Consider the following 41,096-nt stretch of genomic DNA (forward strand, 5'->3'; position numbering starts at 1 on the left):
TGGAACAGCTCCAGCACCCACTCATTGCCGTTCAGTTGACGCAGGGGTGCGATGGCGTTGTGGGAAAACACGCCATACGTTTCTTCCAGAATCTTTTTAAAGTCCGCATCAGGAATGCTGCCGGTAACAAACGGGCGCATCACCCGGAACGCCAGTTCGTGGTACGGCAGGCCGGCCCACGAGGCGATCTCTTCCTGAGTGAAACGTGGCAGGTTTTCCGGCACGTACAGGCCGCCGTCAGTGGCAAGGCCGGCGAGCAAAACGTCTTCGAAGTTCAGGGCCGGTGCCTGGCCGCGGGTGCTGATATAACGCATGACTGGCTCCTCTAGAGCATTCTGAACAAGGGCCGCCGAACGTGTGGGGCCCTTGCCGCTAAACGATTAGTTCAGGTGTTCAACACGGATGCGCACCACCGGCCCAACCACGCCCTGCAACGCTTCAAGCGCGGCAATGGCATCGTTGATGTGCTGCTCGAGCACGCGGTGGGTCAGCAGGATCATCGGCACCAGGCCGTCTTGTTCCTCGACTTCCTTCTGCATGATCGACTCGATGTTGATGCCACGCTCCGAGAGGATGCTGGCCACTTGGGCCAACACGCCTGGGTGATCCTTGGCCTGGATGCGCAGGTAGTAAGCGCTTTCACAGGCTTCGATCGGCAGGATCGGGTGGGCCGACAGCGAATCCGGCTGGAAGGCCAGGTGCGGCACGCGGTTTTCCGGGTCGCTGGTCATGGCGCGAACCACGTCTACCAGGTCGGCGATCACCGACGAAGCGGTCGGCTCCATGCCGGCGCCCGCGCCGTAGAACAGGGTGGAGCCGGCGGCGTCACCGTTGACCATCACGGCGTTCATCACGCCATTGACGTTAGCGATCAGGCGGTCAGCCGGGATCAGCGTCGGGTGTACACGCAATTCGATACCGGCCGGGGTGCTGCGCGCCACACCGAGGTGCTTGATGCGGTAGCCCAGGGCTTCGGCGTAGTTCACGTCGGCGGTGGTGAGCTTGGTGATGCCTTCGGTGTAGGCCTTGTCGAACTGCAGCGGAATGCCAAAGGCAATGGACGCCAAAATGGTCAGCTTGTGCGCCGCGTCGATGCCTTCTACGTCGAAGGTCGGGTCGGCTTCGGCGTAACCCAAGGCTTGAGCTTCGGCCAGCACGTCTTCGAAGGTGCGGCCCTTCTCGCGCATTTCGGTGAGGATGAAGTTGCCGGTGCCGTTGATGATGCCGGCCACCCAGTTGATACGGTTGGCAGACAGGCCTTCACGGATCGCCTTGATCACCGGGATGCCACCGGCCACGGCGGCTTCGAACGCGACAATCACACCCTTTTCACGCGCCTTGGCGAAGATCTCGTTGCCGTGTACGGCGATCAGCGCCTTGTTGGCGGTGACCACGTGCTTGCCGTTTTCGATGGCCAGCAGCACCAGCTCGCGGGCCACGGTATAACCGCCAACCAGCTCGATGACGATATCGATTTCAGGGTTGGTGGCCACAGCGAAGACATCGTTGGTAATCGCAATACCGGTCGTTTGGAACTGAGGCTTTGGCGTACGCGTGGCAATTTGCGCCACTTCAATCCCACGCCCTGCACGGCGGGAAATTTCTTCAGCATTACGCTGAAGTACGTTCAAGGTGCCGCCACCGACGGTCCCTAACCCACAGATGCCTACTTTGACCGGTTTCACTGAAGAACTCCCCATGAAACGGCCGACTCAAGGTCGGCCGTGGTAAACAGCCGCACAACTGCGGCTCTCAATTAATGCCCCGTCGACTGTTCGACGGGGCATGATCGTCAAAGGCTCGACGATGACTGCTTACTTCGCACCCAGTGCCAGTTTGGCAACTTGTGGCGCCGGCTGGTAGCCCGGAATCACTTGGCCGTCAGCCAAAACGATGGCCGGTGTACCGTTCACGCCAATCGACTGGCCGAGGGCGAACTGCTTGGAAACCGGGTTGGCACATTTGGCCGCCTTGATTTCCTTGCCATCGACCATTTTGTCCATGGCCGATTTCTTGTCGGCCGAACACCATACGGCTTGCAGTTGCTCGTCACCCGGCGAACCCAGGCCCTGGCGCGGGAACGCGACGTAGCGCACTTCGATACCGGCCTTGTTCAGCGCAGGCACTTCGGCGTGCAGCTTGTGGCAGTACGGGCACGTGGTGTCGGTGAACACGGTAATGTGGGTCTTGGTCTCGCCAATGGCTGGGTAAACCACGGTTTCAGCCACCGGAATGCCGTTGATCAGCTTGGACACGCCCAGGCGCTCGGCCTTCTCGGTCAGGTTGACCGGCTTGCCGTCTTTAAGCTGGAACAGGTAGCCCTGGACGATGTACTGACCATCGGCACTGGCGTACAGCACACGGCTGCCCTTGAGCTTGACTTCATACAGGCCGGCCATGGGGCTGGCGCTGATGCTTTCGATCGGGGTGTCGAGCTTCAGGTCCGCCAAACTCTTGCGAATGGTTTGTTCGGCGGCGTCATCGGCGACAACAAAGGTGGAAACCAACGCAATCGCTGCGGCGGCAATAATCTGGGTCAAGCGCATGGGAACTCCTGAAGGCAGATGCAGGGACGGCTGTGGAACACCGCTTGGAAACGCGGGCAGTGGCCGTCCCCTTTGCTAACCGGCAAAGCCTACCACAGTTGGGCGCCAGGGCAGCCGGTGGCGGGACAAATTGGCGGCTTTCAACCGCGCGGGTGGTGCTTGGCGTGCATCTCCTGCAAGCGTGCGCGTGCCACATGGGTGTAGATCTGGGTTGTGGACAAGTCGCTGTGTCCCAGCAACATTTGCACCACGCGCAAATCCGCGCCGTGGTTGAGCAAATGCGTGGCGAATGCATGGCGCAAGGTATGCGGCGACAGCGCCTTGCCGATCCCGGCGACCTTGGCCTGGTGCTTGATACGGTGCCAGAAGGTCTGGCGAGTCATCTGCTCGCCGCGCAGGCTGGGGAACAGCACATCGCTGGGTCGCCCACCAAGCAGCTCATTGCGGGCGTCACGCATATAGCGCTCCACCCACACAATCGCCTCCTCGCCCATCGGCACCAGCCGCTCCTTGCTGCCTTTGCCCATCACGCGCAACACGCCCTGGCGCAGGTTGACTTGCTCCAGGGTCAGGCTGATCAGCTCGGTCACGCGCAAACCGCAGGCATACAAGACCTCAAGCATGGCGCGGTCGCGCTGGCCGATGGCTTCGCTCAGATCGGGGGCGGCGAGCAAGGCATCGACGTCAGCTTCCGACAAGGATTTAGGCAATGGCCTACCGAGCTGGGGCATGTCGATTTGTAGGGTCGGGTCGACAGCAATCAGCTTTTCCCGCAGCAAATAGCGATAAAACCCACGTACGCCCGAGAGAAATCGCGCCGTGGAACGCGGCTTGTAATTCTGCTCCAGGCGCCAGGCCAGGTGATCGAGGATCAACTCACGACCGGCATTGATCAGTTCAAGGTTTTTGTCCTGCAACCAGCCATTGAACAAAGCCAAGTCGCTGCGATAAGCCTGGCGGGTGTTGTCCGACAGGCCTTTTTCCAGCCACAGGGCGTCGAGGAAGCGGTCGATCAGGGGATGGTCAATGGCGGGCATGGGCACTCAAGCAGCGCAGCACAGGGCTTTGCGCAAATTATTTAGTGAACTGTTACAACGGGCACTAGTCTTTCATAGCCCGCTATTTCAAGGAACAGGAAGCTTCAATGAGCGAACAACAGATTCTGCTGGCATTTGGTGGCATTGGCGTGGCCGCGTTGGCCTGCCAATGGCTGGCATGGCGCCTGAAACTTCCCGCCATTCTGTTTCTGCTGGTCAGCGGAATCCTGGCAGGGCCGGTGCTGGGCTGGCTGAACCCTCAGGAAATGTTCGGTCCGTTGCTGATGCCATTGGTATCCCTGGCCGTGGCACTGATCCTGTTTGAAGGCAGCCTCACGCTGCACCTTTCGGAATGGAAGGAGATCGGCAGCGTCGTGCATCGCCTTGTCACGGTCGGCGCCCTGTCGACATGGGCCGTCATTACCCTGGCTACCCACTGGCTGCTGGGTTTTGACTGGATGCTCGCCCTGCTTTTCGGCACCTTGACGCTGGTGACCGGGCCTACCGTGATTGTGCCCATGTTACGTGTCGTGCGGCCAAAAGCCTCGATCGCCAATATCTTACGCTGGGAAGGCATTGTCATTGACCCGATTGGTGCGTTGCTCGCCGTGGTGGTCTACAGCTTTATCATCGCTCGCGCGTCAGGCGACGGCTTGAGTCACAGCCTGCTGACCTTTGGCGGCGTGATCCTGTGCGGCAGCCTGTTCGGCGTCGCCGGTGGTTGGGTGTTGGGGCAGATCATGCGCCGGCAATGGCTGCCGGAATACCTGCATAACCTGGCTACGCTGGCTGGCGTTCTGGGAATCTTCATCGCCTCCAACGAGGTGATGCATGAGTCCGGCCTGTTGGCCGTGACGCTGATGGGCATGTGGATGGCCAATATGAAGGGCGTTGACGTACGCCACATCCTGCATTTCAAGGAAAACCTCAGCGTCCTGCTGATTTCCGGGTTATTCATTCTGCTGGCCGCGCGCCTGGACCTGAACGCCCTGATTGCCTTGGGGCCGTTCGTACTGATCCTGTTACTGATCATTCAATTTATTGCACGACCTTTGAACGTCGCGCTTTCGACCTTTGGTTCCGGCCTGAACTGGCGTGAACGTGCCCTGCTGTCCTGGATTGCACCACGCGGGATCGTGGCCGCAGCCGTGTCGGCGATTTTCGCCATTCGCCTGGATGAGGCCGGTCATGAAGGCGCACTGTTATTGGTGCCACTGACATTCGCGGTGATTATCGGCACCGTTGTCCTGCAAAGCGCCACGGCCCGCCCGCTGGCACGCCTGCTGAAAGTCGCCGAGCCTGCGCCCAGCGGCTTCCTGATCGTCGGCGCGAACGGCCCGGCGCGCATCCTGGGCAAAGCCTTGCAACAACTGGGCAGCCGAGTGCTGCTGACCGACTCCAGCTGGGAAAACATCCGCGCCAGCCGAATGGAAGGGCTACCCACTTACTTCGGCAACCCGGCATCACAGCATGCCGAATCGCATCTGGATCTGGTCGGCCTCGGGCATTTGCTGGCGCTCTCACCTTCGGGCGAACTGAACACTTTGGCCGCCATGCGCTTTCGCCACGATTTTGGGCATCGTCTGTTCGCCCTGGCCAGCAGCCAGGAAAGCCGTCGCACCGATAAGCACCGGGCCAGCCACGAGCACCGTGGCCATTTGCTGGGCAGCCAACCCCTGAGCTACACCAAACTTGCGAGCCTGCTGGGCCAAGGTGCAGAGCTGTATAGCACCAACCTGACCGAAGGCTTCAGCTGGGAACAGTACCAGGCGCTGCATGGTGACCGCGCGACGCTGCTGTTTGCCCGCGATACCGCAGGCTGGGTACACGTGGTGACCCCGGACAGCAGCTTGAAACCCGTAGCTGGCTGGACCTTGCTGGCCGTGATTCAACCAGAAAACAACACAGCCGAATAAGTCAGTCGGCAAAACCAGGCAATACCGGCACAGGGCGTTTGTCAGCATCAATCGCGACAAAACTGAACACGCCCTGGATCGCCTTTTCACGGCCATCGGCACTCATGCTCTCGACGAATACTTCAACCTCGACCTTGAGGCTGGTGTTACCCACTTTGATTACGCGGCCGATCAACTCGACGATGGAGCCGGCCGGGATCGCGTGGTTGAAGTCGATACGGTCGGTGGACACGGTCACCAGTGGCAAGCGGCAAAAGCGCGTGGCGGTGATGAACGACACTTCATCCATCCACGCCAGCGCAGTGCCGCCGAACAGGGTGTTGTGGTGGTTGGTGGTCGGCGGGAACACGGCTTTGGTCACGTGGGTGACGGACAGGTCGGTGCGGCGCTGGATTTCTTCGAGGCGGGTGGTCATGGGCAAATACCGGTAAACAGACAAATTTCAGGCACAAAAAAGCAGCCCGTAGGCTGCTTTTTTCTGCATCGGGAAGCTGGACTTAAGCCAGTTTTTCCTTGATGCGAGCTGCTTTACCGGACAGGTCACGCAGGTAGTACAGCTTGGCTTTACGTACGTCACCGCGACGCTTAACGGCCATGCTGTCGATTTGCGGGCTGTAGGTCTGGAAAGTACGCTCTACGCCAACACCGTTGGAGATTTTACGAACAGTGAAAGCACTGTTCACACCACGGTTACGCTTGGCAATTACCACGCCTTCGAACGCTTGCAGACGCGAACGGTCGCCTTCCTTCACTTTCACCTGAACGACAATAGTGTCGCCCGGGGCAAAGGTAGGGATCTCTTTGGTCATCTGCTCTGCTTCGAGTGCAAGGATGATTTTGTTAGTCATGCTGTGCTCCTAAGGTAAGTCAATGGACCTACCATCGATACGTTGTTAACTATCGTCCCGCGCGAGGATGTATTCCTCGAGCAGCTTCTTCTCTTCTCCAGAAAGCGAGCGGCTTTCCAGAAGATCGGCGCGTCGTTCATAGGTCCGACCAAGGGACTGCTGTAAACGCCAACGCCGGATGTGTGCGTGATTGCCACTTAGCAATACGTCGGGAACACGCTGATCCGCATACACCTCCGGTCGGGTGTAGTGCGGGCAATCCAGCAAACCATCCGTGAAGGAATCTTCCTCCGCGGAGTCCGCATGCCCTAAAGCTCCAGGCAGCAGTCGTGTAACCGCATCTATCAGGACCATCGCCGGCAGCTCGCCGCCAGACAGGACATAGTCCCCAATCGACCACTCTTCATCGACATGCGCTTCAATAAAACGCTCGTCAATGCCTTCATAGCGACCGGCAATCAGGATTAAGGCCTCCTCATTCGCCAGTTCGCGCACGCCAGCCTGTTTCAGCTGACGGCCTTGAGGGGACAGGTAAATTACCTTCGCCTTCTCCCCGGCTGCTGCCTTGGCCTCGACCAACGCATCTTCCAGGGGCTTGATCTTCATCACCATGCCCGGGCCACCGCCAAATGGGCGATCGTCCACAGTGTGATGTCGATCTGTCGTGTAGTCTCGCGGGTTCCAACAGGTGAGCTGCAACAGCCCCTGTTTCACCGCCCGACTGGTGATGCCGTACTCGCTGATGGCGGAAAACATCTCGGGAAACAAACTGATCACTTCAATGCGCAAATTAGCCACGCTTAGAAGTCCGCGTCCCATTCCACCTTCATCTCGCCCGCGGCCAGGTCGACGGCCAACACGCATTGCTCGGTATAGGGCAACAGGCGTTCGCGATCATCCAGGCTGCCAGCGCAAGGCTTGACCACCATTACATCATTGGCGCCGGTTTCCAGAAGATGATCGATTTTCCCGAGCAATTGCCCCAGTTGATCAATAACCTTCAGACCTTCCAGCTGGTACCAGTAGTACTCGCCGTCGGTCAATTCAGGGAACAGGTTGCGCGGCACGCAGATCTCATAACCGGCCAGAAGACGAGCTTCTTCACGGTCATCAAGACCCTTGAGCTTTGCGACCAGGAACTTATCGCTCCCGCGTCCACTGACCAGCTCGACCTGTTTCACACTACCTTCGCGCTTGAGCGTCCAGGTTTTGTACTGCAACAGGTTTTCAGTCGGATCAGTAAAGGAATACACCTTCACTTCGCCGCGAACGCCATGAACAGAGTAAATCTTGCCGATAACGATCAAATCATCAGCAACAGCTGGCGTCGCGTTCATATTGCTCAGGCTGCGGCCTTAGCCGAGTCCTTCAACAGTTTTGCAACGCGCTCGGATGGCTGTGCGCCAACGCTCAGCCAGTAGGCTACGCGCTCTTGGTTCACGGACAGACGAACTTCTTGACCACGAGCAACAGGGTTGAAGAAACCAACCTGTTCCTTGTGCGAACCGTCGCGCGGGTTGCGGCTGTCGGTTACGGTCAAGTGGTAAAACGGGCGCTTTTTGGAGCCGCCAAGGGCAAGACGGATTGTTAGCATGTGAACATCGTTCCTGTAGTCGGTGCTGCAAATCTAAATGCACAGCGGGCATAGGTGCCCGAAAGGCCGCATATTCTAAGGAATATCCGGACTTTTGCAAATGTCTTTTTCTGGCGCCTATCAGCGTGCCACTCAGATCTGCTATAGAGCCGTCGGTTAAAACGGCGAGTCAGCTCCCGCTAACCGCGGGTTTGCTGGAGATCCCACGTCCCTGTGGGTCGGAGCGCAAGCAAGCTTGCGCTCGAATACTTTTTACATTTTCGGCATGCCGCCGCCGGGCAACATACCGCCCATGCCGCGCATCATCTTGGCCATCCCGCCTTTGGCGGAGAATTTCTTCATCATCTTCTGCATCTGCTTGTGCTGCTTGATCAAGCGACCGATGTCCTGCACCTGGGTGCCGGAGCCCATGGCGATCCGACGTTTGCGCGAACCACTGATCAGCTCAGGGTCGCGGCGCTCGGCCGGGGTCATGGAGTTGATGATGGCTTCCATCTGCTTGAACTGCTTCTCTGCCGCGCCCTGGGCATTGCCCATTTGCGCCAGGTTCACACCGCCGATGTTCGGCAGCTTGTCCATCAGGCCGCCAAGGCCGCCCATGTTCTTCATTTGTTGCAGCTGGTCACGGAAGTCTTCGAGGTCGAAGCCCTTGCCCTTCTTCAGCTTTTTAGCAAGCTTGTCGGCTTTGTCTTTGTCGAGCGTGGCTTCGGCCTGCTCGATCAGGCTGAGCACGTCGCCCATGCCAAGGATGCGCGAGGCGATACGTTCAGGGTGGAACGGCTCGAGCGCATCGCTCTTCTCGCCCATACCGATGAATTTGATCGGCTTGCCGGTGATGGCGCGTACCGACAGCGCGGCACCGCCACGGGCGTCACCGTCGACCTTGGTCAGGATCACGCCGGTGAGCGGCAGTGCATCGCCGAAAGCCTTGGCGGTGTTGGCCGCATCCTGGCCGGTCATGGCGTCGACCACGAACAGCGTCTCGACCGGGTTGATCGCGGCATGCAACGCCTTGATCTCGCCCATCATCTCTTCGTCGATGTGCAGGCGACCGGCGGTATCGACGATGACCACGTCGATGAATTTGAGCTTGGCTTCTTTAATAGCCGCGTTGGCAATGTCGACCGGCTTCTGGCTCAGGTCGGACGGGAAGAAGGTCACACCGACTTCGCCTGCGAGCATTTCCAGCTGCTTGATCGCGGCCGGACGGTAGACGTCAGCCGATACCACCATGACCGACTTCTTCTTGCGCTCTTTAAGGAAGCGCGCCAGCTTGCCGGCGGTGGTGGTTTTACCCGCGCCCTGCAGACCGGCCATCAGCACAACGGCCGGTGGCACGGCGCTGAGGTTCAAGTCTTCGTTGGCTGCGCCCATCAGGCTTTCGAGTTCGGCCTGGACGACCTTCACAAATGCCTGGCCCGGCGTCAGGCTGCGGGACACTTCGGTGCCCACTGCGCGCTCTTTGACCGAGTTGACGAAGTCCTTGACCACAGGCAAGGCCACGTCGGCTTCCAGCAACGCCATGCGCACTTCACGCAGGGTGTCTTTAATATTGTCCTCGGTCAGCTTGGCCTTGCCGGTGACATGGCGCAGCGTCTGCGAGAGACGGTCAGTCAAGTTTTCAAACATGCGCGATCCTTTCAGGCCCTATTCATCGAAATGCAGTGGTGACCGAGGTAATGGCGGCCCAGGCTGTGGTAAATCGCTATTAAAAACAGCGCTCAGCAAGCCTGCGGCGTGGGCAGGTCGCGGATTATAGCGAAGACTGCGCCGCTGCACACGCGCTGTCTGGCCCGGGAGTCTTTCGTGCAGCGCAGGTGTGTGCCAAACTCAGCGCCTTTCGGGCTTGTCTATCAGGATTTATGGTCCCCTTGTCACCCAGTTTGCTACCCAGCCTCGCCGCCGCCCTTTTATATGCCGCTGCGACTCTCTATCAGGGCACTCGTCTGGCCCAAGGCACTAAAGCGGACAAACGTCTGCTGGTGGGCCTGGGCGTCGTCGCCCTGCTGGCTCACGCCGCGAGCCTGTTCACCCACCTGATGACGCCGGTCGGCTTGGGCCTGGACTTTTTCAGCGCCGCCAGCCTGATCGCCGCTGCCGTTATCGCGCTGACCTTGCTGGCCTGCTACCGCATCCCGGTCGAAAACCTGCTGGTGCTGCTATTCCCGCTGGGAATGCTGACCGTGCTGCTGGCGCAATTCACGCCAACAGGCACCGTGCAGGTCATCGACGAAGAGCCGGGCATCCTGGCGCACATCCTGTTGTCGATCCTGGCCTACGGCATGTTCACCATCGCGGTGTTCCAGGCCTTGCTCCTGCTGCTGCAAGATCACCAACTTAAAAACAAGCACCCGTCCGGGCTGATCAAGAACTTCCCGCCGCTGCAAACCATGGAAAGCCTGCTGTTTGGTTTCCTCTGGGCCGGCTGGACGCTGCTGTCGCTGTCGCTGATCTCCGGCTGGCTGTTCGTCGAGAACCTGTTCGCCCAGCACCTGGTGCACAAAACCCTGCTGGCGTGCCTGGCCTGGGTGGTGTTCAGCGTACTGTTGTGGGGGCGTAACCGTCTCGGCTGGCGCGGGCACAAAGCGATCCGCTGGACCCTGGCCGGTTTCTGCCTGCTGATGCTGGCCTACTTCGGCAGCAAGCTGGTTCGCGAATACATCCTGCATATCTGACGGGCAGCAATAATGGACAACTTGCCCCTTGGGCCGATGCTCGCGGTAATCGCCCTGCTGATCTTATGGGCGGCGCTGTTTACCGCCATCGAAGCCGCACAACAACACCTGCTGGCCATACGCCCTGGCACACGCCAAGGCGACAAGGCCGCCGCCCGCCTGAACTTCCCACGTAACAGCCTGATCCTGTGCAACAGCCTGTGCCGGGCGGCCGTGGTGATCCTGTGCACGTTGCTGGCGATTTATGCCTGGGCGCAAAACGGCCCGTGGCTCGGCTGGCTGATCTCCTGCGCCATCCTGCTGATACTTGCCGACTATCTGCCCCGTGCGCTGGCCGTTCGTCACCCCCAAGCCGTGCTGGGCTTCGGTAACACGCTGCTGGGCGTCCCGCTGAAAATCCTTTATCCACTGGCCTGGCTGCTCAACGGCATCAGCCTGTTGCTGTTGCGCCCCTTCGCGCGCAAATCCGGCGTGGTAAAAAAGAGCGACGAGCCGCTGCCCGAGCATGACGACGAACCGGAGCCCGAGGCCAACGACAATCGCACGCCCGGCCTGCCAGGCATCCACGCCCTGGACAACATCACGGTCAACGACATCCTGGTGCCGCGCAGTGAAGTGGATGGCATCAACCTGGATGACTCGGTCGAAGCCATCATCGAGCAACTGCGCACGTCCCAGCGCACGCGCCTGCCGGTGTTTCACAGCGACATCAACCAGGTGCAAGCGGTGCTCAACACTCGCCAGATCCAGCACTTGCTGCCCGACGCCAGCCTGACCAAAGAAGCCTTGCTGGCCGCCTGCCACGAACCCTACTTCGTGCCGGAAAGCACGCCACTGCAATTGCAGCTGCTGAACTTCCATAAACAGCAACGGCGCCTGGGCATGGTGGTGGACGAATACGGCGAAGTGCTGGGCATCGTCACCCTGGAAGATATCCTCGAAGAAATCGTCGGCGAATTCGAAAGCGACCAGGCGGTGGATAACCCGCACATCGAAGCCCAAGCCGATGGCCGCTACATCATCGACGGCGCCGCCTCGATCCGCGAACTGAACAAAAGCCTGGGCTGGCACTTGCCCAGTGACGGCCCCAAGACCCTCAATGGCCTGGTTACCGAGGCGCTCGAGACTATTCCCGACTGCGCGGTGTGCCTGAAAATCGGCCGCTACCGCCTGGAAATCCTCGAGACCGAGGACAACCGCGTGAGCAAGGTGCTGATCTGGCATACCAGCCGCGTGCCGGTAGCTGCATAACTTCCCCTGACACCACTCGATCCAATGTGGGAGCTGGCCCACACCAAAGCCAGCATTATCAGCGTGCCAACGCCCCCCTTGTTGGATCTACAAACCCCTTTCTATAATCGGCTCGGCTTACCCAAGCCCCGCCCGACCGCGTGCTACCCGCACTCAGCGCGTCCAGGCACCGCCTTTTCCGTGTCTGACCGGTGTTTGCTCCCATCCCGAGCCGCTCCGCCTACGCCCCAGATCCATGGGTGTTCGACCAATAATAATCCGCGTCCAAACGCGCAATGACCGTCAGGGATACCGCCATGAGCACCACCTACAACGAGGCCGCACCCGCCGCCCCGCTCAACTCGACCGCACGGGTTGCCACTGCCAGCATCGTCGGCACTGCCATCGAGTTCTACGATTTCTATATCTACGCCACCGCTGCGGCACTGGTGATTGGCCCGGTGTTCTTCCCACAGACCTCCGGCACCGCGCAGATGCTGGCGTCGTTCCTGACCTTCGGTATCGCCTTTATTGCCCGCCCGCTGGGCTCGGCGCTGTTCGGCCACTTCGGCGACCGTATCGGGCGCAAATCTACCCTCGTCGCCTCGCTGCTGCTGATGGGCGTGTGTACCACGCTGATTGGCTTGCTGCCGGGCTATGACAGCATTGGCGCCTGGGCACCGATTCTTCTCTGTGTGTTGCGCTTTGGCCAAGGCCTGGGCCTTGGCGGCGAATGGGGCGGCGCGGCGCTGCTGGCCACCGAGAACGCCCCCAAGGGCAAGCGCGCCTGGTTCGGCATGTTCCCGCAACTGGGTCCGTCAATTGGTTTTCTGGCAGCCAATGGCCTGTTCCTGATCCTGGCCATGAGCCTCAACGACGAGCAGTTCCGCAGCTGGGGCTGGCGCATCCCGTTCATCCTCAGCGCAGCGCTGGTGATGGTCGGCCTGTATGCGCGGCTCAAGCTGCACGAAACGCCGGTATTCGCCAACGCCGTGGCCAAAGAGGCGCCGGTGAAAGTGCCATTGGTAGAACTGTTCAGCCAGCATTGGCTGCCGGTGCTGCTGGGCGCCGCGTCGATGGTGGTGTGCTATGCGCTGTTTTACATCACCACCGCGTTTTCCCTGAGCTACGGGGTTTCGACCTTGGGCTACAGCCGTGAGATGTTCCTCGGTTTACTGTGCTTTGCGGTGCTGTTCATGGGGCTGGCCACGCCGCTGGCAGCCTTGGCCAGCGACCGCTACGGGCGCAAGCCGGTGCTGATCGTCGGCGCGGTGCTGGCGATTTTGTCGGGTTTCACCATGGAGCCGCTGCTGACCCACGGTTCAACCTGGGCGGTGGCGTTGTTCCTGGCGCTGGAACTGTTCCTGATGGGCATCACGTTTGCCCCGATGGGCGCGATGCTGCCGGAACTGTTCCCGACCCGCGTGCGTTATACCGGCGCTTCGGCGGCGTATAACCTCGGTGGAATTGTCGGCGCGTCGGCCGCACCGTTTTTCGCAACCAAGCTGGTGGCGATGGGTGGGCTGAGTTATGTCGGCGGGTATGTGTCGGCGGCAGCGTTGCTCAGCTTGATTGCTGTGCTGTGCCTGAAAGAGACGCGGGATAATGATTTGAACAAGGTCGCCTGAAGCCGATCGTTCCCACGCTCCGCGTGGGAATGCCTCTTGTGACGCTCCGCGTCACGCTTTGGGACGCAGAGCGTCCCGGGCTGCATTCCCACGCAGAGCGTGGGAACGATCGGGTTGGGTTTACAGCTCTACAACAACAGCCTTCGAAGCACGGGTCGCTTTAGCTCGGGCAGCCTCAATCGACTCATCCCGCGCCAACGCCACACCCATGCGGCGCTGGCCGTTCACTTCCGGCTTGCCAAACAGACGCAACGCCGTGTCCGGTTCGCTCAAGGCAGCGCCGAGGTTGGCGAACGCTGTCTGAGTCGACTGCCCTTCCACCAGGATCACCGCCGAAGCCGAAGGCCCGAACTGGCGGATCAACGGAATCGGCAAGCCCAGGATGGCACGCGCGTGCAGCGCAAACTGCGACAGGTCCTGGGAAATCAGGGTCACCAGACCGGTGTCATGCGGGCGTGGCGAGACTTCGCTGAACCACACCTGATCGCCCTTGATGAACAACTCCACGCCAAACAGGCCGCGGCCACCCAGCGCCTCGGTCACGGCTTTGGCTACACGCTCGGATTCAGCCAGGGCAATCGGGCTCATGGCTTGCGGCTGCCAGGATTCCTGATAATCACCCTTCTCCTGACGGTGCCCCACTGGCGCACAGAAGGTGGTGCCACCGATGTGACGCACGGTCAGCAGGGTGATTTCGTAGTCGAAGTCGATAAAACCTTCGATGATCACGCGGCCTTTGCCGGCACGCCCGCCTTCCTGGGCGTAATCCCAGGCTTTTTGTACATCATCGGCGCTGCGCAGCAGGCTCTGGCCCTTGCCCGACGAACTCATCACCGGTTTGACCACACACGGGAAGCCCAGGTCTTGCACGGCCTTGCTGTAGTCTTCGAAGGTGTCGGCGAAGTGGTACGGCGAAGTCGGCAGGTCAAGCTCTTCAGCGGCCAGACGACGGATGCCTTCACGGTTCATGGTCAGCGACGTGGCACGCGCGGTCGGGATCACGGTAAAGCCTTCGGCTTCCAGTTCCACCAGCGTTGCAGTGGCGATGGCTTCGATTTCCGGCACGATGAAGTGCGGCTTTTCGGCCTCGATCACGGCACGCAGGGCGGCGCCGTCGAGCATGTTGATCACGTGGCTGCGGTGCGCAACCTGCATGGCCGGCGCGTTGGCGTAGCGATCCACGGCAATCACTTCAACGCCCAGGCGTTGCAGTTCGATTACCACTTCCTTGCCCAGCTCACCGCAGCCACACAGCAAAACGCGGGTCGCGGTTGGCGACAATGGAGTTCCGATTCGGGTCATCTCAGGTCCTCAGGGGAGCGGATCATGGGGAGAAAGGCCGGCATTTTACATGAACTGTAAAAAATGGCCTCAGTTGGCGACAGCCCGTTTGCGCATACGCCAGGCCATGATCAGCCACACCACCGTGACCCCGGCAAATTTGGACACCAGCGCGGTGCCGGCCACTGCCGGTGTGAGCGCGCCGATCAAGCCGAAGAAGATAAACGTATCGATGGGAATGCTCAGCGCCGAACTTATCCACAGGCGGTCGTGCAGCGGGCGCTTGGTGATGCTGAACACCAGCCAGTCGATGCATTCGGACACCGCAAACGCCGTGGCGCTGGCCAGCGCGATGGACGGGTCAGAGGTGATATACGACAGCACCAGCGCTGCCAGCATGGCGATGATTGCGCCATGGCCGAAGCGGGTTTGCACCATGTCACGCAGGATAAACACCAGGCCACCCCAGGCGGACCAGATGACATCCAGGTGCGGGGCGGTGGAGAAAGCGAAGTTGATCAGCACGACGCTGCTGATGTAGGCGATCAGGAAGAGCATGGGGGAGGACCTGTGGGCAAGGGGCACAGGGTACTTCACATTTTGAAATATGTCGTCTGGGCGGGCCTCATCGCAGGCAAGCCAGCTCCCACATTTGAATTGTGAATACCTTCAAATGTGGGAGCTGGCTTGTCGGGCCGCCGCATCGCTGCGATAGCGGTCGCTCAGGTGCCAGATTTACCAGGCATCATCCACACCAACCCACTTGCCTTCGCCCGCTCATGGCACAACCCCAGCACCACCCGGCGCTCGGCATTGTCCATGCGGCTCCAGCGCGTAATCTCATCCACGGTGCGCTGGCAGCCGGTACAAATATCGTCATCGTCCAGCGCACAAATACTCACGCACGGCGAGGCGACGGGGCGTTCAACCGGGTTCATTCTTCCTGCTCAACCAGGTCACGCGCATACCGCTGCGCGTTATGCACATAGTGCGCGGCGCTGGCTTCGAGCATGCGCTTTTGCGCCTCGGTCAGCTCACGTACCACCTTGCCCGGCGACCCCATCACCAGCGAGCCATCGGGGATTTCCTTGCCTTCGCCAATCAGCGAGTTGGCGCCGATGATGCAATGTTTGCCGATCCTGGCGCCATTGAGGATCACCGCGTTGATGCCGATCAGGCTGTAGTCGTCAACGGTGCAGCCGTGCAGCATGGCGTTATGGCCGATGGTCACGCCGGTACCCAGGGTCAGCGGGTAGCCCATGTCGGTGTGCATCACGCTGCCGTCCTGCACATTGCTGTTCTTGCCGATCAGGATCAGCTCATTATCGCCACGCAACACCGCGTTGAACCAGACGTTGGCGCCCTCTTCCAGCTTGACCTTGCCGACCAGCGTGGCATTCGGCGCCACCCAGCTGTGCGGGTGCGTCTCGACGCGGGCGTCGCCCAGGCGGTATTTCATGGTGTGTCCTCACGGCTGGCCATTCAAGCGATGGCTTAGATATTGATAAAGCTTTTAGGCGGCTGGTGCAGGCTGATCTGGGCGTCGTCATAGAGCAGGTTGATCAGCTCGACGATCATGATTGCCGTCAACCCCCAGATCTTGTATTCGCCAAATCGGTAGCTGGGCACATACCAACTGCGGCCCTGGTAATCGATGCGGTGGGTGTGTTCGCGCGGGTCCTGGCGGAAAAACTCCAGCGGCACGCTGAACACGGCGGCGATCTCGGCATCGTTGGCCAGGTATTCGACGTAATCTGGGATCACACCGACGTAAGGCGTTACACGAATGCCATGCAGGGAAATCAACGGGCTTAACGGGCCGACCACTTCCACCAGACCGGGCGGCAGACCGATTTCCTCTTCGGCTTCGCGCAGTGCGGTAAAAATCAGGTCCGGGTCTTCGGGGTCGCGCCGCCCGCCAGGAAACGCCACTTCGCCACCGTGGGTCGACAGACCGCTGGCGCGCAGGGTCAGGATCAGCTCGGGTTCGTCGCTGCGGGTGATCGGCACCAACACGGCGGCCTCGGGGAAACGCCCGTCAGTTTCCAAGGTGTGGGGGGTGTGATTGGTTACCCGGCGAAGTAGCTCGTCCAGCATGAGTCATCTCGGTCTGTTGGCTACCTTGTATCATGCACCAAAGCAGGCAGGCGCCCAACCCCAAAACCACCGGCGTGTCGCTAAACGACAACTTGCAGCGCCCTGCCCGCCACGCCAAGATAGACGCACTTTCCAGGAACCCCAGCATGAATTTCTGCAGCCAGTGCGGTAAACCGGTTACCCAACGCATTCCCGAAGGCGACGGCCGCCTGCGCTACGTGTGTGATCACTGCTCGACCATTCATTACCAGAACCCCAATATCGTCGCCGGCACCGTGCCGGTGTGGGGCGACAAAGTGCTGCTGTGCCGCCGCGCCATCGAACCGCGCCTGGGTTACTGGACCCTGCCCGCAGGCTTTATGGAAAACGGCGAAACCGTAGAGCAGGCCGCCGCCCGCGAAACCCTGGAAGAAGCCTGCGCCCGCGTGCGCAACCTGAGCATCTATACCCTGATCGATGTACCGCACATCAGCCAGGTGCATATCTTCTACCGCGCCGAACTGGTCGACCTGGACTTCGCCGCAGGCCCCGAGAGCCTTGAAGTGAAGCTGTTTGATGAGGCCGACATCCCTTGGTCCGAGCTGGCTTTCCGCACGGTCGGGCGTACCTTAGAATGCTTCTTCGCTGACCGCAGGCAACAGCTGTTCCCGGTGCGCAGCGAGTCGGTGCCGCCGATGACGCGGCCGGCCAAATAACTCCAGGCAGCACCTTTTACAAGGGAAACCGTTTTAATGCGTTGGTTGCTCGCTCTGATCTGCCTGTCGTTCGCTAGCCTGTCTTCGGCCTCCACGGTGGAAACCCTCGGCGGCAAACCGGTCGAGAAAATCCTGGTGCTCAAGTCCGCCCATCAGTTGCAATTGATCAACGACGGCAAACCGCTCAAGAGCTACCGCATCTCGCTCGGTAAAAACCCCAAGGGCACCAAACTGATGGAAGGCGACCGCCGCACGCCAGAGGGCTTCTACTGGATCGACTGGCGCAAGACCAGCGACCGCTTCAACCTGGCCATGCACATCTCCTACCCCAATATCAGTGACTCGGCCCGCGCGCGCCGCGAAGGCGTGAAACCGGGCAGCATGATCATGATCCACGGCACGCCCGACACCGAGGAATACCCGGAACAGTGGTTTCACACCCTGGACTGGACCGACGGTTGCATCGGCATGCGCAACGTGGACATGCGCGAAGTCTGGAACCTGGTCAAAGACGGCACCCTGATCGAGATTCGTCCGTAATCGCCTACCGTTTGTAAAATAACTCAAAAATAATTAAAAAAAATCCCTGCCCATGGCAGCGCCTGCCGGTGAATACCAGTTCACTGCGCGGGCTGCGCAATTCTGCGCGCACTCAAGACCTCTCTAATACCACTTGATACCAGGCACCCTTAATGTGCGCTGAAACAGGCTTCCGCACTGTTTTCGCTGCATTGACATGGTATTTAAGTGGTATTAATTTCCGGCCAATACCGGGCGACAACATTCCAATAACGCATCGGAAACCTGACAGATGAATCCCATACTGGCGCTGCGCCCCGACGACAAACAGTCCACGCCGCTGTACCTGCAATTGGCCCGCAAGCTCGAAGCGGCGATCCATGCCGGCGAGTGGAAATCCGAACAGGCGTTGCCGTCGGAACGGGTCCTGAGTGAGCAACTGAGCATTTCCCGCGTCACCGCGCGCAAAGCCCTGGAAGTGCTGTTTGCCCAAGGCTTGATTCGCCGTAGCCAGGGTTCCGGGACCTTTATCACCCCGCGTCTGGAGCAGCCGCTGTCGCGCCTGTCGGGGTTCAGCGAGATGTTGCGCCTCAAGGGCTTTGTGCCCACGTCCCAGTGGCTTGAGCGCGACATCACCCCGCCGACCCACGAAGAACTGATCCGCCTGGGCCTGTCGCCGACCGACAAAGTGGCGCGGCTCAAACGCCTGCGTAAGGCTGACGACACCGTAATGGCAATTGAAATGACCGCCATGCCCGCCTCCGTGCTGCCAAACCCGCAAGCCATCGGCAATTCGCTGTACGAATACCTGGAAAGCATCGGCAAACCGGTGGTGCGCGCACTGCAACATATCCAGGCGATCAATGCCTCCGATGAGTTCGCCAAGCTGGTCGGCATCGCCCCCGGCACCGCCATGCTGCTGATGACCCGAGTCGGCTACACCGCCGACAACACGCCGATTGAAATCACCGACACCTACTGCCGCAACGACTACTACGACTTCGTCGCAGAGCTGCGCCGCAATGACTACTCCGCTGAACTGCGGGTTTAGAGAACTGCCCATGTCCGAAGACAACATCCTCACGCCCGGCGGCTGGATTCGCGGCCGCCTGGTGCACGAACACGGCAAGGTGGTCGCCATCGACGGCACGCCGTGCGACCCGAACGACAATGACCTGCCCTACGTGCTGCCAGGCTTTATTGACCTGCACGTTCACGGCGGTGGCGGCAAAGACATCATGGAAGGCACCGACGCCTTCGAGACCATCACCCGCACCCACGTGCGCTTTGGTACGACCTCGCTGCTGGCTACCACCATGACCGCACCGGTGGATGAAATTTCCCGCGTGCTCGGCGAACTCGGCACGTTCTGCGAGCAGCGCCCTACAGGCAGCGCACGGGTTCTTGGCGTACACCTGGAAGGCCCCTACATCAATCCGGGAAAACTCGGCGCGCAGCCCAACTTTGCCCACACCGCGTTGATGGCCGAAGTGGAAGCCTACCTGCGCCTGGCGCCGATCCGGGTGATCACCATTGCCCCGGAAATCGCCGGCCACGATGCCTTGATCCGCGCCCTCAGCGAACGCGGCGTGCGCATGCAAATCGGCCACACCCTGGGCAGCTACGAAGAAGGCGTCGCTGCCCTCGCCGCCGGCGCCACCAGCTTCACGCATTTGTATAACGCCATGAGCCCGCTGCATCACCGCGAACCCGGCATCGTCGGCGCCGCGTTGGCCCACGCCAAGTACGCCGAATTGATCCCGGATTTGCTGCATGTACACCCCGGCGCCATGCGCGTGGCGCTGCGCTCGATCCCGTGCCTGTACTGCGTCACCGATTCCACCGCCGCCGCCGGCATGCCCGACGGCGAATACAAGCTGGGCAGCCACACCGTCACCAAATGCCTGGGCGGCGTGCGCCTGGCCGACGGCACCTTGGCTGGCAGCACCCTGACCATGGATCAGGCACTGCGCAACCTGGTGAAAATCGGCCTGCCGATCAGCGAAGCCTCACAACGCCTGTCGCAATTTCCTGCGGACTATTTGGGCCTGGAAGAACGCGGGCGCCTGCAACCGGGCAGCTTTGCCGACTGCGTGCGCATGGACCGCTCCCTGACACTCACCGACGTAATGGTCGAAGGAGAAACCATTGACTTCAAAAATGCTTGAAGAGGCCCTGGCCTCCTGTGACGCCGTGGAGGCCCAACTGCAGCGCCTCAACCCGATACTGGAGGAAGTGGCCGGGCGCCTGCGCCGCCAGCCGCCGCAAGTGGCGATGACCATCGCCCGTGGCAGTTCAGACCATGCCGCCAGCTACTTCGCCTACCTGGCCATGCAGCATGTGGGTATTCCGGTGGCGTCGTTGCCAATGTCGGTGGTGACCTTGCTGCAAGCGCCGTTAAAGGTCAGCGGCCAAGTGGCGTTCGGTTTCTCCCAGTCGGGGCAAAGCCCGGATTTGGTCAACAGCCTGCGCCTGCTGCGCAAACGCGGGGTCTTGAGCATTTCGATGGTCAACGCCGAAGACTCACCACTGGAAGCCGCGTGTGAATTCCATGTGCCACTGTGTGCCGGGCCGGAGCAGAGTGTCGCAGCGACCAAAAGCTTTATCGCCACTTTAAGCGCCAGCGCGCAGTTGATCGGCCACTGGAACCAGGACCTGTTGCTGCTGCAAGCCTGCCAGGCCTTGCCCGACGGCTTGCGCGAAGCCGCCACCCAGGACTGGACGCCAGCCATCGAAGCCCTGCGCAGCAGCCAACGCCTGATTGTAATTGGCCGTGGCGCCGGTTTTGCCATCGCCCAGGAAGCCGCGCTCAAGCTCAAGGAAACCTCGGCGATCCAGGCCGAAGCCTTCAGCAGCGCCGAAGTGCGCCACGGGCCGATGGCCTTGATCGATGAAAACTACCCACTGCTGGTGTTCGCCCCACGCGGCGCCGAGCAAGCCGGGCTGTTGAGCCTGGCCGCCGATATGCGTCAACGCGGCGCCCGCGTCTTGTTGGCCGCGCCGGACGATATCGTTGAACGCGACCTGACCCTGAGCCGCGCCGAACACCCGAGCCTGGACCCGATCCTGGCGATCCAAAGCTTCTACGTGATGGCCGCAGGCCTGGCGGAGGCCCGCGGCATGGACCCGGACCAGCCGCGCCACCTGAGCAAAGTTACCCGCACTCACTGAGTCGCGTTTTCCTGATGAGTACCGTGCCCATGTCCTACAACAATAATGAATTGACCCTAAGCGCCCCACTCAGTGGCCCGGTGCTGAGCCTGGGCAACGTTCCCGATGAAGTGTTCGCCAGTGGCGCCATGGGCGACGGTATTGCCATCGACCCACTGAACGATTGCCTGCACGCCCCCTGTGATGGCGTGATCATCCACGTCGCCCGCACCGGGCACGCACTGACGATTCGTGCCGACAACGGCGCCGAAGTGTTGATGCATGTGGGCATCGACACCGTGGAATTGAACGGCGAAGGCTTTGCCCTGCTGGTGAAGGAAGGCGCACGGGTGAGCCAGGGCCAGGCACTGGTGCAGTTTGATCTGGATCGCATTGCGCGCCAGTGCAAAAGCCTGGTCAGCCTGATTATCCTGACTAATGGCGAGGGTTTTGAGCTACGGCCGGTTGCAGGAAAAACCGTCAAGGTGGGTGAGCCGTTGCTGCACATTGCCGCGCGTTCGGTAGCGCCGTTGCAGGCGGCTGTGGATAACTCTGTCACCGAAGTGCGCGCCAGCGTGCGCATTACCCACCGTGGCGGTTTGCATGCACGCCCCGCCGCGCTGGTGCGTAAGACCGCGCAAGGTTTCAGCAGCCATGCAGAGTTGCACTTCGCCGGTAAGTCGGCGCCGTGCGATAGCCTGATTGGCTTGATGGGGTTGGGCATTGGTGAAGGTGATGAAGTGCGCATCACCTGTCGCGGCAAGGATTGCGAGGCGGCGTTGCAGGCGCTGGTGGCCGCACTGTCGGTTGCTGTGAGTGAAGAACACCACGCGCCGGTAGTCGTGACACCGCGTCGGGCGAACACCGAAGCCGGTGTGTTGCAAGGCGTGTGCGCCGCGCCCGGCCTGGTCTGCGGGCCGCTGTTTCGCCTCACCGGTATCGAACTGCCGCAAGACACGGGCAACCACATCGCCGACGAACAACTGCAACGCCTGGACACCGCGCTGGAGCACGTGCGCGGAGAAATCCGCAGCACCCTGGCACAGGCACGCCAACGCAAGAACGTCGAAGAAGAAGACATCTTCGCCGCCCACCTTGCGCTGTTGGAAGACCCCACGCTGCTGGATGCCGCCACCCGTGCCATCGAGCAAGGCAGCGCCGCTACCCACGCCTGGCGCGATGCGATCCAGGCGCAATGCGCGGTGTTGCTGGCCCTGGGTAAACCGCTGTTTGCCGAGCGCGCCAACGACCTGCGCGATCTGCAACAGCGAGTACTGCGTGCGCTGTTGGGGGAAGTCTGGCACTTCGAATTGCCGGCCGGCGCGATTGTCAGCGCCCATGAACTGACCCCCTCCGACCTGCTGCAACTGAGCGCACAAAACGCCGTGGGTATCTGCATGGCCGAAGGCGGCGCTACGTCTCACGTCGCGATTTTGGCCCGAGGCAAAGGCTTGCCGTGCGTGGTCGCGCTGGGCGCCGAAGTGCTCGACGTGCCCCAAGGCCAACGCGTGGTGCTGGACGCGGCCAACGGTCGCCTGGAACTGGCCCCCAGCGAGGCGCGCCACGCCGAAGTGCACCAGATTCGTGATGCGCAAAAGTTGCGCCGTCAGCAACAACAGGCCCAAGCCCAACAAGCGGCGCAAACCCGCGATGGCGTAAACATTGAAGTGGCGGCGAATGTTGCCTCCAGTGCCGAGGCTAAAGTGGCGTTTGAGAACGGCGCCGATGGTGTGGGTTTGCTGCGCACCGAATTCCTGTTTGTCGACCGCCGCACCGCGCCGGATGAGCAAGAGCAACGCCAGGCCTACCAGGCCGTGCTGGATGCCATGGGTGACAAGTCGGTGATCATTCGCACCATCGACGTGGGCGGCGACAAACAGCTCGATTACCTGCCGTTGCCGGTTGAGGCCAACCCGGTGCTGGGCTTGCGCGGCATTCGCCTGGCGCAAGTACGCCCGGACGTGCTCGACCAACAACTGCGCGCCCTGCTGCAAGTGTCTCCGCTGGCGCGTTGCCGCATCCTGCTGCCGATGGTCAGTGAGGTGGATGAACTGCTGCAGATCCGCCAGCGCCTGGATGAACTCTGCGCGGAGCTGGAGCTGACCCAGCGTCCGGAACTGGGCGTGATGATCGAAGTGCCCGCCGCCGCGCTGATGGCTGAGCAACTCGCCAAACACGCGGACTTTTTATCCATCGGCACCAATGACCTGTCCCAGTACACCCTGGCCATGGACCGCGACCACGCGGGCCTCGCCGCACGGGTGGATGCCTTGCACCCGGCGCTGCTGCGCTTGATCGCGCAAACCTGCGCCGGCGCCGCCAAGCATGGGCGTTGGGTCGGTGTGTGCGGCGCCCTGGCGTCCGACCCGCTGGCCACACCGGTGCTGGTTGGCCTGGGTGTGAGTGAACTGTCGGTAAGCCCGCCGCAAATCGGAGAAATCAAGGACCGCGTTCGTCACCTGGACGCGGCGCAATGCCGGCAATTGAGCCAAGGCCTGCTCGACCTGAGCAGCGCCAAGGCCGTTCGCCAAGCCTGTCAACACCACTGGCCGCTGAGCTGAAAACAACAAGAATAGGGAGACACGCCATGTACCAACATTTCATCGAAGGCCTGCAACGCCTCGGCCGCGCACTGATGCTGCCGATCGCTATTCTGCCGATCGCCGGTCTCTTGCTGCGTCTGGGCGACACCGACCTTTTGAACATCGCGGTGATGCACGATGCCGGGCAAGCAATCTTCGCCAACCTGGCGCTGATCTTCGCCATCGGTATTGCCGTGGGTTTTGCCCGCGACAATAACGGCACGGCGGGTTTGGCCGGGGCGATTGGTTACCTGGTGATGATTTCCACGCTCAAGGTGATGGACACCACCATCAACATGGGCATGCTCGCCGGTATTGCCAGCGGCTTGATGGCCGGTGGGCTGTATAACCGCTTCAAGGACATCAAGCTGCCGGAGTACCTGGCCTTCTTTGGTGGGCGACGGTTTGTGCCGATTGTCACCGGGTTTTCGGCGGTCGCTCTGGGCGTGATCTTCGGCCTGATCTGGCCGCCGATCCAGCACGGCATCAACAGTTTCGGCGTGCTGCTGATGGAAAGCGGCAGCTTTGGCGCATTCGTGTTTGGCGTGTTCAACCGCCTGCTGATCGTCACCGGCCTGCACCATATCCTCAACAACATGGCGTGGTTTGTGTTCGGCAGCTTTACCGACCCAACCACCGGCGCCATCGTCACCGGCGACCTGACCCGTTATTTTGCCGGCGACCCGAAAGGCGGCCAGTTCATGACCGGCATGTTCCCGGTGATGCTGTTCGGCCTGCCCGCCGCGTGTTTGGCGATGTACCGCAATGCACTGCCGGAACGCCGCAAGGTCATGGGCGGGATTTTCCTGTCGATGGCGCTGACCTCGTTCCTCACCGGCGTGACCGAGCCGATCGAGTTCGCATTCATGTTCCTTGCGCCATTTTTGTACCTGATCCACGCGGTGCTCACCGGCCTGTCGATGGCCGTGACCAATATGCTGAATATCCACCTCGGTTTTACCTTCTCCGGTGGCTTTATCGACATGGTGCTCGGTTGGGGCAAGTCCACCAACGGCTGGCTGGTATTCCCGGTCGGGTTGGCTTACGCGGTGATCTACTACAGCGTGTTCAACTATTGCATTCGTCGGTTCAACCTGAAGACACCGGGGCGTGAAGACATCCAGGTGGTGCAGGCTGAGGTGATGACCGATAACCAGCGGGCCAGTGCCTACATCAGTGCACTCGGCGGTGCAGAGAATTTGCTGAGTGTCGGCGCGTGCACGACTCGTCTGCGCCTGGACATGGTGGATCGTAACAAGGCGGTGGATGCGCAGTTGAAAGCACTGGGCGCCATGGCTGTGGTTCGGCCGGGTAACGGCGGGAGTTTGCAGGTGGTCGTAGGGCCGATGGCCGACAGCATTGCGGATGAGATCCGCCTGGCGATGCCGTCGTTTGTTGCCAGTGCGCCGGTGGCCGCCCAGCCTGTGGATAAACCGGTCGCGGTGAATGTGCAAGAGGCCGAGAAGTGGCTGAATGCTTTAGGCGGCCGCACGAATGTGCGCCAGCTGGAAGCGGTGGCGATGACCCGATTGCGGGTGGAACTGGGGGATGATTCGGTGCTGTCTGAAGCGGACCTGACTGCGCTGGGTTGCCAGGGTGTGAGCCAGCTGGACAGCGGGGTTTGGCATTTGTTGATTGGTGACAAGGCCACTGGATTGGGCGAGGCACTGGAGCGGCTGGTTACCCGACCAATCAACGCCTGACCACCACTGTGACCGATCAACCTCTGTGGCGAGGGAGCTTGCTCCCGCTGGGCTGCGCAGCAGCCCCTTGCCCAGCCTACACATTCTTTCAGAAAGAACTCTGTGGCAGGTTTTGGGGGCGCTTCGCACCCCAGCGGGAGCAAGCTCCCTCGCCACAGAGTGGGTGTCTTCAGTTGCTGATGGGGATTTCTTGTAGATCCAACACCCTATCCACCATCAACTGAATACCTTCAAGCATCCGATGAATCCCCAGCACCGCATCACGCTGTGGGCCGTCGATGTCAAAAGCCAGATTGCCTGCCAGTGCTTGTACTGATGCCAGGTCTTGGGAGGCATTGGCGAGCAGGGTTTCGCTGTTCAGGTTAGGAAGTACGGTGAAGATTTGATCGGTGGGCTGAGAATCAGATGGGGGATTTGGACTGTCTTTGATCATGGTGTGTTTCCTAGTGAGAATTTAGGAACTACCAGCATCACTTGCAGATGATGGGTGGCAGCTGTGCGCGGGCCTGCAAGACCGAGTCCCACCAGCACCTCGGTAGACCCGAAGGTCTCCCGCACACAGCCGCCATAAATGACGACCATGAAAAAGCGCCGCAATTATAAAGGCGCTTAGGAGTAACTGGTGAGGTTTCGGCGGGCTTGCAGTCCCGATCGCTGAATTGGCAGCGACTGGCAAAGGTTAATAAGGCGAGTTCCTAGGGACAACCTGAAAAGCCTGTGGGAAAGATCTGGGGCGCCTGTCCCGGCGCCATCGCAGGCAAGCCAGCTCCCACATTTTGAACGTATTCACAGATCAAACTGTGGGAGCTGGCTTGCCTGCGATTGGCCCTTACAACCAACAAAAAACCCGCTGACCAAACTGGCCCAGCGGGTTTCTTGTTTCTGCAACCTGCGAATCAAAAATCCGCCAACTGCCACACCTCATACGCCGGTGTCTCATAGGGATGGCTGAGTTTCAACGCGGCTACAACCGCCACGATCAACTCATCCGCCACCACCAGCTCAACCTTCCATTCTTCAACCACTTCAACCTGGCCCACCTGCCCAAGAAACGGCTGGCTGCCGTCCAACGCGCGGAATTGGCCCTGGCCCAGCACTTGCCAGGCACAGCTGTCGTAGTTGCCGATGCGCCCGCCGCCGGCGGCGAAGACGGCGGTTTTCACCGTCTCCACATGGCTGGCGGGCACAAAGAAGGCAAGCTTGTACACCGCCTTAGTTCACCCACACGCGAGCGTTGCGGAACATGCGCATCCACGCGCCGTCTTCGTTCCACTCTTCAGGGCGCCACGAGTTTTGCACGGCGCGGAATACACGCTCCGGGTGCGGCATCATGATGGTCACGCGACCGTCGCGGCTGGTAAGGCCGGTGATCCCGCGCGGCGAGCCGTTCGGGTTGGCCGGGTAGCTCTCTGTGACCTTGCCGTGGTTGTCGACGAAACGCATCGCCACACAACCGGACAGGTCGGCTTCGAGCAGGGCTTCTTCGCTGGAGAATTCAGCGTGGCCTTCACCGTGGGCGATGGCGATTGGCATGCGCGAACCGGCCATGCCTTGCAGGAAGATCGAGTTGGATTCCTGCACCTGCACCATGGCGACACGGGCTTCGAACTGCTCGGAACGGTTACGCACAAAGTGCGGCCAGAACTCGCTGCCCGGGATCAACTCGTGCAGGTTGGACATCATCTGGCAACCGTTGCACACACCCAGGGTGAAGCTGTCGTTACGCTCGAAGAAGCCCTGGAACGCATCGCGCGCACGGCTGTTGAACAGGGCCGATTTGGCCCAGCCTTCACCGGCACCCAACACGTCACCGTAGGAGAAACCACCGCAAGCGACCAGGCCTTTGAACTCATTGAGGTCAACGCGACCGGCGAGGATGTCGCTCATGTGCACGTCGATCGCATTAAAGCCGGCGCGGTCGAACGCGGCCGCCATTTCCACCTGGCCGTTGACGCCCTGCTCTCGCAGTACGGCAACTTGTGGGCGAATGCCTTTCTTGATGTAAGGCGCGGCGATGTCCTGGTTGACGTCGAAGCTGAGCTTGGTGCTCAGACCCGGGTTGTCTTCTTCCAGGATCACGTCGAATTCCTGCTCGGCGCAGTCGGCGTTATCACGCAGGCGTTGGATCTGGTAGCTGGTCTCGGCCCACTGGCGTTGCAGCAAGCGGCGCTGGCCGGCAAACACGGTATCGCCATTGAAGGAGATATTGATTTCACCGTTATTGATCGGTTGACCGATCACCGCCACACAGTCGTCCAGGCCAGCGGCGCTGAATTGTGCGAGTACGTCCGGAGTGGCGTCCTGGCGAACCTGGATCACGGCGCCCAACTCTTCATTGAACAGGATGCCGTTGATTTCGGCAGCATCCTCGGCAACGCTGTCGAGCACAATGTTCAGGCCGCAGTGACCGGCAAATGCCATTTCGACAACGCTGGTCAGCAAACCGCCGTCGGAACGGTCGTGGTACGCCAGCAGGTGGCCGTCGGCGTTCAGGCCCTGGATCACGGCGAAGAAGGCTTTGAGGTCTTCGGCGTCATCCACGTCCGGCGCGTGCTTGCCGAGTTTGCCGTGGGTTTGCGCGAGGATCGAGGCGCCCATGCGGTTCTGGCCACGGCCCAGGTCGATCAGGATCAGATCGGTGGTGCCCTTGTCCATGCGCAGTTGCGGGGTCAGGGTCTGGCGGATGTCGGTGACCGGGGCAAAACCGGTCACGATCAGCGACAGCGGCGAGGTCACGCTCTTGTCGGTGCCGTCTTCGTTCCAACGGGTGGCCATGGACATCGAGTCCTTGCCCACCGGAATGGTGATACCCAGTTCCGGGCACAGCTCCATGCCGACAGCCTTGACGGTGTCGTACAGGCGCGCATCTTCACCTGGGTGACCGGCAGCGGACATCCAGTTGGCCGACAGTTTGATGTCGGACAGCTTGCCAATGCGCGAAGCGGCGATGTTGGTGAGGGTTTCACCAATCGCCATACGGCCCGACGCAGGGGCGTCCAGCAGGGCCAGCGGCGTGCGCTCGCCCATGGCCATGGCTTCACCGGTGTACACGTCAAAGCTGGTGGCGGTGACGGCAACGTCGGCCACCGGCACTTGCCATGGGCCAACCATTTGGTCACGGGCCACCAGGCCGGTGATGGTGCGGTCGCCAATGGTGATCAGGAAGCTTTTGCTCGCCACGGCCGGATGGTGCAGCACGCGTTCGATGCTGTCGGCCAGTTCCAGCGTGCTTGGGTCGAAGTCATCGCCCAGCTCGGTTTCACGCACGGCGGAGCGGTGCATGCGCGGGGCTTTGCCCAGCAGTACTTCCAGCGGCATGTCGACCGGGCTGTTGCCGAAGTGGCTGTCGGTGACCGTCAGCTGTGGTTCGGCAGTGGCTTCGCCGACCACGGCAAACGGGCAACGCTCACGTTCGCAGATGGCCTGGAAGCGCGCGAAGTCTTCAGGGCCAACGGCCAGTACGTAGCGTTCCTGGGATTCGTTACTCCAGATTTCGTGCGGGGCCATGCCCGGCTCGTCGTTTGGAATGTTGCGCAGTTCGAAACGGCCACCACGGTCGCCATCGTTGACCAGTTCCGGGAAGGCGTTGGACAAACCACCGGCGCCGACGTCGTGGATGAAGCTGATCGGGTTCTTGTCACCCAACTGCCAGCAACGGTCGATGACTTCCTGGCAGCGGCGTTCCATTTCCGGGTTTTCGCGCTGTACGGAAGCAAAGTCCAGGTCTGCCGAGCTGGTGCCGGTGGCCATGGAGGAGGCTGCACCGCCGCCCAGGCCGATCAGCATCGCCGGGCCGCCGAGCACGATCAGCTTGGAGCCGACCAGGATCTCGCCCTTCTTGACGTGTTCTTCACGGATGTTGCCCATGCCGCCGGCCAACATGATCGGCTTGTGGTAACCGCGCACTTCATCGCCACGCGGGGTGGTGATGGACTGTTCGAAGGTACGGAAGTAACCGGTCAGCGCCGGGCGCCCGAACTCGTTGTTGAACGCGGCGCCGCCCAGCGGGCCTTCGATCATGATGTCGAGTGCGGTGACGATGCGCTCAGGCTTGCCGTACGGCACTTCCCACGGCTGTTCGAAGCCCGGGATCTGCAGGTTGGACACGGTGAAACCGGTAAGGCCAGCCTTTGGCTTGGCGCCACGGCCGGTGGCGCCTTCGTCACGGATTTCGCCGCCCGAACCTGTCGCTGCGCCCGGGAACGGGGCAATCGCGGTCGGGTGGTTGTGGGTTTCAACCTTCATCAGGATGTGCACCGGCTCCTGCACCGCGCCGTACTGGCGGGTTTCAGGGTCCGGGAAGAAACGGCCGGCGACGGAGCCGACGATCACCGAAGCGTTGTCCTTATAAGCCGACAGAACGCCTTCGCTGTGCATCACGTAGGTGTTCTTGATCATGCCGAACAGGCTTTTTTCCTGGCTTTCGCCGTCAATGTCCCAACTGGCGTTGAAGATCTTGTGACGGCAGTGCTCGGAGTTGGCCTGCGCAAACATCATCAGCTCGATGTCGTGCGGGTTGCGCTTCAAGCCGTTGAAGGCGTCGACCAGGTAGTCGATCTCGTCTTCGGCGAGCGCCAGGCCCAGTTCGGTGTTGGCCTTCTCGAGGGCGGCGCGGCCACCGCCGAGCACGTCAATCGCGGTGAGCGGCTTGGGCTCGGCGTGGCTGAACAGGCCGGCAGCCTGTTCCAGCTGGCTGACGATGATCTGGGTCATGCGGTCGTGCAGGCTGCTGGCGATCAGCTCGGCTTCAGCGTCGCTGAACTGGCCAGCCACGTAGAAGGCGATGCCACGCTCAAGGCGCTGGATGCTCGACAGGCCGCAGTTACGGGCGATGTCGCTGGCCTTGCTCGACCAGGGCGAGATGGTGCCGAACCGCGGCAGAACCAGGAACAAGCGGCCGGTCGGCTCTTGAACGGGAACGCTGGGGCCGTACTTCAGAAGGCGTGCGAGCACTTGCTGTTCGTCGGCGGTCAAGACGCCGGTTACGTCGGCGAAGTGAGCAAATTCAGCATACAAGCCTGTAACAGCTGGAACCTTTTGGCTCAGTTGCTCAAGGAGTTTGCTGTGGCGAAAGGCAGAAAGGGCAGGAGCGCCGCGCAGGATCAACATCTTCGGGACAGCCTCGGGAAGGGGGTGTGCTTTGAGGCCGTGCATTCTAGCGTAAACCTGCGCCAACGGCACTCGAAACGGCACGGCTGGCCGCTGCCGAACGTCAGTTGGCAGCGATTGCACGCTTTCGGGGCGAAATCCTGGGGTTGGCGCGCAGTTATTTTAACCGTCACAAACCCTCGCCAACCCACGTTTCTGCGGGCTGCAGCCCGGTTTTGCGGGTGCTAGCAGACAAGTCCGCTGCTGTCGAGATATGGCGCCGAGGGCCGTTTGCGTATACTGCGCAGATGTTCTCCCCTACTGCTTTACGCCCGCGATGCGCCAAATGGCTGATCGCAACCGGACTCTTCCTGATGCTCAGCGCCTGTGTTGATAAGCCCAGCACGCTCGAGCGAATCAAGGAGGATGGCGTATTGCGGGTGATTACCCGGAACAGCCCGGCCACGTATTTCCAGGACCGCAACGGTGAAACCGGTTTCGAGTACGAACTGGTCAAGCGCTTTGCCGATGACCTGGGCGTGAAGCTGGAGATCGAGACCGCGGATAATCTCGATGACCTGTTCGGCCAGCTGGGCAAACCCAACGGTCCGGTTCTTGCGGCCGCCGGCCTGGTCAGCAGCGAGCAGCGCGCGCAACAGGTGCGTTTCTCCCATCCGTACCTGGAAGTCACGCCGCAGATCATCTACCGCAACGGCCAGTCGCGCCCCACCGGCCCGGCAGACCTGGTGGGCAAGAAGATCATGGTGCTCAAAGGCAGCACCCACGCCGAGCAATTGGCGGCACTTAAAAAGCAGAACCCAGCGATTGAATACGAAGAGTCCGACGCCGTGGAGGTGGTGGACCTGCTGCGCATGGTGGACGAGGGCCAGATCGACCTGACCCTGGTGGACTCCAACGAAGTGGCGATGAACCAGGTGTACTTCCCCAACGTGCGCGTGGCCTTCGACCTCGGCAATGCCAGCAACCAGAGCTGGGCCGTGGCGCCGGGGGAAGACAATAGCCTGCTCAACGAGATCAACAGCTACCTGGACAAGGTTGAGAAAAACGGCACCCTGCAGCGACTGAAAGACCGTTACTACGGGCATGTCGATGTACTCGGCTATGTCGGCGCCTACACCTTCGCCCAGCATTTGCAGCAACGCCTGCCCAAGTACGAGAAACACTTTCGCGCCTACGCCAAGGAAGAAAAGGTCGACTGGCGCCTACTGGCGGCCATCGGCTATCAGGAATCGCTGTGGCAACCGGCCGTCACCTCCAAGACCGGCGTGCGCGGCCTGATGATGCTGACCCAGAACACCGCCCAGGCCATGGGCGTGTCCAACCGCCTGGACGCCAAGCAAAGCATCATGGGCGGTGCCAAGTACCTGGCCAAGATCAAGGATGAGTTGGACGACAGCATTGCCGAGCCGGACCGCACCTGGTTCGCCCTCGCCGCCTATAACGTCGGCACCGGCCACCTGGAAGATGCGCGCACGCTGGCCAAGAAAGACGGCCTGAACCCGAACAAGTGGCTGGACGTGAAGAAGATGCTGCCGCGCCTGTCGCAGAAGCAGTGGTACAGCAAGACCCGCTACGGTTATGCCCGCGGTGGCGAGCCGGTGCATTTTGTCGCGAACATCCGGCGGTATTACGACATTCTCACCTGGGTGACCCAGCCGCAGTTGGAAGGCAACCAAGTGGTGGAAGGCAACTTGCACGTGCCGGGTATCGACAAGACCAAGCCGCCGGAAGATAACCCGCAGCTGTAAACCCAATCGCCCAAACGACCCATACCCCTGTGGGAGCGGCGGTGCGACGATTCGACTTGCCCGCGATAGCGGCTAGCCAGTCAACATATTCGTTTCCTGACACACCGCTATCGCGGGCAAGCCCGGCTTCCACAGTTGATCCTCGTCGTTTTATAGGCCAGTGAGCAGATGCACGACCCCGCCCGTTAACACCATCACACCCGCAACACCCGCCGCCTTCAGCGCCTGCGCATCCAGCCGCCCTGCATCCTGCAACTGCACCCGCACCCGCGTCAGTGCCACGCGCTGTTGCGACTTGAGGTTATCCACACCGCCCAATGCGCTCAGTACCTCGGCCGACAACAGACCCTGCGCAGGCGCCACCACGGTTTCGGCAATCAAGTCCGGGGTGAGGGCCTTCCAGAATGCGTGCTGTAATTTCTCGAACATGCTCAGTGCTCCACGACAGGTGAGGTTTCAACAGTGGCCGCGTGGTACAGGCGCAGGGCCTCGCGTACTTGGGCGGCTTCTTCCAGGCCAAGCACCTGGCGGGCGATGATCTGGCAGTCGGCCATGTCCAGCTCGCGCACGGTGGCCTTGATGGTCGGGATCAGCGGTACGCTGACCGACAGTTCATCCACCCCCAGCCCGATCAACACCGGCACCGCCAGTGCTTCAGACGCCAACGCGCCGCACACGCCGACCCACTTGCCATGGGCGTGGGCGGCCTTGACCGTGGTGGCAATCAGGCGCAATACCGACGGATGGAAGCTGTCGGCCTGGCTTGCCAGGCGCGGGTGGTCGCGGTCCATGGCCAGGGTGTATTGGGTGAGGTCATTGGTGCCGATGGAGAAGAAATCCACATGCGGCGCGAAGACATCTGCCATCAAGGCCGCAGACGGCACCTCGATCATGATGCCCAGCTTTGGCAGCTCGGTCAGGCTCAGCGCCAGCGCTTCCTCTTCAAGGATCTTGCGCGCCAGATGCAGCTCCGACAGCAGGCTGACCATCGGTAGCATGATATGCAGCCGCGCAAATCCGGCACTCGCCAGGATCGCGCGGAACTGCTCGCGCAGCAATTCAGGGCGTTCCAGGCACAGGCGAATACCACGCAGGCCGAGGAACGGGTTGGTCTCGCGCTCCATCGGCACATAGGCCAAAGGTTTATCGCCGCCCACATCCAAGGTGCGCACCACCAGATTGCGTTCGCTGCCCAGGGCTCGGGCGATGGCGCTGTAGGTGCCGGCTTGCTCCTCGGGGCTGGGCGCGCGATTGCGGTCCAGGTAGAGAAACTCCGAACGCAACAGGCCAACGCCTTCACCGCCCAAGGCCAGGGATTGCTCGACCTCCTGCAACGAGGCGACATTGGCCGTGATCTCGACATGATGACCATCGCGCGTGATACCGGGCAAGGCGGCCTGCGCCACCTCACGCTCACGTCTCAGTATGTGTTGCTTGCGGGTAGCGGCCAGTTGCTCGACAGCGGCCAGGTCAGGCTCCAGGTGCAGCTCGCCTTTGTCGGCATCGAGCAGCACCTGCTTGCCGTTGGCCAGCGCCAGTGCCTGTACCGGAACGCCGCACAACGACGGCAAACCAAGGGCACGCGCCAGGATCGCCACATGGCTGGTGGCGCCGCCGCCGACGGTGACGAACCCCAACACTTTGCGCGTATCGAGGCCAGCGGTTTGCGAGGGGGTCAGTTGCTCGGCAATCACGATCGCACGATCCGGCAACGCCCAGGCGCTGTCCTCAATACCGAGGATCAACTTCAGCACACGCTGGCCAACATCGGCCAAATCCGCTGCGCGCTCAGCCAGCAACGCACTGCCCAGGCCGAGAAATAGCTTGGCGGTTGCGGCCGTGGCGCTGTTCCAGGCAAAGGCAGCACTCTTGCCTTCGGTGAGCAGGCGATGGGCTTGCTCCAACAGGGTCGGGTCTTCAAGCAGTTCCTGATGGGCGCGGAAGATTTCCGCCTGGGCGCTGCCAACCGCTTTGTCTTGCAACACTTGCAGCGCTTCGGTGGCTACCAGTAAGGCGCGGCTCAGCGCAGCGTGTTCAACGGATTCACCCGCGCCCTGTTCCTCGATGTGCAACTCGGGTTCCGCCACTTGAAACACCTGGCCAAACGCGGAGCCGGGCGAAGCACACACGCCGCGCAACAAGGTCGCCGATGACTCGGGTGACTGCGTTTCAACAGGCGCAACAGACTCTTCGACTGCCTCCCCGCAACCTTGCGCCAGCAGGGTTACCAATGCCTTGATGGCCGCATCGGCATCCTCTCCCGCCGCACTCACTTGCAAGGTATCGCCCTGCACGGTTTGCAGCGCCATGATCGCCACCAATGACTTGGCGTTGGCGCTCTGGGTTTGCTTGTGCAGGTAAATGCTGGCGTTGAAACCTTTGGCCGTCTGGGCCAGCACGGCGGCCGGGCGTGCGTGCAAACCGTTGGCATTGGGCAACGTCAGCGGTTTGGAGAACAGTGCATCGCCTTCCTCCTCGCCCACGGTTTCAGCGGCCTGGCCGGGTGAGACGTGCAACAGCGGCTGGCCCACCTCCACCGCGCCACTGCCCGATGCCAGCCACACAAACGGCTCGCCGCTGACCACCAGCATCAAGGTCAGCAAACTGCGCGCATTGAGCGCCACGTAGTCGGCATCAAACTCGATCAACGGCTGCCCGACCTCGACCCGCTGGCCTTCCTCGACCAGACGGGTGAAGCCCTTGCCAGCCAGGTGCACCGTGTCCAGGCCAATATGCATCAGCACCTGCACGCCGTTGTCGCCGGTGACGCTGACCGCATGCCCGGTGTCCTGGATATTGCTGATCACCCCGGCCAACGGCGCGCACAGGGTCTGCGAGGTGGGATCGATGCACAGGCCGTCGCCGATCATGCGGCTGGCGAACACCGGGTCAGGCACCTGGTCCAGCGCCAGCAGCACCCCGGACAAGGGCGCCAGCAGTTCCAGGGGTTGAGTTGTGGTCATGACTTCACCTGCTGTTTTGTTCTGTAAAAATCATAGGGCGAACGACGATCCACTGTGGGAGCTGGCTTGCCTGCGATGCCGGCGACTCGGTGTCTCAGTAAGACCGAGGGGTTGCTATCGCAGGCAAGCCAGCTCCCACCTAAAAAGCGTTCACTTAAAACCGAGCTATTTCCACCAATATTCGACTTGCACACCCACATTCGAGCCATGCCGCGCCGTGCCGTAGGCGCCGGTGTCGGACAACGCCGAGCCCGCCGCCAGTTCGTTCGCCGCGCGCTTGGCCGCTTCGTTCCAGGTTGCATAGGTGTAGTACAACCGCACTTCCGGCCGTGCCCAGAAATCCGGGCCGTTGGGCGACCAGGTCGGGGCGAAGGTGAATTTGCTCAGCTTGCGCGTACCGCCGGCGGCCTCGACTTGATCATGCCCAAGCTCGGTGACCAGTTTGAACTGTTCGCTGATGGCATACGCCGGGCGCACACCGATGGACATCCAGGTCTGGTCCTGGCTGCCCGGGCGGATATCCTTTTGATACACCGCCTCGACCTGCCCACCGAAACGCGGCGTCACCTGCCAGTCAAAAAACTCCACGGCGCGGTAGCTTTTGCTGCTCTTGTCCAAGGCGGTATCGCCGGTATATCCCAAACCCGTGCCGGGGCCTTCGCCGTACTGCAAGGCGAATTTGTTCTTGCCGCCAAGAAACGGTTTTTGCACATGCTGCGCGGTGATCGCCCAACCGCTGTTGGCTTCACGCCCGCCGGCTTTTTCTATATAGCTCAAGCCAAACTCCAGCTCACCGCCGGGGTTGGTCTTGAAGCCTGCCACGTTGAAGTCGTGACGGGTGGCGTATTCCTTCTGGTAGAGGTTGTCCTTGCGCGACAGCGCGTAGCTGTATTTGAGGTCGCCGATTTTAACGTCCTCGACACCGCCGCCCGTGGCGCTCTGGTTCCAGTAGTAGAAGTCAGAGATATGGATGTCGTTACGCTTGTAGTAACGGCGCCCCGCCCACACCGAGCCGCCATTGAGGCTGGGCAGGTTGGACCACTGCGCGTACATCTGCGGCATGCGCGCCGAGCCGTTGTCCTCACCCTGGAACTTCAGGGCTCGGTCGTATTTGTTGTACAGCGATGCCATGGCATCGACGCTCAGCACCGAGCCGTCGTCGAGGGTCAACAGGTCCTGGCGCAACTCGAGTTCGGCGTACTGCTCGCATTCGTTGCCCAGGCGGTATTTGGATTGCGCCCCCGGCAGTTGGAAACACTGTTGCTTGCCACTGCCTGTTGAAGTCCCCGCGCCGCTGCGCAAGTAGCCGGCAAACTCCAGGGCTTGAACGGCAAAAGGTGCGGTAAGACATGAAGCAATGAGGCCCAGCTTTATTGTTGTTTTCATGAAGCACTCCGATATTTTTATTATGTTTTTTGGTGAAGCGCCCCCGCACTCCCATACGGGGGATGCAGCGGGTCTCAGTCCTTGAGGTGCAGCACAAACGATTCATACGGGCGCAACACCACCGTGCTCGAACGCAACGGGCAGTCGGGGTAATTGCTGATCAGCAGGCGTTGCTCGTTCGCCGCACTGAGGACGCCTTCCGGCAGTTGGATTTCGCAGGCTGTGCCGTAGAAGTTGTTGAGTACCAACAAGCGCTCGCCATCGCCTTCGCGCAGATACGCCCAGACCTGGAGGTGGTCTTGCAGTAGTTGGCGATAAACGCCCTCCTGGATCAGCGGCTCGTGACGACGCAACGCAATCAGCGCGCGGTAGTGATGCAGCACCGAATCGGGGTCATCCAGCTGGCTTTCGACGTTGATCTGCGCCGCGTTGGCCGGGATGCCGATCCACGGTTCACCGCTGCTGAAACCGGCATTGGCCTGGGTGTTCCATTGCATTGGCGTGCGGCTGTTGTCGCGCGACTTCTGCATGATCGCCGCCATGCTCGACGCCTCGGACTCACCGGCATCACGCTTGAGGCGGAAGATGTTCAGGGTCTCGACATCGCGGTACTGCTCAATCTTGTCGAAACCCGGGTTGGTCATGCCCAGCTCTTCGCCCTGGTACACATACGGCGTGCCTTGGAGGAAGTGCAGCGCAGTGGCGAGCATCTTGGCCGAGACCACGCGGTACTCGCCGTCGTTACCAAAACGCGAGACCACTCGCGGCTGATCGTGGTTACACCAGAACAGCGCGTTCCAGCCGCCACCGGCCTGCATGCCCAGTTGCCAGTCGGAAAAAATCTGCTTGAGCTGCAGGAAGTCGAAGTCGGCCTTCACCCACTTTTGCAGGTTCGGGTAATCGACTTTCAAGTGATGAAAGTTGAAGGTCATCGACAGCTCTTTGGACGCCGGATTCGAATAACGAATGCAGTGCTCAAGGCTGGTGGACGACATCTCGCCGACGTTGATCAGGTCGTGCCCTTCGAAGACTTCACGGTGCATTTCCTGCAGGTACTCATGCACGTTCGGGCCGTCGGTGTAGAAGCGGCGGCCATCGGTGTTGTCTTCGGGGAAATCGGCAGGCTTGGAGATCAGGTTGATCACGTCCAGGCGGAAGCCACCCACGCCTTTGTCACGCCAGAAGCGCATCAACTGGTACACCTCGGCGCGCACGTTGGGGTTGTCCCAATTGAGGTCGGCCTGGGTATGGTCGAACAGGTGCAGGAAGTACTGGCCGGTTTGCGCCTCGTATTCCCAGGCCGAACCGCCGAACTTGGATTGCCAGTTGTTCGGCTGGTCGCGCCAGATATAGAAGTCGCGGTACGGGTTGTTGAGGCTGCTGCGCGCCTGCTGGAACCACTCATGCTCGATGGAGGTGTGGTTGACCACAATGTCGAGCATCAGCTTGATGCCGCGCTTGGCCGCTTCGCTGATCAGCAGGTCGCAATCGGCCATGGTCCCGTAGCTGGGGTCGATGGCGTAGTAGTCGCTGATGTCGTAGCCGTTGTCGCGTTGCGGCGAGCGCAGGAACGGGGTGATCCACAGGCAATCCACGCCCAGCCACTTGAGGTAATCGAGTTTGTCCACGATGCCCAGCAGGTCACCGGTGGCGTTACCCGCGTGGCTGTGGAAGCTTTTGGGGTAGATCTGGTAGATCACCGAGTGTTGCCAGTCTTGCATGGTGGGTTCCTTCAATTGAGTTGTGTGCTGGCTTTGAGGGCCTCATCGCGGGCAAGCCCGGCTCCCACTTTGCTGTGTGAACACATTCAAATGTGGGAGCTGGCTTGCCTGCGATAGCGATCGATCAAGCGACGCGATACCCCGGCCGCACAATCTTCATGCTCAACGCACAGGTCAGAACAAACGGCACGACCATGGCGATGACCATCCCGATCACAAAACTTGGGATGAACTGCGGAATGATCGAGATAAACCCAGGCAAGCCACCCACGCCGATGGCCGAGGCCGTCACCTTGTTAAGTGACAGGAAAATGCTGCCCAGCGCCGAGCCCAGCAGCGCGGCATAGAACGGAAACTTGAAGCGCAGGTTCACGCCGAACATCGCCGGTTCCGTAATGCCGAAGTAAGCGGAAATCGCCGAGGTCGAGGCCATGCTTTTGTCCCGCGCGTTGCGGGTCATGTAGAACACGCCCAGTGCGGCGCTGCCCTGGGCCAGGTTGGACATCACGATCATCGGCCAGATAAAGGTGCCGCCCTGGGTGGAGATAAGTTGCAGGTCCACGGCGAGGAACATGTGGTGCATGCCGGTGATCACCAGCGGCGCGTACAACAGGCCGAAAATCGCCCCGCCAACCATCGGCGCCAGGTCAAACAGGGTGACCACACCTTCGGTAATCAGGATGCCGAGGTGACGGGTCACCGGGCCGATGATGGCAAGCGCCAACACGCCGGTGACGACGATAGTGGTGATCGGCACCACAAGCAGTTGAATGGCGTTAGGCACGCGTGCCCGCAGCCATTTCTCGATCACGCTCATCACATAGGCCGCCATCAGGATCGGCAGGATCTGGCCCTGATAACCCACCTTCTCAATCTTGAACCAACCGAAAATATCGAAGTACGGCAGGCTCTGACCATCGAGCCCGGCCACCGCCTTGCCGTAGTTCCAGGCGTTGAGCAAGTCCGGGTGCACCAGCATCAGGCCAAGCACGATACCGAGGATTTCGCTGCCGCCGAAGCGCTTGGCCGCCGACCAGCCCACCAGCGCCGGCAGGAACACAAACGAGGTGTTGGCCATAAGGTTGATCAGGCTCCACAGGCCATCCAGGTTCGGATACGCCTCCAGCAGCGTCTGGCCCTCGATGAACATGCCCTTGGCGCCCATCAGGTTGTTCACGCCCATCAGCAGGCCGGCGATGATCAGCGCGGGCAGGATCGGCATGAACACGTCGGAGAACACACGCACCAGACGCTGCATGGCGTTGGTCTTGTCGGCGCCCTTCTGCTTGACGTCAGCGATGGTCGAAGCCGCAAGACCCGTCTGCTCACGCAGGGCGGCATAGACCTTTTCCACTTCGCCGGGGCCGATCACCACTTGGAACAGGCCGCCGGTGAAGAACGAGCCCTTGACCAGATCGACCTGGTTCAACGCGCTGCTGTTGACCAGGCTCGGGTCCTTGAGCGCCAGGCGCAGGCGGGTCACGCAGTGGGCGGCTTGCTCAAGGTTGTCGCTGCCCCCGAGGTTCTCGAGAATCTCGCGGGCAATATTGGAATAGTCGTGGCTCATGCTTGGTTTCCACTTTGGTTTTTTTATTTGGGGGCAGTCATTGGCAGCACGCCGTGGGCAAAAGTACTCGTATGTACGAGTTAAATCAATAACTCGTCTGTACGAGTTACATAAAGTTTATTTTTCTGAATTTGAAGTCAGACATTTCCCTAATTCCACGCAGGTCCAATGGACAAAGCCCACCTCTGCCACTAAGGTTCCTGCCTTGAACCCGCCGTTCACTTTCATCAAGCCGGCACAGAGCCATCCCCATGAGCAAATACAACCAGATCTATACGGATCTGCTTGCCAGCATCACCACTGAACGCCTGCAACGCGGTACGCGCCTTCCCTCTGAAACCGAACTGATGGACGCCTACCAGGCCAGCCGTGGCACGGTGCGCCGCGCCATCGAGCAGTTGCAGGAGCGTGGTTTTGCGCAAAAAATCCACGGCAAGGGCACGTTTGTGTTGTCGCCCAACCCCATTGAGTTCCAACTGGGCGGCATCGTCAGCTTCCACGAAACCCACGCTGACCTGGGCGATGACGTACGCACCGAAGTAGTCGAATTCAGCCAGTTCCCGCTCGAAGGCTCGCTGCTGCAACACATCGAAGCCGCGCCCGGCGCTCTGATTACCCGCATCAAACGGGTACGGCGCATCGGCGGCAAACGCGTGATCCTGGACATCAACCACTTTGTGGCTGACCTGATCCCCGGCCTGGACCGCGACATCGCCGAGCAGTCGATCTATGCGTTTATCGAACAGACGCTGGAGTTGCAGATCAGTTATGCGCAGCGCACCATCGAAGCTCTGCCGCGCAGCAAGGACGACCAGGCGCATCTGGATCTGGATGGGCAAAGCCATGTGATTGTGGTGAGCAACCAGACGTTTTTGCAGGATGGCAGGCAGTTCGAGTACACCGAGTCGCGGCATACGTTGGATAAGTTTTATTTTTCAGATATTGCGCGGCGCTAAAGCCGAAAGAAGATCAAATGTGGGAGCAACTGTCTTAACCCACCGTCCGTCAGCGCCATTCTGTACCGTCTCGCAGCATGGCATTTAGTCTGATCAGCAGTATCCGCATGCAGGCGATGAGCGCGACTTTCGCGCTCTTGCCTCG

The 41,096-nt window shown here is 60.8% G+C and carries 36 protein-coding genes and 1 pseudogene (1 of these 37 only partly in view); 13 read left to right on the plus strand and 24 right to left on the minus strand.

All coding sequences use genetic code 11. From position 1 onward, the window contains the following. The 4 genes from thrC to xerD form a co-directional block, all read right to left on the minus strand. On the minus strand, positions 1 to 314 hold the 5' end (the start) of the coding sequence (thrC, locus tag GIW28_RS11830; RefSeq protein ID WP_186617287.1) for a threonine synthase. 1,096 nt of this gene lie to the left of the window's left edge; 314 of the gene's 1,410 nt are visible here — the first part of the coding sequence; its start codon is at positions 312 to 314; its stop codon lies beyond the left edge, outside the window. Positions 315 to 380: 66 nt separating this feature from the next. Further along, positions 381 to 1,685 (minus strand): homoserine dehydrogenase, encoded by a 1,305-nt coding sequence (locus tag GIW28_RS11835; RefSeq protein ID WP_017139729.1) that lies wholly within the window; start codon positions 1,683 to 1,685, stop codon positions 381 to 383. Between the two features lie 129 nt (positions 1,686 to 1,814). After that, positions 1,815 to 2,546, minus strand: a complete 732-nt coding sequence (locus tag GIW28_RS11840; protein ID WP_017139728.1) for a thioredoxin fold domain-containing protein — start codon at positions 2,544 to 2,546, stop codon at positions 1,815 to 1,817. Positions 2,547 to 2,686: 140 nt separating this feature from the next. Then, on the minus strand, positions 2,687 to 3,583 hold the full coding sequence (gene xerD, locus GIW28_RS11845; RefSeq protein WP_099549352.1) for a site-specific tyrosine recombinase XerD: 897 nt from the start codon (positions 3,581 to 3,583) through the stop codon (positions 2,687 to 2,689). Positions 3,584 to 3,690: 107 nt separating this feature from the next. Here xerD and GIW28_RS11850 point away from each other — a divergent pair, with 107 nt between their 5' ends. Then, positions 3,691 to 5,499, plus strand: coding sequence for a cation:proton antiporter (locus tag GIW28_RS11850; RefSeq protein ID WP_099549351.1), 1,809 nt, complete (start codon positions 3,691 to 3,693; stop codon positions 5,497 to 5,499). 1 nt (position 5,500) lies between these two features. Here GIW28_RS11850 and GIW28_RS11855 read toward each other — a convergent pair whose 3' ends face one another. The 6 genes from GIW28_RS11855 to ffh form a co-directional block, all read right to left on the minus strand. Beyond that, positions 5,501 to 5,914 (minus strand): acyl-CoA thioesterase, encoded by a 414-nt coding sequence (locus GIW28_RS11855; RefSeq protein WP_016977715.1) that lies wholly within the window; start codon positions 5,912 to 5,914, stop codon positions 5,501 to 5,503. An 82-nt stretch (positions 5,915 to 5,996) separates the two neighbouring features. Beyond that, the gene (rplS, locus tag GIW28_RS11860; RefSeq protein WP_003175895.1) at positions 5,997 to 6,347 is read right to left on the minus strand and encodes a 50S ribosomal protein L19; all 351 of its coding nucleotides are present in this window, start codon (positions 6,345 to 6,347) and stop codon (positions 5,997 to 5,999) included. A 45-nt stretch (positions 6,348 to 6,392) separates the two neighbouring features. Continuing rightward, complete coding sequence (gene trmD, locus GIW28_RS11865) at positions 6,393 to 7,166, minus strand: tRNA (guanosine(37)-N1)-methyltransferase TrmD (protein ID WP_170875847.1); 774 nt, start codon at positions 7,164 to 7,166, stop codon at positions 6,393 to 6,395. Continuing rightward, a complete protein-coding gene (gene rimM, locus GIW28_RS11870) occupies positions 7,148 to 7,684 on the minus strand; it encodes a ribosome maturation factor RimM (RefSeq protein WP_003175898.1) in 537 nt (178 codons plus the stop codon). Before rimM ends, trmD begins: the two co-directional genes overlap by 19 nt. A gap of 5 nt (positions 7,685 to 7,689) precedes the next feature. Continuing rightward, positions 7,690 to 7,941 carry a 30S ribosomal protein S16 gene (rpsP, locus tag GIW28_RS11875; protein ID WP_003175899.1) on the minus strand — a complete coding sequence of 84 codons (252 nt, stop codon included), beginning with the start codon at positions 7,939 to 7,941 and terminating at the stop codon, positions 7,690 to 7,692. 252 nt (positions 7,942 to 8,193) lie between these two features. Continuing rightward, positions 8,194 to 9,570, minus strand: coding sequence for a signal recognition particle protein (gene ffh / locus GIW28_RS11880; protein WP_017139724.1), 1,377 nt, complete (start codon positions 9,568 to 9,570; stop codon positions 8,194 to 8,196). A 233-nt stretch (positions 9,571 to 9,803) separates the two neighbouring features. On the opposite strand from ffh, the gene GIW28_RS11885 reads away from it, so the two are divergent. The 3 genes from GIW28_RS11885 (at position 9,804) to GIW28_RS11895 (ending at position 13,474) form a co-directional block, all read left to right on the plus strand. Continuing rightward, a complete protein-coding gene (locus tag GIW28_RS11885) occupies positions 9,804 to 10,616 on the plus strand; it encodes a cytochrome C assembly family protein (RefSeq protein WP_017139723.1) in 813 nt (270 codons plus the stop codon). Positions 10,617 to 10,628: 12 nt separating this feature from the next. After that, positions 10,629 to 11,867, plus strand: a complete 1,239-nt coding sequence (locus tag GIW28_RS11890; RefSeq protein ID WP_099549349.1) for a transporter associated domain-containing protein — start codon at positions 10,629 to 10,631, stop codon at positions 11,865 to 11,867. Positions 11,868 to 12,163: 296 nt separating this feature from the next. Beyond that, positions 12,164 to 13,474, plus strand: coding sequence for an MFS transporter (locus GIW28_RS11895; RefSeq protein WP_017139721.1), 1,311 nt, complete (start codon positions 12,164 to 12,166; stop codon positions 13,472 to 13,474). Positions 13,475 to 13,594: 120 nt separating this feature from the next. Here GIW28_RS11895 and purT read toward each other — a convergent pair whose 3' ends face one another. The 5 genes from purT to GIW28_RS11920 form a co-directional block, all read right to left on the minus strand. Next, positions 13,595 to 14,776, minus strand: a complete 1,182-nt coding sequence (gene purT, locus GIW28_RS11900; protein ID WP_017139720.1) for a formate-dependent phosphoribosylglycinamide formyltransferase — start codon at positions 14,774 to 14,776, stop codon at positions 13,595 to 13,597. A gap of 69 nt (positions 14,777 to 14,845) precedes the next feature. Further along, on the minus strand, positions 14,846 to 15,313 hold the full coding sequence (locus tag GIW28_RS11905; RefSeq protein WP_099549347.1) for a VUT family protein: 468 nt from the start codon (positions 15,311 to 15,313) through the stop codon (positions 14,846 to 14,848). 164 nt (positions 15,314 to 15,477) lie between these two features. Beyond that, a complete protein-coding gene (locus tag GIW28_RS11910) occupies positions 15,478 to 15,693 on the minus strand; it encodes a DUF1289 domain-containing protein (protein WP_017139718.1) in 216 nt (71 codons plus the stop codon). Continuing rightward, positions 15,690 to 16,214 carry a gamma carbonic anhydrase family protein gene (locus GIW28_RS11915; RefSeq protein ID WP_017139717.1) on the minus strand — a complete coding sequence of 175 codons (525 nt, stop codon included), beginning with the start codon at positions 16,212 to 16,214 and terminating at the stop codon, positions 15,690 to 15,692. The genes GIW28_RS11910 and GIW28_RS11915 overlap by 4 nt, the downstream gene beginning before the upstream one ends. 35 nt (positions 16,215 to 16,249) lie before the next feature. Further along, a complete protein-coding gene (locus tag GIW28_RS11920) occupies positions 16,250 to 16,852 on the minus strand; it encodes a CoA pyrophosphatase (protein WP_017139716.1) in 603 nt (200 codons plus the stop codon). Positions 16,853 to 16,998: 146 nt separating this feature from the next. Between GIW28_RS11920 and GIW28_RS11925 the strand changes: the two genes are divergently transcribed. The 7 genes from GIW28_RS11925 (at position 16,999) to nagE (ending at position 25,501) form a co-directional block, all read left to right on the plus strand. Continuing rightward, positions 16,999 to 17,547: an NUDIX hydrolase gene (locus tag GIW28_RS11925; protein ID WP_017139715.1), complete on the plus strand. Its 549-nt coding sequence runs from the start codon at positions 16,999 to 17,001 to the stop codon at positions 17,545 to 17,547. Between the two features lie 36 nt (positions 17,548 to 17,583). Then, positions 17,584 to 18,087 (plus strand): L,D-transpeptidase family protein, encoded by a 504-nt coding sequence (locus tag GIW28_RS11930; RefSeq protein ID WP_017139714.1) that lies wholly within the window; start codon positions 17,584 to 17,586, stop codon positions 18,085 to 18,087. A gap of 271 nt (positions 18,088 to 18,358) precedes the next feature. Continuing rightward, positions 18,359 to 19,117 carry a GntR family transcriptional regulator gene (locus GIW28_RS11935; protein WP_099549346.1) on the plus strand — a complete coding sequence of 253 codons (759 nt, stop codon included), beginning with the start codon at positions 18,359 to 18,361 and terminating at the stop codon, positions 19,115 to 19,117. 10 nt (positions 19,118 to 19,127) lie between these two features. Beyond that, a complete protein-coding gene (nagA, locus tag GIW28_RS11940) occupies positions 19,128 to 20,234 on the plus strand; it encodes an N-acetylglucosamine-6-phosphate deacetylase (RefSeq protein WP_236445955.1) in 1,107 nt (368 codons plus the stop codon). Further along, positions 20,227 to 21,237 carry an SIS domain-containing protein gene (locus GIW28_RS11945; protein ID WP_442963223.1) on the plus strand — a complete coding sequence of 337 codons (1,011 nt, stop codon included), beginning with the start codon at positions 20,227 to 20,229 and terminating at the stop codon, positions 21,235 to 21,237. The genes nagA and GIW28_RS11945 overlap by 8 nt, the downstream gene beginning before the upstream one ends. Before the next feature lie 29 nt (positions 21,238 to 21,266). Continuing rightward, complete coding sequence (gene ptsP / locus GIW28_RS11950; protein ID WP_236458950.1) at positions 21,267 to 23,777, plus strand: phosphoenolpyruvate--protein phosphotransferase; 2,511 nt, start codon at positions 21,267 to 21,269, stop codon at positions 23,775 to 23,777. Between the two features lie 26 nt (positions 23,778 to 23,803). Beyond that, a complete protein-coding gene (nagE, locus tag GIW28_RS11955) occupies positions 23,804 to 25,501 on the plus strand; it encodes an N-acetylglucosamine-specific PTS transporter subunit IIBC (RefSeq protein ID WP_017139709.1) in 1,698 nt (565 codons plus the stop codon). 169 nt (positions 25,502 to 25,670) lie between these two features. Here nagE and GIW28_RS11960 read toward each other — a convergent pair whose 3' ends face one another. The 3 genes from GIW28_RS11960 to purL all read right to left on the minus strand — a co-directional run bounded on the left by GIW28_RS11960 (position 25,671) and on the right by purL (position 30,610). Beyond that, the gene (locus GIW28_RS11960; protein WP_176992087.1) at positions 25,671 to 25,934 is read right to left on the minus strand and encodes a DUF6124 family protein; all 264 of its coding nucleotides are present in this window, start codon (positions 25,932 to 25,934) and stop codon (positions 25,671 to 25,673) included. Positions 25,935 to 26,397: 463 nt separating this feature from the next. Next, the gene (locus tag GIW28_RS11965; protein ID WP_065930379.1) at positions 26,398 to 26,709 is read right to left on the minus strand and encodes an NGG1p interacting factor NIF3; all 312 of its coding nucleotides are present in this window, start codon (positions 26,707 to 26,709) and stop codon (positions 26,398 to 26,400) included. A 4-nt stretch (positions 26,710 to 26,713) separates the two neighbouring features. Then, entirely contained in the window at positions 26,714 to 30,610 is a 3,897-nt protein-coding gene (gene purL / locus GIW28_RS11970; protein ID WP_017139704.1) for a phosphoribosylformylglycinamidine synthase, read from the minus strand. 287 nt (positions 30,611 to 30,897) lie between these two features. On the opposite strand from purL, the gene mltF reads away from it, so the two are divergent. Beyond that, positions 30,898 to 32,358, plus strand: a complete 1,461-nt coding sequence (gene mltF / locus GIW28_RS11975) for a membrane-bound lytic murein transglycosylase MltF (RefSeq protein WP_017139703.1) — start codon at positions 30,898 to 30,900, stop codon at positions 32,356 to 32,358. A 150-nt stretch (positions 32,359 to 32,508) separates the two neighbouring features. On the opposite strand, the gene GIW28_RS11980 is transcribed toward mltF, so the two are convergent. The 5 genes from GIW28_RS11980 to treP all read right to left on the minus strand — a co-directional run bounded on the left by GIW28_RS11980 (position 32,509) and on the right by treP (position 39,995). Further along, a complete protein-coding gene (locus GIW28_RS11980; protein WP_186617295.1) occupies positions 32,509 to 32,787 on the minus strand; it encodes a PTS transporter subunit EIIB in 279 nt (92 codons plus the stop codon). 2 nt (positions 32,788 to 32,789) lie between these two features. Next, complete coding sequence (gene ptsP, locus GIW28_RS11985; protein ID WP_017139701.1) at positions 32,790 to 35,321, minus strand: phosphoenolpyruvate--protein phosphotransferase; 2,532 nt, start codon at positions 35,319 to 35,321, stop codon at positions 32,790 to 32,792. A gap of 165 nt (positions 35,322 to 35,486) precedes the next feature. Further along, on the minus strand, positions 35,487 to 36,707 hold the full coding sequence (locus GIW28_RS11990) for a maltoporin (protein WP_169985223.1): 1,221 nt from the start codon (positions 36,705 to 36,707) through the stop codon (positions 35,487 to 35,489). Between the two features lie 74 nt (positions 36,708 to 36,781). Then, positions 36,782 to 38,428, minus strand: a complete 1,647-nt coding sequence (gene treC, locus GIW28_RS11995) for an alpha,alpha-phosphotrehalase (protein ID WP_236445958.1) — start codon at positions 38,426 to 38,428, stop codon at positions 36,782 to 36,784. A 124-nt stretch (positions 38,429 to 38,552) separates the two neighbouring features. Further along, positions 38,553 to 39,995: a PTS system trehalose-specific EIIBC component gene (gene treP / locus GIW28_RS12000; RefSeq protein WP_017139698.1), complete on the minus strand. Its 1,443-nt coding sequence runs from the start codon at positions 39,993 to 39,995 to the stop codon at positions 38,553 to 38,555. A gap of 251 nt (positions 39,996 to 40,246) precedes the next feature. Between treP and treR the strand changes: the two genes are divergently transcribed. Then, a complete protein-coding gene (gene treR / locus GIW28_RS12005) occupies positions 40,247 to 40,951 on the plus strand; it encodes a trehalose operon repressor (RefSeq protein WP_017139697.1) in 705 nt (234 codons plus the stop codon). A 49-nt stretch (positions 40,952 to 41,000) separates the two neighbouring features. Here the strand turns inward: treR and GIW28_RS12010 are convergent. Then, positions 41,001 to 41,096: pseudogene (locus tag GIW28_RS12010) on the minus strand (IS110 family transposase); the annotation flags it as partial.

Source organism: Pseudomonas sp. PA-5-4B, assembly GCF_021606215.1.
GTDB lineage: Bacteria > Pseudomonadota > Gammaproteobacteria > Pseudomonadales > Pseudomonadaceae > Aquipseudomonas > Aquipseudomonas edaphica.

What these genes read in the sequence shown, in the direction of transcription:
- trmD (WP_170875847.1), bottom strand. Translation starts at nt 7,166, where the DNA reads ATGGGACGCGGACTTCTAAGCGTGGCTAATTTGCGCATTGAAGTGATC.
- ptsP (WP_236458950.1), top strand. Translation starts at nt 21,267, where the DNA reads ATGTCCTACAACAATAATGAATTGACCCTAAGCGCCCCACTCAGTGGC.
- GIW28_RS11945 (WP_442963223.1), top strand. Translation starts at nt 20,227, where the DNA reads ATGCTTGAAGAGGCCCTGGCCTCCTGTGACGCCGTGGAGGCCCAACTG.
- treP (WP_017139698.1), bottom strand. Translation starts at nt 39,995, where the DNA reads ATGAGCCACGACTATTCCAATATTGCCCGCGAGATTCTCGAGAACCTC.
- GIW28_RS11890 (WP_099549349.1), top strand. Translation starts at nt 10,629, where the DNA reads ATGGACAACTTGCCCCTTGGGCCGATGCTCGCGGTAATCGCCCTGCTG.
- GIW28_RS11840 (WP_017139728.1), bottom strand. Translation starts at nt 2,546, where the DNA reads ATGCGCTTGACCCAGATTATTGCCGCCGCAGCGATTGCGTTGGTTTCC.
- GIW28_RS11915 (WP_017139717.1), bottom strand. Translation starts at nt 16,214, where the DNA reads ATGAAATACCGCCTGGGCGACGCCCGCGTCGAGACGCACCCGCACAGC.
- treC (WP_236445958.1), bottom strand. Translation starts at nt 38,428, where the DNA reads ATGCAAGACTGGCAACACTCGGTGATCTACCAGATCTACCCCAAAAGC.
- nagE (WP_017139709.1), top strand. Translation starts at nt 23,804, where the DNA reads ATGTACCAACATTTCATCGAAGGCCTGCAACGCCTCGGCCGCGCACTG.
- purT (WP_017139720.1), bottom strand. Translation starts at nt 14,776, where the DNA reads ATGACCCGAATCGGAACTCCATTGTCGCCAACCGCGACCCGCGTTTTG.
- ptsP (WP_017139701.1), bottom strand. Translation starts at nt 35,321, where the DNA reads ATGACCACAACTCAACCCCTGGAACTGCTGGCGCCCTTGTCCGGGGTG.
- GIW28_RS11960 (WP_176992087.1), bottom strand. Translation starts at nt 25,934, where the DNA reads ATGATCAAAGACAGTCCAAATCCCCCATCTGATTCTCAGCCCACCGAT.
- treR (WP_017139697.1), top strand. Translation starts at nt 40,247, where the DNA reads ATGAGCAAATACAACCAGATCTATACGGATCTGCTTGCCAGCATCACC.
- GIW28_RS11910 (WP_017139718.1), bottom strand. Translation starts at nt 15,693, where the DNA reads ATGAACCCGGTTGAACGCCCCGTCGCCTCGCCGTGCGTGAGTATTTGT.
- mltF (WP_017139703.1), top strand. Translation starts at nt 30,898, where the DNA reads ATGTTCTCCCCTACTGCTTTACGCCCGCGATGCGCCAAATGGCTGATC.
- rpsP (WP_003175899.1), bottom strand. Translation starts at nt 7,941, where the DNA reads ATGCTAACAATCCGTCTTGCCCTTGGCGGCTCCAAAAAGCGCCCGTTT.
- GIW28_RS11930 (WP_017139714.1), top strand. Translation starts at nt 17,584, where the DNA reads ATGCGTTGGTTGCTCGCTCTGATCTGCCTGTCGTTCGCTAGCCTGTCT.
- rimM (WP_003175898.1), bottom strand. Translation starts at nt 7,684, where the DNA reads ATGAACGCGACGCCAGCTGTTGCTGATGATTTGATCGTTATCGGCAAG.
- rplS (WP_003175895.1), bottom strand. Translation starts at nt 6,347, where the DNA reads ATGACTAACAAAATCATCCTTGCACTCGAAGCAGAGCAGATGACCAAA.
- purL (WP_017139704.1), bottom strand. Translation starts at nt 30,610, where the DNA reads ATGTTGATCCTGCGCGGCGCTCCTGCCCTTTCTGCCTTTCGCCACAGC.
- GIW28_RS11925 (WP_017139715.1), top strand. Translation starts at nt 16,999, where the DNA reads ATGAATTTCTGCAGCCAGTGCGGTAAACCGGTTACCCAACGCATTCCC.
- GIW28_RS11905 (WP_099549347.1), bottom strand. Translation starts at nt 15,313, where the DNA reads ATGCTCTTCCTGATCGCCTACATCAGCAGCGTCGTGCTGATCAACTTC.
- GIW28_RS11920 (WP_017139716.1), bottom strand. Translation starts at nt 16,852, where the DNA reads ATGCTGGACGAGCTACTTCGCCGGGTAACCAATCACACCCCCCACACC.
- GIW28_RS11850 (WP_099549351.1), top strand. Translation starts at nt 3,691, where the DNA reads ATGAGCGAACAACAGATTCTGCTGGCATTTGGTGGCATTGGCGTGGCC.
- GIW28_RS11935 (WP_099549346.1), top strand. Translation starts at nt 18,359, where the DNA reads ATGAATCCCATACTGGCGCTGCGCCCCGACGACAAACAGTCCACGCCG.
- GIW28_RS11885 (WP_017139723.1), top strand. Translation starts at nt 9,804, where the DNA reads ATGGTCCCCTTGTCACCCAGTTTGCTACCCAGCCTCGCCGCCGCCCTT.
- ffh (WP_017139724.1), bottom strand. Translation starts at nt 9,570, where the DNA reads ATGTTTGAAAACTTGACTGACCGTCTCTCGCAGACGCTGCGCCATGTC.
- GIW28_RS11855 (WP_016977715.1), bottom strand. Translation starts at nt 5,914, where the DNA reads ATGACCACCCGCCTCGAAGAAATCCAGCGCCGCACCGACCTGTCCGTC.
- GIW28_RS11895 (WP_017139721.1), top strand. Translation starts at nt 12,164, where the DNA reads ATGAGCACCACCTACAACGAGGCCGCACCCGCCGCCCCGCTCAACTCG.
- GIW28_RS11980 (WP_186617295.1), bottom strand. Translation starts at nt 32,787, where the DNA reads ATGTTCGAGAAATTACAGCACGCATTCTGGAAGGCCCTCACCCCGGAC.
- xerD (WP_099549352.1), bottom strand. Translation starts at nt 3,583, where the DNA reads ATGCCCGCCATTGACCATCCCCTGATCGACCGCTTCCTCGACGCCCTG.
- nagA (WP_236445955.1), top strand. Translation starts at nt 19,128, where the DNA reads ATGTCCGAAGACAACATCCTCACGCCCGGCGGCTGGATTCGCGGCCGC.
- GIW28_RS11990 (WP_169985223.1), bottom strand. Translation starts at nt 36,707, where the DNA reads ATGAAAACAACAATAAAGCTGGGCCTCATTGCTTCATGTCTTACCGCA.